The 57,053-nt window shown below is 72.6% G+C and carries 47 protein-coding genes and 1 pseudogene (2 of these 48 cut by a window edge); 21 read left to right on the forward strand and 27 right to left on the reverse strand.

What is annotated here, in order from left to right:
- From AVL59_RS17910 to AVL59_RS17920, 3 genes and pseudogenes are all read right to left on the reverse strand, one after another.
- A protein-coding gene (locus AVL59_RS17910) for a MurR/RpiR family transcriptional regulator (RefSeq protein ID WP_067305369.1) crosses the window boundary here: on the reverse strand, positions 1-183 show its beginning. The gene continues 735 nt to the left of window position 1, outside the view; the window shows 183 of its 918 coding nt (coding positions 1-183); its start codon is at positions 181-183; its stop codon lies beyond the left edge, outside the window.
- An 82-nt stretch (positions 184-265) separates the two neighbouring features.
- The gene (locus tag AVL59_RS17915; protein ID WP_067305372.1) at positions 266-1,972 is read right to left on the reverse strand and encodes an ArnT family glycosyltransferase; all 1,707 of its coding nucleotides are present in this window, start codon (positions 1,970-1,972) and stop codon (positions 266-268) included.
- Between the two features lie 93 nt (positions 1,973-2,065).
- A pseudogene (locus AVL59_RS17920) lies at positions 2,066-2,710 on the reverse strand (hypothetical protein); the annotation flags it as partial.
- Between the two features lie 10 nt (positions 2,711-2,720).
- On the opposite strand from AVL59_RS17920, the gene AVL59_RS17925 reads away from it, so the two are divergent.
- Together AVL59_RS17925 and AVL59_RS17930 are read left to right on the forward strand one after the other, a co-directional pair.
- Entirely contained in the window at positions 2,721-2,996 is a 276-nt protein-coding gene (locus AVL59_RS17925) for an ABC transporter permease family protein (RefSeq protein ID WP_067305377.1), read from the forward strand.
- 6 nt (positions 2,997-3,002) lie between these two features.
- A complete protein-coding gene (locus AVL59_RS17930) occupies positions 3,003-4,832 on the forward strand; it encodes a hypothetical protein (protein WP_067305380.1) in 1,830 nt (609 codons plus the stop codon).
- On the opposite strand, the gene AVL59_RS17935 is transcribed toward AVL59_RS17930, so the two are convergent.
- Positions 4,816-5,475 (reverse strand): nucleoside/nucleotide kinase family protein, encoded by a 660-nt coding sequence (locus AVL59_RS17935; RefSeq protein ID WP_067305382.1) that lies wholly within the window; start codon positions 5,473-5,475, stop codon positions 4,816-4,818. The genes AVL59_RS17930 and AVL59_RS17935 overlap by 17 nt on opposite strands.
- A gap of 86 nt (positions 5,476-5,561) precedes the next feature.
- Here AVL59_RS17935 and AVL59_RS17940 point away from each other — a divergent pair, with 86 nt between their 5' ends.
- Together AVL59_RS17940 and AVL59_RS17945 are read left to right on the forward strand one after the other, a co-directional pair.
- The gene (locus AVL59_RS17940) at positions 5,562-6,302 is read left to right on the forward strand and encodes an HAD family hydrolase (protein ID WP_067305384.1); all 741 of its coding nucleotides are present in this window, start codon (positions 5,562-5,564) and stop codon (positions 6,300-6,302) included.
- Positions 6,299-8,650: a glycoside hydrolase family 65 protein gene (locus AVL59_RS17945; protein WP_067305387.1), complete on the forward strand. Its 2,352-nt coding sequence runs from the start codon at positions 6,299-6,301 to the stop codon at positions 8,648-8,650. Before AVL59_RS17940 ends, AVL59_RS17945 begins: the two co-directional genes overlap by 4 nt.
- Before the next feature lie 3 nt (positions 8,651-8,653).
- On the opposite strand, the gene AVL59_RS55850 is transcribed toward AVL59_RS17945, so the two are convergent.
- Together AVL59_RS55850 and AVL59_RS17955 are read right to left on the reverse strand one after the other, a co-directional pair.
- Entirely contained in the window at positions 8,654-9,547 is an 894-nt protein-coding gene (locus AVL59_RS55850) for a M48 family metalloprotease (RefSeq protein WP_067305390.1), read from the reverse strand.
- On the reverse strand, positions 9,544-9,927 hold the full coding sequence (locus AVL59_RS17955; protein WP_067305392.1) for a BlaI/MecI/CopY family transcriptional regulator: 384 nt from the start codon (positions 9,925-9,927) through the stop codon (positions 9,544-9,546). The genes AVL59_RS55850 and AVL59_RS17955 overlap by 4 nt, the downstream gene beginning before the upstream one ends.
- Before the next feature lie 429 nt (positions 9,928-10,356).
- Between AVL59_RS17955 and AVL59_RS17960 the strand changes: the two genes are divergently transcribed.
- The 3 genes from AVL59_RS17960 to AVL59_RS17970 all read left to right on the forward strand — a co-directional run bounded on the left by AVL59_RS17960 (position 10,357) and on the right by AVL59_RS17970 (position 13,215).
- Positions 10,357-11,358 (forward strand): lysylphosphatidylglycerol synthase domain-containing protein, encoded by a 1,002-nt coding sequence (locus AVL59_RS17960; protein ID WP_067305394.1) that lies wholly within the window; start codon positions 10,357-10,359, stop codon positions 11,356-11,358.
- A gap of 120 nt (positions 11,359-11,478) precedes the next feature.
- A complete protein-coding gene (prcB, locus tag AVL59_RS17965; protein WP_067305397.1) occupies positions 11,479-12,333 on the forward strand; it encodes a proteasome subunit beta in 855 nt (284 codons plus the stop codon).
- Positions 12,334-12,387: 54 nt separating this feature from the next.
- Positions 12,388-13,215 carry a COG4705 family protein gene (locus AVL59_RS17970; protein ID WP_067305400.1) on the forward strand — a complete coding sequence of 276 codons (828 nt, stop codon included), beginning with the start codon at positions 12,388-12,390 and terminating at the stop codon, positions 13,213-13,215.
- Between the two features lie 7 nt (positions 13,216-13,222).
- Here the strand turns inward: AVL59_RS17970 and AVL59_RS17975 are convergent, their stop codons facing one another.
- The 5 genes from AVL59_RS17975 to AVL59_RS17995 are packed head-to-tail and all read right to left on the reverse strand — an operon-like array spanning position 13,223 to position 16,823.
- Entirely contained in the window at positions 13,223-14,617 is a 1,395-nt protein-coding gene (locus AVL59_RS17975; protein ID WP_067305403.1) for a sensor histidine kinase, read from the reverse strand.
- On the reverse strand, positions 14,614-15,279 hold the full coding sequence (locus tag AVL59_RS17980) for a response regulator transcription factor (RefSeq protein ID WP_067305406.1): 666 nt from the start codon (positions 15,277-15,279) through the stop codon (positions 14,614-14,616). The genes AVL59_RS17975 and AVL59_RS17980 overlap by 4 nt, the downstream gene beginning before the upstream one ends.
- Entirely contained in the window at positions 15,233-15,988 is a 756-nt protein-coding gene (locus tag AVL59_RS17985) for a phosphatase PAP2 family protein (RefSeq protein ID WP_067305408.1), read from the reverse strand. Before AVL59_RS17985 ends, AVL59_RS17980 begins: the two co-directional genes overlap by 47 nt.
- Positions 15,985-16,164, reverse strand: a complete 180-nt coding sequence (locus AVL59_RS17990) for a hypothetical protein (RefSeq protein ID WP_067305410.1) — start codon at positions 16,162-16,164, stop codon at positions 15,985-15,987. Before AVL59_RS17990 ends, AVL59_RS17985 begins: the two co-directional genes overlap by 4 nt.
- Complete coding sequence (locus tag AVL59_RS17995) at positions 16,161-16,823, reverse strand: DedA family protein (protein WP_067305412.1); 663 nt, start codon at positions 16,821-16,823, stop codon at positions 16,161-16,163. The genes AVL59_RS17990 and AVL59_RS17995 overlap by 4 nt, the downstream gene beginning before the upstream one ends.
- 208 nt (positions 16,824-17,031) lie before the next feature.
- Here AVL59_RS17995 and efeU point away from each other — a divergent pair, with 208 nt between their 5' ends.
- The 4 genes from efeU (at position 17,032) to AVL59_RS18015 (ending at position 21,947) form a co-directional block, all read left to right on the forward strand.
- A complete protein-coding gene (gene efeU / locus AVL59_RS18000) occupies positions 17,032-19,062 on the forward strand; it encodes an iron uptake transporter permease EfeU (RefSeq protein WP_067305415.1) in 2,031 nt (676 codons plus the stop codon).
- Positions 19,063-19,115: 53 nt separating this feature from the next.
- On the forward strand, positions 19,116-20,378 hold the full coding sequence (gene efeB, locus AVL59_RS18005; protein ID WP_067305417.1) for an iron uptake transporter deferrochelatase/peroxidase subunit: 1,263 nt from the start codon (positions 19,116-19,118) through the stop codon (positions 20,376-20,378).
- A gap of 147 nt (positions 20,379-20,525) precedes the next feature.
- Positions 20,526-21,677, forward strand: a complete 1,152-nt coding sequence (nicT, locus tag AVL59_RS18010) for a Nickel transporter NicT (RefSeq protein ID WP_208870396.1) — start codon at positions 20,526-20,528, stop codon at positions 21,675-21,677.
- A 45-nt stretch (positions 21,678-21,722) separates the two neighbouring features.
- Positions 21,723-21,947, forward strand: a complete 225-nt coding sequence (locus AVL59_RS18015) for a hypothetical protein (RefSeq protein ID WP_067305420.1) — start codon at positions 21,723-21,725, stop codon at positions 21,945-21,947.
- 12 nt (positions 21,948-21,959) lie between these two features.
- Here AVL59_RS18015 and AVL59_RS18020 read toward each other — a convergent pair whose 3' ends face one another.
- The 6 genes from AVL59_RS18020 to AVL59_RS18045 all read right to left on the reverse strand — a co-directional run bounded on the left by AVL59_RS18020 (position 21,960) and on the right by AVL59_RS18045 (position 30,457).
- Entirely contained in the window at positions 21,960-22,919 is a 960-nt protein-coding gene (locus tag AVL59_RS18020) for a hypothetical protein (RefSeq protein ID WP_067305422.1), read from the reverse strand.
- 11 nt (positions 22,920-22,930) lie between these two features.
- A complete protein-coding gene (locus AVL59_RS18025; protein ID WP_067305425.1) occupies positions 22,931-24,400 on the reverse strand; it encodes an APC family permease in 1,470 nt (489 codons plus the stop codon).
- A 291-nt stretch (positions 24,401-24,691) separates the two neighbouring features.
- Entirely contained in the window at positions 24,692-26,098 is a 1,407-nt protein-coding gene (sthA, locus tag AVL59_RS18030; protein ID WP_067305428.1) for a Si-specific NAD(P)(+) transhydrogenase, read from the reverse strand.
- A 72-nt stretch (positions 26,099-26,170) separates the two neighbouring features.
- Positions 26,171-26,623, reverse strand: coding sequence for an HIT family protein (locus AVL59_RS18035; RefSeq protein WP_237281537.1), 453 nt, complete (start codon positions 26,621-26,623; stop codon positions 26,171-26,173).
- Positions 26,624-26,896: 273 nt separating this feature from the next.
- Positions 26,897-28,594: a DUF885 domain-containing protein gene (locus tag AVL59_RS18040; RefSeq protein ID WP_067317414.1), complete on the reverse strand. Its 1,698-nt coding sequence runs from the start codon at positions 28,592-28,594 to the stop codon at positions 26,897-26,899.
- Positions 28,595-28,693: 99 nt separating this feature from the next.
- A complete protein-coding gene (locus AVL59_RS18045) occupies positions 28,694-30,457 on the reverse strand; it encodes an MOSC and FAD-binding oxidoreductase domain-containing protein (protein WP_067305431.1) in 1,764 nt (587 codons plus the stop codon).
- Positions 30,458-30,779: 322 nt separating this feature from the next.
- Between AVL59_RS18045 and AVL59_RS18050 the strand changes: the two genes are divergently transcribed.
- From AVL59_RS18050 to AVL59_RS18060, 3 genes are all read left to right on the forward strand, one after another.
- On the forward strand, positions 30,780-31,649 hold the full coding sequence (locus tag AVL59_RS18050) for an alpha/beta fold hydrolase (RefSeq protein WP_067305433.1): 870 nt from the start codon (positions 30,780-30,782) through the stop codon (positions 31,647-31,649).
- Positions 31,650-31,705: 56 nt separating this feature from the next.
- Entirely contained in the window at positions 31,706-32,566 is an 861-nt protein-coding gene (locus AVL59_RS18055) for a DUF427 domain-containing protein (protein WP_067305435.1), read from the forward strand.
- Between the two features lie 68 nt (positions 32,567-32,634).
- Positions 32,635-34,086 carry a dihydrolipoyl dehydrogenase family protein gene (locus tag AVL59_RS18060; RefSeq protein ID WP_067305437.1) on the forward strand — a complete coding sequence of 484 codons (1,452 nt, stop codon included), beginning with the start codon at positions 32,635-32,637 and terminating at the stop codon, positions 34,084-34,086.
- Here AVL59_RS18060 and rox read toward each other — a convergent pair.
- Both rox and AVL59_RS18070 read right to left on the reverse strand, forming a co-directional pair.
- Positions 34,071-35,567: a rifampin monooxygenase gene (gene rox, locus AVL59_RS18065; protein ID WP_079146761.1), complete on the reverse strand. Its 1,497-nt coding sequence runs from the start codon at positions 35,565-35,567 to the stop codon at positions 34,071-34,073. The two genes, AVL59_RS18060 and rox, sit on opposite strands and share 16 nt — an antisense overlap.
- A 363-nt stretch (positions 35,568-35,930) precedes the next feature.
- Positions 35,931-36,137 (reverse strand): hypothetical protein, encoded by a 207-nt coding sequence (locus AVL59_RS18070; protein WP_067305440.1) that lies wholly within the window; start codon positions 36,135-36,137, stop codon positions 35,931-35,933.
- 200 nt (positions 36,138-36,337) lie between these two features.
- Between AVL59_RS18070 and AVL59_RS18075 the strand changes: the two genes are divergently transcribed.
- On the forward strand, positions 36,338-38,176 hold the full coding sequence (locus AVL59_RS18075) for a glycoside hydrolase family 15 protein (RefSeq protein ID WP_067305442.1): 1,839 nt from the start codon (positions 36,338-36,340) through the stop codon (positions 38,174-38,176).
- Between the two features lie 121 nt (positions 38,177-38,297).
- Positions 38,298-38,699, forward strand: coding sequence for a hypothetical protein (locus AVL59_RS56025; protein WP_067305445.1), 402 nt, complete (start codon positions 38,298-38,300; stop codon positions 38,697-38,699).
- Here the strand turns inward: AVL59_RS56025 and AVL59_RS18085 are convergent.
- Complete coding sequence (locus AVL59_RS18085) at positions 38,651-41,389, reverse strand: SpoIIE family protein phosphatase (RefSeq protein WP_079146762.1); 2,739 nt, start codon at positions 41,387-41,389, stop codon at positions 38,651-38,653. The genes AVL59_RS56025 and AVL59_RS18085 overlap by 49 nt on opposite strands.
- Before the next feature lie 78 nt (positions 41,390-41,467).
- Positions 41,468-43,975 carry a SpoIIE family protein phosphatase gene (locus AVL59_RS18090; protein ID WP_067305448.1) on the reverse strand — a complete coding sequence of 836 codons (2,508 nt, stop codon included), beginning with the start codon at positions 43,973-43,975 and terminating at the stop codon, positions 41,468-41,470.
- A 271-nt stretch (positions 43,976-44,246) separates the two neighbouring features.
- On the opposite strand from AVL59_RS18090, the gene AVL59_RS18095 reads away from it, so the two are divergent.
- Positions 44,247-45,707, forward strand: a complete 1,461-nt coding sequence (locus AVL59_RS18095; RefSeq protein ID WP_067305450.1) for a hypothetical protein — start codon at positions 44,247-44,249, stop codon at positions 45,705-45,707.
- On the opposite strand, the gene AVL59_RS18100 is transcribed toward AVL59_RS18095, so the two are convergent.
- The 3 genes from AVL59_RS18100 to AVL59_RS18110 all read right to left on the reverse strand — a co-directional run bounded on the left by AVL59_RS18100 (position 45,665) and on the right by AVL59_RS18110 (position 47,994).
- The gene (locus AVL59_RS18100; RefSeq protein WP_067305452.1) at positions 45,665-46,360 is read right to left on the reverse strand and encodes a 2-phosphosulfolactate phosphatase; all 696 of its coding nucleotides are present in this window, start codon (positions 46,358-46,360) and stop codon (positions 45,665-45,667) included. The genes AVL59_RS18095 and AVL59_RS18100 overlap by 43 nt on opposite strands.
- Positions 46,361-46,415: 55 nt before the next feature.
- Positions 46,416-46,706, reverse strand: a complete 291-nt coding sequence (locus tag AVL59_RS18105; protein ID WP_067305454.1) for a YkvA family protein — start codon at positions 46,704-46,706, stop codon at positions 46,416-46,418.
- Positions 46,707-46,803: 97 nt separating this feature from the next.
- Positions 46,804-47,994, reverse strand: a complete 1,191-nt coding sequence (locus tag AVL59_RS18110; RefSeq protein ID WP_067305456.1) for a hypothetical protein — start codon at positions 47,992-47,994, stop codon at positions 46,804-46,806.
- A 397-nt stretch (positions 47,995-48,391) separates the two neighbouring features.
- Here AVL59_RS18110 and AVL59_RS18115 point away from each other — a divergent pair, with 397 nt between their 5' ends.
- Both AVL59_RS18115 and AVL59_RS18120 read left to right on the forward strand, forming a co-directional pair.
- Positions 48,392-48,769 (forward strand): PadR family transcriptional regulator, encoded by a 378-nt coding sequence (locus AVL59_RS18115; protein WP_067305458.1) that lies wholly within the window; start codon positions 48,392-48,394, stop codon positions 48,767-48,769.
- The gene (locus AVL59_RS18120) at positions 48,766-49,797 is read left to right on the forward strand and encodes a hypothetical protein (protein ID WP_067305461.1); all 1,032 of its coding nucleotides are present in this window, start codon (positions 48,766-48,768) and stop codon (positions 49,795-49,797) included. The genes AVL59_RS18115 and AVL59_RS18120 overlap by 4 nt, the downstream gene beginning before the upstream one ends.
- Before the next feature lie 21 nt (positions 49,798-49,818).
- Here AVL59_RS18120 and AVL59_RS18125 read toward each other — a convergent pair whose 3' ends face one another.
- Together AVL59_RS18125 and AVL59_RS18130 are read right to left on the reverse strand one after the other, a co-directional pair.
- On the reverse strand, positions 49,819-50,784 hold the full coding sequence (locus AVL59_RS18125; protein WP_067305464.1) for a DUF1152 domain-containing protein: 966 nt from the start codon (positions 50,782-50,784) through the stop codon (positions 49,819-49,821).
- A gap of 108 nt (positions 50,785-50,892) precedes the next feature.
- Complete coding sequence (locus tag AVL59_RS18130; protein WP_067305467.1) at positions 50,893-52,257, reverse strand: FAD-dependent oxidoreductase; 1,365 nt, start codon at positions 52,255-52,257, stop codon at positions 50,893-50,895.
- A 216-nt stretch (positions 52,258-52,473) separates the two neighbouring features.
- Between AVL59_RS18130 and AVL59_RS18135 the strand changes: the two genes are divergently transcribed.
- The gene (locus tag AVL59_RS18135) at positions 52,474-53,565 is read left to right on the forward strand and encodes an NAD-dependent epimerase/dehydratase family protein (protein WP_067305470.1); all 1,092 of its coding nucleotides are present in this window, start codon (positions 52,474-52,476) and stop codon (positions 53,563-53,565) included.
- Between the two features lie 28 nt (positions 53,566-53,593).
- On the opposite strand, the gene AVL59_RS56415 is transcribed toward AVL59_RS18135, so the two are convergent.
- Positions 53,594-55,498: a C40 family peptidase gene (locus tag AVL59_RS56415; protein WP_372450365.1), complete on the reverse strand. Its 1,905-nt coding sequence runs from the start codon at positions 55,496-55,498 to the stop codon at positions 53,594-53,596.
- Between the two features lie 413 nt (positions 55,499-55,911).
- Between AVL59_RS56415 and AVL59_RS18145 the strand changes: the two genes are divergently transcribed.
- Positions 55,912-57,053, forward strand: partial view of a DUF1996 domain-containing protein gene (locus tag AVL59_RS18145; RefSeq protein ID WP_067317418.1) — the 5' portion only. The gene runs 862 nt beyond the window's last position; 1,142 of the gene's 2,004 nt are visible here — the first part of the coding sequence; its start codon is at positions 55,912-55,914; its stop codon lies off the right edge, out of view.

The following is a 57,053-nucleotide window of genomic DNA, read 5'->3' on the forward strand; positions in this document are numbered from 1 at the left end:
CAGGAACGCCGCCTCGGTGATGTGCTCGATCAGGTACTGGGCGACCCGCCGCTGCCCCGGGGACAGCCGGGGCCCGTCGAAGAGTGCCCTGAGCTGGGAGGTCGGCGCCGCCTCGGCCTCCGGCACGGTTTTGCCCGAGGTGATCGCCGATGCCTGGGCGCGTGCCTGCTGCGGCGAGGGCACCGGTCCGTCTCCTTTGTCTCCCACGATCACTCAACATAGCTCACCGACCGTGCCGACCAGGGGCTGTGACGGGTCGGCAGGCTCACCGCCGGTAGAGGGTGATCGAATAGCCGACCTGGTCGACCGGACGGCTCGAACCGATCAAGCCGGCCAGCTCGCCCCTTGCCTTGGCGGCCGCGGAGTCCGACACGACGAGCAGCCCGTGCACCCGGCCCGGTGGCACCCTGCGCGGATCGGACGCGTGGATGCCGTAGGACGACGGCACACCGCTGCCCTTGTAGACCAGCCACACCCGCTCGCCCGGGTACCGCTGCCGCAGCCGGTCGGCGAGCCGGCCCAGGTCCTGGCCCCAGTCCACGTTGGAGTCGTGCAGCAGCCGGTGGGTGCGGGCCGGACCGCCGAACGCCTCGTTGGCGTACGGCAGGTAGTACGGGAACGTCCGCAGCGAACTCACCGCCACCCACAGCACCAGCAGCCCCGTCGGCAACATGGCCCGCCGCCACCGCAGGGCCGGCACAGCGGCCGCCGCCACCGCGAGGAACATCGGCACGAACAGCGCGTACCGCGTCCCGAAGTCCCGCGAGCCCGTCATCGCCGCCCCCAGCAGCACGACGGGCGGAAGCAGCAGATACGGCGCCGTGGGCCGCAGCCGCCGTACCGTGAGGGCCGCGACGGCACCGGCCGCGCCCAGCGCGAGCAGCCCGAGCGGCGTCTTCACCAGCAGGGCGGTGGGCAGGTAGTACCAGAGCGAGCCCGTGTACACGTGCCCGAACAGATAGCCCTGCCAGGGGTAGTCCTCCAGCCCGAACTGCACCCGCATTCCGGCTCGGTAGGCCTCGGGCAGCGGCAGCAGGTCCGTCAGGCGCCCGCGCAGCCCGTGCACGGCCGGTACCGGCTCCGCGGGCACGAACCGCAGCCGCGGGTCGACCGCCAGATACGCGGCCCACACGACGGCGACCGCCGTCAGCGCGACGACCGCCGCTCCCGCGAACCCCAGGAGCACCCTGCGACGCCGGTCGGCACCGCCCCGGGCGCTCCATACCGACAACGCCGCGAGCAGCATCACCACGGGGATCGCCGGCAGCGCGCTCATCTTGGTCGCCACGGCCGCCCCGAGCGCCGCCCCGGCGAGCGGCACGTACCGTCGCGGCCGGTGCCGGGCCCGCCACGCCAGCCAGGCGGCCGTCAGCACGAACCCGGCCGCCGGTGCGTCCAGCGTGGCCAGCGAGCCGTGCGCGATCACGTCCGGGGAGAAGGCGTACAGCGCGAGTGCCACCAGCCCGCCCGCCGTACTCACCAGTTCACGCGCGAACGCGAACACGACGAGACCGAACAGCAGGGTCAGCGCGATCACCGGCAGCCTCGCCCACAGCATCAGCCGCCAGGGATCGTTGCCCGACTCGTACAGCAGATGCCGGCCCACCTCGCCCTGGGTGCCGGTGTACGACGGGTCGTAGCGCGGGCTCGCCACCGCCACGCCGGCCGCGATCAGCAGCTTGCCGAGCGGCGGGTGTTCGGGGTTGTAGCGCAGCCGGTGTTCGTGCAGGTAGTCGGTGGCCGTCGCCACGTACACGGGTTCGTCGATGGTGGGCGTCTGCCGCACGGCGGTGGTGACCATCGCGGCCGCCATCTGGGCCAGCAGCAGCGCCACCAGGACCGGCACCGGCCACCGCCGCCGGCGGCGCAGCCCGGCGCGCAAACGGTCCCGGGCCGTACTCCGCCCGGGGCTGTCGTCTCCGGAGGCCTCGGGTACGAGGACCTGGACCGTGTGCTGTGCGTGCGCCATCATCCGCCCCGCGGTGGCACCGGCCGTGCGGTGGCGGGAGCGAGCCGGGGCCGGATCATGGCCCGACTGTCGCACTGGTCCCGCCACCGTGGGGCGTCACCGCTTCACGAGTCGTACCGACAGACCTTCTGCCGTGTAGACGGGTACGGCCCGCAGCGCGTCGGAGTTCACCTCGACGCGGGCGAACTGTCCGCACAGCCGGGGCACGTCGAGCACCGCAAGCGTGCTGCCCGCGGCCGGCGGCGGCGCGGTGTCGAGCCGTAGCGACAGCAGATCCAGCCGTCCCCACTGTTCGAAGCCGTCGAGCAGCACGTGTCCGACGGGCAGCCCGGTGCTGCGCAGCACCTCGCGGCGCTGAGCGGCGTCCAGGTACGGCAGCCGGGTCTCCAGCGGCACCTCCGTGCCCTTGGGCACGGTCAGCGGCGCGCCGCGGCCCTGCCCGTTCGCGCGGTGAGGTGGGCGAGTGCCCGTGCGTGGGCCGCCGCCTTCAGCTCCGCGTCGGCCGGGTCGGCCGCGTCGGCGCAGCGGCTGCCGGTCGACGACCACGTCGGACTCGTACACCGGGTGGCCGAACGCGTCGGTCCTCCCCGTGTCGGCCACCTCGCCGTCCTCGTTCATGGGCCATGGACGCGGGTACTGGTAGGCGTACTTGGCCGGATTGCCGGAGGCGTACGGGCCGCGCACGGTGCCGCCCGGTTCGGCGACCCTGCCCAGCTCGGAGTCGCGGGCGCCCGCGCCGAGGCCGCCGATCATGGCGTTCCTCTGGTGCTGTCTTCTCGCCACGGACGCGTTCTTCATCTTCATCAGGACCTACGACGACTTCCTCGGCAGGCTCGTCCACCTCCAGCAGAACGCCCGCTTCACGGTCCCGCTGGGCCTCACCCTCCTCCTGGACAAGACCGGCGGCTCCTCGTACGGCGCGATGTTCGCCATGTCGACACTCGCCCTCCTCTCGACCCTCATCTGCTTCCTCGTCTTCCGGAAGAGGCTGGTGGAAGGTCTGGCGACCACCGGAATGAAGGGCTGATCACGCATGCGTCTGCCCCACCAGCGCGGCCCGCTGCACGACCTGCCGGACACCCAGCAGGCCTACGACGCCGTCCTCGCCGATGTCACCGAACAGGCCCTCGCCCGCATGACACCCGAGGGCAGCCTCGAACACCCCGACGCCCACGACGACATCGGCGACACCTCCCTCGGCATCACCTCCCTGCTCGCCCTCGCCTGGCAGCGCGGCAAGGATCCCCGGTTGCCGGAAGCCGTGCGCCGCGGCCTCGCCTTCCATCTGCGCGAGCGCGTGTACACCGAGGACAACCCCGGCTACCCGAACCTCCGCATCACCAACTGCGGCCTGCCGTACGCCCGTTACGTGCTCGAAGCGGGCGCGCACCCGATCGGCGACTGGCCGAGCACGGTGTGGGCGCTGCTCCAGGCGGTCAACGTCCTGGACGCGGCAGACGGTCTTCTCGGCGACGACCGGCGAGCCGAGCTCACCCGGGTGGCGCGCGGCTACTGGCACTGGCTGACCGAGGCGACCTTCTTCAATCCGCAGGAGGCGGGCAACCAGGCCATCGGCTGTGTGGTCGGCGGTCTGATGCTGGCCCGCCATCTGCCCGACGGCGAGGGCGAGCTGGTCCGCTCCCACGCGCTCGCCCTGTACGCCGAGGAGATCCGCGCCCACCGGGTCCGCGACCGGGGAGCCCTGCTGCCGCCCGAACACGGCGGGGCGTACGACAACAACTACGGCCCGATCTCCCTGTCCTTCCTCGCCCAGGCCCACCGGATCAGCGGCGAGAAGGCGTTCGCCGAGGACGGCGACACGCTCGCCCGCTACCTCGACGCCCGCCTCACCAGCGGTGGCTTCGACATCGGCGGCCCCCGCTACAGCGAACAGCACTCCGGCTTCGAAGCCGTCCTGGGCCTGAGGTACTTCGGCCGGCGCGTCGGCGCCGACCTGGGCCGCTACCGGGGCGATTCCCGCTGGGGGCGGCACGCGGTCCAACGGGACGGGCGGATCGACGGACACTTCGCCTTCATGCTGGTCTGGCAGATCCGGGACACCACCCGCTGGCACCGCGCCCCGGCCATCGCCCCCGCCCGCCACCAGCTGCGCTCCGGCACGGTCTCCGTCGCCTTCGACAGCCGGATGACCCCCTCGCTCATCGAGGCCGCGGGCACCTACTACCTGCCCGCGGCCGTACGCCGTCAGCACGGGTTCGGTCCGGTCACCGACGGTTTCCTGCTGTGCCGTCCCATGGGCGAGGTGCGCGTACGGGACGTCCGCGCCGGCCGCCTCGCCGCCAAGCTGGTCACCAAGCCGGTCGTCGGCGGCGACCAGGTGCTGCGCCACGTACGGTCGTTGTACGTCACCGACGGCATCAGCCTGTGGGTGACGGTCGCCGTCGAGCGGCTCGACGGGGCGCCCTATCTGCTGTCCGGGCTGCCGTACGCGGCCGACGACGGCGACCGGGTGCGCCGCGTCGCCGAGGGCGAGGTCTCCTCCGCGGGCGGGCTGCGCCTGACGCATCCGGCCGAGGCGGGCCCCGGCCACTTCGATGCGCGCGCCGAACTCACCCAGGAACAGGCGGCGTTCGCGCTCGCCGCCGATCCGCGCGGGTACGGCAACCCCGACGAGGGCTGGCGCCACCTGGTCGCCTCCAGCGCGCTGGAGGCCGATCCGGCGCCGGGCGCCCCCGAGGGGCTGCACGTGTTCGCCGTACGGTACGGGCCGGGCGGGTCCTTCGCGCCCCTCTTCGAGAACGGCGAGCAGGGGCTGACGGTGCGCACGGAGGCGTTCACCGCCGTGCTCGGGGCCCCGGCGGGCGATGCCTTCGGCGAACCCGCTCTTACGCTGAGCGCCTGAGCGAGGGCAGCGCGGCGGGCGGCACCACGAGGTCCGCCCGCTCGCGCGTCGTCGCGATCAGATCGGCGTTGCGCTGGTCCGTGCCCAGCACCCAGGCCACGGCCGCCTCGTGGTCCTTGCCGAACTCCTCGTGCCGGGCGACGAGCCGGCGGATCCGCTCCTCCTCGTCGATCACGCAGAACCAGACCTCGTCCAGGCACGGCCGCACCCGTGCCCACGAACCCTCCTTCAGGAGAAGGTAGTTGCCCTCGGTCACCACCAGCCGGGCGGCCGGCCCCACCGAGATCGCGCCCGCGAGCGGCTGCTCCAGCACTCGTTCGAACCCCGGCGCGTACACCACCTCGTCCGGCTCCTCGCGCAGCCTGCGCAGCAGCGCCGCGTACCCGGCCGCGTCGAAGGTGTCCGGCGCGCCCTTGCGCTCCCGACGGCCCAGCCGCTCCAGCTCGGCGTCGGCCAGATGGAAACCGTCCATGGGGACGTGCGCCGCCCAGGGCGGACCGCCGGCGTTCAGGGCGTGCACCAGGTGCTCGGCGAGCGTGGACTTGCCCGCGCCGGGGCTGCCCGCGATACCGAGGACCGCGCGCCGTCCGCCCCGGACGAGGGCGCGGGCACGGGTGAGGAGATCGTCGAAGGTCAGCGGCACACAGCAGAGTGTGTCACCCCGCGTCCGCGCACCATGTGGCGCGCGCCACTCACTGGAAGCCGCCCGGTGGGGGAACAGTGCTGGGTATGACTGAGCTCGGTCTGCCCGACACCATCCTGGCCTGTCTCTTCGACCTCGACGGGGTCGTGACCAAGACGGCCGTCGTGCACGCGGCCGCCTGGAAGGAGACGTTCGACGCGTTCCTGAGTGACTACGACGGCGCGCAGGGACGGCCCTTCGACGAGGTCTCCGAGTACGACGAGTACGTCGACGGACGGCCGCGCGCCGACGGCGTGCGCGCCTTCCTCGCCTCGCGCGGCATCCACCTGCCCGAGGGCACCCCCGGCGACCCGCCCGACGCCCGCACCGTGCACGGCGTCGGCAACCGCAAGAACGACCTGCTCCTGGAGAAGATCCGCACCGGCGGCGTGGAGGCCTACGAGGGCACCCTGCGCTATCTGGAGGCCGTCCGAGCGCACGGCCTGCGCACCGCGATCGTCTCCTCCAGCGCCAACTGCCGGGACGTGCTGCGCGCCGTCGGTGCCGAGCATCTCTTCGACGTGCGGATCGACGGCGTGGTCGCCGCCGAGCGCAACCTGCCGGGCAAGCCGCACCCCGACACCTTCCTGGCCGCCGCGCGCGACCTCGGCGTCGAGGCGGCCCGGGCGGCCGTCTTCGAGGACGCGCTGGCCGGCATGGACGCGGGCCGGACGGGCGGCTTCGGACACGTCGTCGGCGTCGACCGCGTCGGCCAGGCCGACGCGCTGTACGCGCACGGTGCGAGCGTCGTCGTCAAGGACCTCGCCGAGCTGGGAGGCAAGCGGTGATCACCCACCGGTCGTACACGGTCGAGCCGTGGACCGTGCGCGAGACGGAGCTGAACCTCGACGTGCTCGCCCAGAGCGAGTCGGTGTTCGCGCTGTCCAACGGGCATGTCGGCTGGCGCGGCAACCTGGACGAGGGCGAACCGCACGGCCTGCCCGGCAGTTACCTCAACGGGGTGCACGAGGCGCACCCGTTGCCGTACGCGGAGGCGGGCTACGGCTATCCGGAGTGCGGGCAGACGGTCATCAACGTCACCAACGGCAAGATCCTGCGGCTGCTGGTGGACGACGAGCCGTTCGACCTGCGCTACGGCCGGCTCGTCAGCCACGAGCGCGTACTGGACCTGCGCCGCGGGGTGCTGGAGCGGACCTGCGAGTGGACGTCCCCGGCCGGCTCCACGGTCCGGGTACGCTCGACCCGGCTGGTGTCGCTCACCCAGCGGGCGGTGGCCGCCGTGGCGTACGAGGTGGAGGCCGTCGGCGGGCGCAGCCGGGTGGTGATCCAGTCGGAGCTGGTCGCGAACGAGCAGCTGCCCGGCTCGAACGGCGACCCGCGTGCCGCCATGGCGCTCCAGTCGCCGCTGGAGCACGAGGACCACTTCGCCTCCGGCAACCGGCTGCGGCTGGTGCACCGCACCCGGCGCAGCGGCCTCAGGGTCGCCGTCGCCGCCGACCACGTGGTCACCGGTCCCGGGCGGACCACGAACCGCAGCGAGAGCGGGACCGACGCGGCCCGGCTGACCGTCACCTCCGTCCTGGAGCCGGGGCAATCGCTGCGGGTGGAGAAGCTGGTCGCGCACGGCTGGTCCGGCGCCCGCTCGCTGCCCGCGATGGCCGACCAGGTCGACGCGGCCCTCGCCGCCGCCGCGCACGACGGCTGGCAGGGTCTCCTGGACGACCAGCGGGCCTGCCTGGACGACTTCTGGGCCCGCGCCGACGTCGAGGTGGACGGCGACGAGGAGATCCAGCAGGCCGTACGGTTCGCCCTCTTCCACGTCCTGCAGGCCGGAGCCCGCGCCGAGCAGCGGGCGATACCCGCCAAGGGGCTGACCGGCTCCGGCTACGACGGGCACGCCTTCTGGGACACCGAGATGTTCGTGCTGCCCGTCCTCACCCACACCGCACCCGACGCCGTCGCCGAGGCGCTGCGCTGGCGCTACAACACCCTGGACGCGGCCCGCGAGCGCGCCGCCCAGCTGGGGCTCGGCGGGGCGGCGTTCCCCTGGCGCACCATCCAGGGCTCCGAAGGGTCGGCGTACTGGCCGGCCGGCACCGCGGCCTTCCATGTGAACGCCGACATCGCCGACGCGGTGGTCCGCTACGTCGAGGCCACCGGCGACACCCGCTTCGAACGCGAGGCCGGCGTGGAACTGCTCGTGGAGACCGCCCGCCTGTGGCGGTCGCTGGGCCACCACGACCACCACGGCGTCTTCCACATCGACGGCGTCACCGGCCCCGACGAGTACAGCGCCGTCGCCGACGACAACACCTACACCAATCTCATGGCCCGCCAGAATCTGCTGGCCGCCGCCGACGCCGTCGAGCGGCACCCGCGCGAGGCGGAACGGCTCCGCGTGGACGAGGAGGAGAGCGCGGCCTGGCGGGACGCGGCAGAGGCCATGCACATCCCCTACAACGACGAACTCGGCGTCCACGAACAGCACACCGGATTCACCCGCTACCAGCGCTGGGACTTCGCGGGCACCCGTCGCGACCAGTACCCGCTGCTGCTGCACTTCCCCTACTTCGACCTCTACCGCAAACAGGTGATCAAGCAGGCCGACCTGGTGCTGGCCATGTACACCTGCGGCGCCCACTTCGACGACGAACAGGTCGCCCGCAACTTCGCCTACTACGAGCCCCTGACCGTGCGCGACTCCTCCCTGTCCGCCTGCTGCCAGGCCGTCATCGCCGCCCAGGCGGGGCATACGCGGCTCGCCCACGCCTATACGGCCGAGGCGGCCCTGATGGACCTTCAGGACCTGGAGCACAACACCCGGGACGGGCTGCACATCGCCTCCCTGGCCGGGACCTGGATGGCGCTGGTGGCGGGGTTCGGCGGCATGCGCCGTACCACCGGGGAGGGAGCCGGGCCGAGCTTCGCGCCCCGTCTCCCGGAACGGCTCAGCCGCCTCGCCTTCCGCCTGCAGTTCCGCGGCCGCCGGCTGAGGGTGGAGATCGCCGCGGACAAGGCGTCGTACACGCTGCTGGACGGGGAGCCGCTCACGCTGCACCATCACGGCGAGCCGCTGACGGTGAGCACCGACGAGCCCGCCGTCCGCTCCGTGCCGCCGGTCAGCCCCCGCCAGGATCCCGAGCAGCCCGCGCACCGGGCCCCGAACACCGGCTGACCGTCAGCTCAGCACCCCGGACAGCAGACCGAGCAGATCGCCCGTCGCATCCGCGGCGAGCAGCGCCGCGAAGACGCCCAGGGCGAGGACGACCGCCGCCGCGGACCACAGCTGCGGCGGCGGGCTCGTCTGGAGCGCCGCGATCCGGCGGGAGACGGCACGGTCGGTGAAGTGGAGAGCGCACGCCGGGCGGGCCCGGCCGGAGATGAGCGCGGCGCGGGCCAGGGTGCGGGCGGTGGCCCGCCGGTCCCCGACGGCGGCCGCCGCCTGCTCGTCGGCCCAGCGTTCCACGAGGAAGACCACGGCCGAACGGACCGGTACGAGCAGCGGGTTGGCCGCCGCGGCGAGCGTGGCCGCGGTCACCAGCGGCCCGTGCCGGTGCGCCAGATGCGCGCGCTCATGGGCGAGCAGCACCCGCCGCTCGCCCGGTTCCAGCGCGCTCAGCATCGCGGAGGTGACCAGGATCCGGCCCGGCCGGCCCGGAATCGCGAACGCCTGCGGCACCTCGGAGGCGGCGACGATCAGCTCGGTGTCCGCAGGGTGTCCCGCGCACAGCCGCCCGAGCGCCCGGCGGGTGCACCGCTCGGCGCGCACCGCGCGGTGCACCCGCCACACGACGACGGCCAGCGCCACGCCCGCGGCGAGGCCGATCACCTCCGGCACGGGATCCACCAGCCGGTGCCCGTCCGCGCGGGCCTCCCGGACCACCGGCGGCGCGTCCCCGACCAGCGCGGTCACCAGCAGCACCAGTGACCAGATCGTGGCCGCCGCGGTCACCACGGCCGCCGACGTCAGCACGCGCGCGGCGAGCGCCGGAGCCACCCGGCCCACGATCATCGAGGCGACGCAGGACAGCAGCAGCGACAGCAGCGGCGAGGTGTACACGTCGTACCTCATGCGCCGCCTCCGGCGAGCAGTTCGCGCAGCGCCCGTTCCTCCTCGGGACTCAGACCGGTCACGAACTGCTGGAGTGCCGCGATCGGGTCCGGACCGCGGTCCAGGGCCTCGTGCATGGCCTCGGCGGTCAGCTCCGCCGCGTTCTTCGCCGGCCGGTACGCGCCGCGCCGCCCGTCGGCGTCCCGCAGCACCAGTCCCTTGTCGAACAGACGCTTGAGGATGGTGTGCACCGTGTTGTAGGCGAGCCCGCCGCCGATCTCGGCCTGGATCTCCGCCGGGGTCAGCGGCCGTTCGGTGGCCCAGAGAGTGGCCAGCACCTCGCTCTCCAGAGCCCCGGCGCTGCGCCGCTCCATCCCGCCGCGGGACCCTGTGCCAGCCATGCCCCAACCTTACAGCGCGTAGGGCCGTGGGCCGGATGGGGTACCCGCCCGGCGAAGGGGCGCGATCCGCGCTAGTTTGGCCCTGTTTTTTCCCGGCTCCCGCCGTCTTCGGGAGTGCTTGGATGACATAGACCCTACAAGATGTAGGGTCTGGATGGTGATGATGCCGGACATGAGGCCATCTCGGTGGCGTTCCACGCCGACCGTTCCCCGGCGGCGACGAGCGGGCACAACGCCAACAGCACGGAACAGACCATCGCCCGCACCGCGCGCCACCCCCCGTGGCCACCCTGGTACCCCTGGGGCTCCCGGTCGCCCGGGGCGCCCGCTCCGGGCCGCCCGTGCCGCTCGACGACCCGCGCCTCCACCACGCCGTACCGGAGGCCGGTTCATGACCTGGCGCCATGACAGACGCCCCGGAGGCGGTCGATGACCCAGCACGCGGTACCGGAGGCGGCCCAGGACGCGCCGCGCCCCGCCGCCCCGCCGGCGGCCACTGCCCCGGACCTCTCCGTCGGCCGCCGGCAGGCCTACTGGCAAGTCCTGGTCTGTCTCGCCGTCCTGCTCGGCGTGGCCTACCTGGCCCGGCGGCACTGGCCGGTGGTGGAGACCGGGGCGCTGGGGCTGGCCGTCGCCGACCAGGGCTGGCTGCTGGCCGGCGCGGCCGCGGCGCTGGGCACCTGGGCGGCGTCGGCGCTCGCCCAGCAGGGCGCGGTCGCCCGGCGGCTGCCCGGAACGCGGCTGCTGGCCGCGCAGTTCGCCGCCTCCGCCGCGGGCCACCTGCTCCCCGCCGGGCTCGGTGCGGGCGCGGTCAACCTGCGCTTCCTGATGCGCTGCGGGCTGCCGGCGGGCCGCTCGGCCGGCGCGCTCGCCGTCAAGGCCACCGCGGGTGCCGTGGTCCGCCTCGCGCTGATCGCGGTGCTCGCCCCGCTCAGCCCGGGCCTGCTGCGCGTCCCGCACATCTCCTGGGCCGCCGTCGCCGCCGTCCTCGGCGCCGCCGTCGCGCTCGCCGCGCTGCTCGCCGGTCCGTTGCGCCCGCGCTGCCACCGCGCCCTCGCGGGCGTGCCGGCCGACATCCGCGCCGTACACGCCAGCCCGGCTCGCGCGGCCGCCCTGTGGGGCGGCTCACTGGCCTTCGCCGCCCTGCACTCCCTGGTGCTCATCGCCGTCTGCCGGGCCGTCGAACTGCCCCTGCCCCCGCTGCAGGTGACGCTGCTCTACCTCGCCGCCAGCAGCGCGGCCGCCCTGCTGCCCACCCCGGGAGGTCTCGGCTCCCTGGACGCCGCGCTGGCCCTCGCGCTCACCGCGTCCGGCGCCCCCGCCGCGACGGCCGCCTCCGCCGTCCTCGGCTACCGGCTGCTGACGATGTGGCTGCCGCTGCTGCCGGGCCTGGCGGTGCTGGCGGTGCTGGTACGGCGCAAGGCGCTGTGAGCCGGGCGGAGTTCCCGGACGTTCATGCCGGTATCCCGTGGGTCCAGGGCAGAGTTTCCCGGACGTCCGCTCCAGGTAGGAGACGGGTGTTGCCGGGCGACACACCAGAGGGGGAGCGGTATGACGGAGCATGTCAGCACGGGGCGGCCGGCAAAGGAGTTCTTCACGCCGGGGACCTCGTCGTTCACCGAGTTCCTGGCCGCGCACCGGCCCGCGCTCCTGCCCACCGCCCCGCCGTTCCCGGACGGCGCCCGCGCCGCGCCCGGCCGGTTCCCCCACGGCACCACGGTGCTCGCCCTCACCTTCCGCGACGGCGCCCTGATCGCAGGCGACCGCCGGGCCACCATGGGCAACCTCATCGCCCAGCGCGACCTGGAGAAGGTGCACCCCGCCGACGACCTGACGGCCGTCGCCTTCGCCGGTACCGTCGGCCTCGCGCTCGACATGGTGCGGCTGTACCAGGTCGAGCTGACGCACTTCGAGAAGATCGAAGGCATACCGATGACGCTGGCCGCCAAGGCGACCCGCCTCGCGGCCATGATCCGGCAGAACCTCGCCCAGGCCGTGCAGGGCCTCGCCGTCGTACCGCTGCTCGCCGGCTACGACACCACGGCGGCCGAGGGCGGGCGCGGACGCGTCTTCGGCTTCGACGCGGCCGGCGGCCTGTACGAGAAGCGGGACTTCCACGTCGAGGGCTCCGGTTCCCCGTACGCCCGCGGCGCGCTGAAGAAGCTGTACCGGCCGGGCCTGACCCGCCGGGAGGCCGCCCTGGCCGCGCTCCAGGCGCTGTACGACGCCGCCGACGACGACTCGGCGACCGGCGGTCCCGACCTGACCCGCCGTATCTTCCCCGTCGTCTCGGTCATCACCGAGGACGGCTTCGAGCGGCTGGCCGAGGCGGAGACGGAGGAACTCAGTCGCGAGACGGTCCGGCAGCGGGGAGACCGCCCGAACGGCCCGCACGCCATGCCCTGACCTCTCCCGTGCGCTCAGGATGTGTTCAGGTGTCCCGGGGCACCGTCGGGTCCCATGACGTCAGAGACCTCTCGGACCGCGGTGGCCGCCACCGGCACCACCGCCCCCGGTCTCCGGCCGCGCTGGAACAGGGTGCCCGAAGTCACCGTGTACTTCTGGGTGATCAAGGTGCTGTGCACGACGGTCGGCGAGACCGCCGCCGACCTGCTGAACGAGAAGGCCGGCCTCGGCCTGACCGGTGTGTCGCTGCTGATGAGCGCCCTGCTCGCGGTCGTGCTCGTGGCGCAGTTCCGCACCAGGGCCTACCGCCCCGCCGTGTACTGGACGGCCGTCGCCCTGATCAGCGTCGTCGGCACCCTGGTCAGCGACAACCTCACCGACGACATGGGGGTGGCGCTGGAGACCACCACCACCGTCTTCGGGATCCTCCTGGCCGTCGTCTTCGCCGCCTGGTACCGCACCGAGCGCACCCTGTCGATCCACCACGTCGACACCGGCCGGCGCGAGGCGTTCTACTGGCTCGCCGTCCTGTTCACCTTCGCCCTCGGCACCTCGGCCGGTGACCTGGTCGCGGAGAGGCTGGACCTCGGCTACTGGGTGTCGGCCGTGCTGTTCGCGGCGGCCATCGCCGCGATCGCGGTCGCCTGGTTCGCGCTCGGCCTGGACGCGGTGTGGAGCTTCTGGATCGCCTACGTCCTCACCCGCCCGCTCGGCGCCTCCGTCGGCGACTACCTCTCCCGGCCCACCGGTGACGGCGGCCTGGGCCTGGGCACCGTGGTGACCAGCGTGCTGTTCCTCGCCGTCATCGTCGGCCTGGTCGTCTTCCTGTCGGTCACCCGCAAGGACGTCACCGAGGAGCGGGCCGTACGGCAGCCCGTCTGACGGCGGGTCATCCGGCGGGCAGCGTGACCACGAACCGGGCCCCGGCGCGATACCGGGCGTCGTGGGACACCTCGCCTCCGGCGGAGCGGGCCAGGCGCCGTGCGAGCGGCAGGCCGAGGCCCGCTCCGCCGTGTCCGTCCCCGGGATCGGCGCGCTTGCCGGGCTGGAAGAGCAGGGGAGTGAAGGACTCGGGCACGCCCGGCCCGTCGTCCGTGATCTCCACGCACACCGCGTCGGGCGTCCGGCGGGCGGTGACGGCGACCCGCGTACGGGCATGGCGCAGGGCGTTGGCGAGCAGCGGGCTCACGATCCGCTCCAGCAGCGCGGTCCGCACGCCCGCCCGCAGGGGCGTCCCGTCGCCGGTGACGGTGACCCGCACCGGGCCGGGTGCGTCCAGGGACGCCACCACGCGGTGCAGGACGGGCAGGACCTCGGCGGTGCCGGGCGCCGTGGGCTGGCCGTCGCGCGCCTCGTCCAGGAGCGTGTCGCAGATGGTGCGCATCGAGCGGGCGGCCTCGGCGATGACCTCGTGGGTGGCCCGGGTCTCGGCCTCGGAGCGAGGACGCGAGCTCCACCAGTCCAGTTCGGCCACGATCCGGCTCAGCGGGGTCCGCAACTCGTGGGAGAGCTCGCCGCTCAGCTGCCGTTCGTGCCGCAGCACCGCCCGGATCCGGTCGAGCAGTGCGTCCAGCGAGGCCCCGAGCGCGGCCAGTTCGGCGGGCCGCCCCCGGGCGCCGAAGCGCTCCTCGGAGGCCACGGCACTCCACTGGGTCGCCTGGTCCGTCATCGTGCGCACCGGCCGCAGCGCCCGGCCGACGGCCAGGCGCGTGAGCGCGTAGGTGCAGGCGAGCATCACCGCGTCCAGCGCGAAGGAACCCAGCAGCATCGTCCGGGCCGAACTCCGGTACGGCGACAGGTCCAGCGTGGTGACGATCGCGGCAGCCGTCCCGGGCCCGGGCACCGGTTCGGCACACAGGCGGACCGGGTCGTGTCCGCCGACGGTGGCGCAGCCGCGCCTGCCCGCGGCGGCGAGGGTGCCGGCGGCTCGGGCTACGGCGTCCGTCCGGGTCGTCCCCGGCGGCCGTTCCAGCAGCCGGGTGCCGTCGTAGATCCACACATTGGTGTCCAGGAGCCGGTCGTTGACGGTCTCCAGGACCCGCACCCGTCCGCCGCGCGTGTCGACCGTGGTGGCCACGGCCGCCGCGCGGGTGCGCAGTTCGTCGTCGGCCTCCCGCTGGAGCCGGTGGCCGACCACGGTGTTGAAGACCACCGTGAGGATCACCATCAGCAGCGCGGCCGTGGTCAGCGCGACCAGCGAGAGCCGGCCGCGCAGGGTGCGCGGTGCGAGCGGGGCGGCGAGCCGTATGAGGCGGGAGCAGGCCGTGGCGGCGGGGAGCGTCATGCGAGCCGGTGGCCGATCCCGCGCGCGGTGCCGATGGTCAGCTCGCTGCCCGCCGTGCGCAGCTTGCGCCGCAGGCGGGTCAGGTACTGGTCCAGCGTGTTCTCGCTGACCTGCGCACCCTCCGGCCAGCCCGCCCGGACCAGCTCCCGGCGGCGCACCAGGTCGCCGCCCGCCGCCGCGAGGGCCGCCAGCAGCCGGAACTCGGTCGGTGTCAGCTCGACGCGGGTGCCGTCCACGGTGACGCTGTGACGGACGGCGTCCAGCACGAGGCCGCCCGTGGCGACGGCCGCCGGCGGGGGAGCGGCCCGTCTGAGGGCGGCCCGCAGCCGGGCGGCCAGCTCGGCCAGGTGGAACGGCTTGGGGAGATAGTCGTCGCCGCCCGCCGAGAAGCCCGACAGCCGGTCCGTCAGCCCCTGCCGGGCGGTCAGGAAGACGACCGGCCCGAGGAAGCCGTTCGCGCGCATCGCCTGGCACACGTCCCGGCCGTCCGCGTCCGGCAGGCCGACGTCGAGTACGGCGGCGGCCACGTCGGGGGTGGCGAGCCTGAGGGCGGTGGCGCCGTCGGCGGCGGACACCGTGTCGAAGTCCTCGTCGTGCAGACCGCGCCGCAGGACGTCACGCAGGGCGTGATCGTCCTCGACTATGAGGATCTTGGGGCGCATGCTTCTCCAACGTCACATCGGCTTGGTCCGGGATGAGTGCGGGGCGTGGAGCGCCGGCACCGGTGACCGGGCGCGCGGGCAGCCACCGGGCCGCCGCGCACAGCCAGGCGCCGAGCCAGCCGACGGCGAACAGCCAGCCGCCGAGTACGTCGGTGAACCAGTGCACGCCGAGGAAGACCCGGGTCAGGCCCACCCCCGCCCCCCAGCAGGCCGCCGCCAGGCACAGCGGGAGACGGCCGTGCGGGGCGCGCAGGCACAGCGCGAGGATCACCAGTCCGGCCGTCAGGGCCGCCGTGGTGGCGTGCCCCGACGGGAAGGACCAGCCGGAGGCGTGGGTCTGCCAGTCGGCGTACGGCGGCCGGGTCCGGCCGATCAGTTCCATGACGTCGTAGCGCACGCTCTGACCGGTGACGAGGCAGGCGGCGGCGAGCAGTGCGCCGACCAGCCGCTGCCGCCGGGTGCGGCCCGCGAGCAGCCCGGCCAGGACGACCAGCGCGTACGGGACGACTCCGGTGCCGGTGGCGGTCAGCCCGCGGGCCACGGCCACCGCCATCTTCGGGCGGTGGCCGGCGGACCAGGCCAGCAGGCCGTGGTCCAGGAACCTCGGTGAGTCCTTCTTGCCGGCGACGAACAGCGCCAGCACGCCGAAAGCCGTCCAGGCGCCGACCGCGGCACTGCCCGCCAGTTCCGCGACGCCCTTGCGGTTCATGAGGTCGGCAGCGGGCGCACTCTGGTGGCCGCCGGGCCGTGGCATTGTCTGAGCGGCCCGGACAGGGCCGGGCCCGGCCGGGTGCCGTCCGGGCGGCCGGGGGAGCAGCGGGCGGTGTCCACCGCGTCCCGCCGCGGCGTCCCGCCGACCGGCGAGCCGGTGGGCGCGAGGGTCATCCGCGGGCCTCCTTGGCGGCCTTGCGGGAACGCAGCACCTCCGCGGCGAGCGGGACCAGGGACAAGGCGACGATCAGCGCGATCACCGGCAGCAGATACCTGTCGATGTTCGGGACCGAGGAGCCGAGCGCGTATCCGCCGAGCGTGAGGCCGAGGCTCCACACGAGCCCGCCCGTCACCTGCCAGAGGGTGAACGTCCGTGCCGGCACGCCGAGCGCGCCCGCCATCGGGTTCAGCACCGTCCGCACCACCGGCACGAAGCGGGCCAGCACGATCGCCTTCGCGTACCCGTAGCGCTCCAGCAGTTCCTCGGCGCGCTCGGCGCCCTCGCGCAGCCGGGCCGACCGGCTGCGCGCGAGCAGCGCACCGCCCGCCTTGCGGCCGAGCAGGTACCCGCACTGCGAGCCCACCAGCGCGCCGGCGGCCGCCACGGCCAGCAGCGGTCCGAGCGAGAGGTGAATGCTCCGGTCGGACGCGCCGGTGCACAACAGGCCCGCCGTGAACAGCAGGGAGTCACCGGGCAGGAAGAAGCCGATCAGCAGGCCCGTCTCGGCGAACAGCACCACACCGACACCCATCACGCCGAAGGCGGCCAGTAGTGAGTGGGCGTCGAGCACGTTCACCGCGAGCTGCGACGACAGGTCTGAGGGATGGGCCATCGCCGCACACCCTTTCTCCGAGTTCTCCGAGCCACTTGTGACTACACATTTGTAGACCGTCTATCGAACCGTAGACGACCGGAGGGGGTGCGACGCTCCGGGGCTTTGCCTCTCCATTGCCGCTTTATGACCGGCCGACTACATCTCTGTAGTCATGATGGTCGGCGAAGGTAAGGCATGCCTTCACTAAGTGGGAGGGCAGCAAGGCATGTGGGACGACGCGTTTCCGAGTTTCCTGATCGGACTGAGGGAGGGGCTCGAAGCCGGACTCATCGTCTCCATCCTCGTCGCCACACTCGTGCGGGCCGGTGCCCGCTCCCGGCTGCCGCAGGTGTGGACGGGCGTCCTCGCCGCGATCGCCGTGGCCATGAGCTTCGGCGCGGTCCTCACCTTCACCGCCGCGTCCCTGTCCGCGACCGCCCAGGAGGCGTTCGGCGGCACCCTCAGCGTGGTCGCCGTCGCGTTCGTCACCGCCATGGTGTTCTGGATGCGCCGCTCGGCCCGCGGCCTCTCCGGTGAGCTCAAGGAGAAGGTGACCGGAGCGCTCGCGATGGGCTCCGGGGTGCTGATCCTCACCTCCTTCCTCGCGGTGGGCCGCGAGGGCCTGGAGACGGCCCTGTTCCTGTGGACCACGGCCCGGGCGGCCGGTGAGTCGGCCGGCCCGCTGACCGGTGCCGCCATCGGCCTGGTCCTCGCGGCCGGCCTGTGCTGGGGCCTGTACCGCCGGGTCCTGAAGATCAATCTGACGAAGTTCTTCACCGCCACCGGCGCCGTCCTGATCGTCATCGCGGCCGGTGTCCTCGGCTACGGCATGCGCGACCTCCAGGAGGGCGGCGTGCTGCCCGGCGGCACCTCCTACGCGGTCGATCTGTCCGGCAGCGTGGACGCCGGCTCCTGGTACAGCACGCTCGTCCAGGGCGTGCTCAACCTGACCCCGACCATGACCTGGCTGCAGGTCGCGGCCTACGTCGCCTACCTCGCCGTGGTCATGACCCTGTTCGTCCGCGGCGTCCGCACCGCCACCCCCGAGCCGTCCGCCGACCGGCCCGCGCCCGAGCCGAAGGCGGCCCGTCCGCCCCGCCGCCGGCCGGTGTGGCTGATCCCGGCCGCCGTGGTCGCCGTACCCGCCGTGATCGCCTCACTCGTCGTCGCCTTCGCCCGCCCCAAGCCCGCGGGCGACCAGACCGTCGCCGTCTCCGAGACCGAGTGCGGCAAGGGCTTCACCGCCCCCAGGCCCGGCCGGCAGACCTTCCAGATGCACAACACGGGCGGCAAGACCTCCGAGGTGTACCTGATCGACCCGGCCACCAGCGCGGTCTACGGCGAGATCGAGGGCCTGGCCCCCGGCACCACCCGCGACCTGGTCGCCACGGTCGCGGGCGGCACCTACGCCTGGCGCTGCGTGCCCACCGGCGGCAGGGCCGTCACCTCCACGGCGGTGCGGGTCAGCGGCGGCGGCGCGGCCGAGCCGGTCGTCCCCGTCTCGGAACAGGACCTCGCCGCACCTCTCCAGGCGTACAAGACGTACGTGGAGCAGGGCCTGGCCACGCTCGTCACCCAGACCCGCACCCTCGACCACGACATCGAGAGCGACGACCTCGGCAAGGCCCGCAGCGACTGGCTGACCGCCCACCGCACCTACGCCTCCCTCGGCGCCGCCTACGGCACCTTCGAGGACTTCGACCAGAAGATCGACGGGCGTCCCGACGGACTTCCGGGCGGAGTCCGGGACAAGGACTTCACCGGCTTCCTGCGCCTTGAGCACGGACTGTGGCACGGCGAACCGGCCAAGGACCTGCGCGCGCCCGCCCAGCAGCTCGCCGACGCGGCCACGGGCCTGGGGAAGGCATTCCCGGCCCAGGACTTCGACCCCGGCGACCTGCCGCTGCGCGCCCACGAGATCCTGGAGAACACCCTCCAGTTCGAGCTGACCGGCGACACCGACCAGGGCAGCGGCACCAATCTCGCCACCGCCGACGCCAACCTCGCCGGCACCCGCGAGCTGCTCACCGTCCTCGAGCCGCTGCTGACCGGCCGCGCGCCCAAGCTGCTCCCGACGGTCGACGCGGACATCGCCCGGCTGCAGAAGCTGCTCGACGCGGCCCACCACGGCGGCACCTGGACCCCGGTCGACCGGCTCGCCGCCGCCGACCGGCAGCGCGTCGACGGCGCCACCGGACAGCTGCTGGAAGACCTCGCCCCGGTGCCCGACCTCCTCGAGATCAGGAAGTCGGCCTGATGAGCGCCGCACCCACGACCCCCGAGCACCCGCACCCCGAAGGGAACCCTCCGATGTCCTCTGCCGACACCCCCGCCTGCCCGGCCCGCCGCTCCTTCGTGCGGACCGCGCTGGGCGCCGGAGCCGCCGGAGCGGTCCTGGCCGGCGGCGGTTTCGCGCTCGGCGAGAGCGGCGGCACCGCCGAGGCGCGGGGCGCGGGCGAGGGCAACGGCGCGAAGGTCCCCTTCCACGGCGCCCACCAGGCCGGGATCCTCACCCCGGCACCGACGGCCGCCACCTTCGTCTCCCTCGACGTCATAGCCGAGGACCGCAAGGGCCTGGCCGACCTGCTGCGGACCATCACCGAGCGGGCCCGCTTCCTCACCTCCGGCGGCGCTCCCGCCGACCTCGGCGTCGGTGCCCCGCCCTCCGACAACGGCATCCTCGGCCCCGAGGTCCCCGCGGACTCCCTGACCGTCACCGTCGGCGTCGGCGCCTCCCTCTTCGACGACCGCTACGGCCTCGCAGGGGCCAGGCCCGCCCGGCTCACCCCGATGCGGACCTTCCCCAACGACAACCTGAATCCGGCCGAGTGCCACGGAGACCTCTCCCTCCAGCTGTGCGGGGGAAGCCAGGACACCGTGCTGCACGCGCTGCGCGACATCGCCCGGCACACCCGGGGCGCCATGCAGATCAAGTGGCGCGTCGACGGCTTCCAGAACGCCCCGCGTCCCACCGGCGCCCAGCGCAACCTGCTCGGCTTCAAGGACGGCATCGCCAACCCGGACGTCAACTCGGCCCGCGAGACCGACCGTCTGATCTGGGTCGGCGACGGGCAGGGCGAGCCCGGCTGGACCAAGGGCGGCAGCTACCAGGTGATCCGGATCATCCGCATGCTCGTGGAGTTCTGGGACCGGGTCTCGCTGACCGAGCAGGAGAAGATGTTCGGCCGCCGCAAGGACACCGGAGCCCCGCTCGACGGCGCCAAGGAGACCGACATCCCCGACTACACCAGGGACCCGCACGGCACCGCGATCCCCGTGGACGCCCACATCCGCCTCGCCAACCCCCGCAAGCCGCAGACCGACAGCTCGCGCATCCTGCGCCGGGGCTACAACTACGACCGGGGCGTGGACAAGGTCGGCAACCTCGACATGGGCCTGGTCTTCTGCTGCTACCAGCAGGACGTCAAGCGCCAGTTCGAGGCGGTGCAGACCCGGCTGATCGACGAGCCGCTGGTCGACTACATCTCCCCTACGGGCGGTGGCTACTTCTTCGCCCTGCCCGGCGTCCGGGACGAGAAGGACTGGCTGGGCCGGGGCCTGCTGTCCGCCTGACCCGCCCGCTCGGCCACGGCCTTTCCCTGTCCATGGGGAAGGCCTGTCGCGGGCTTTACTGCACATCAGTTGCAAGTACGGGAGCATGGCACAGGGCTGCGCAGCGCAGCCGTGCCCGCACCACCAGCGAAGGAAAACACCCTCCCGATGACGGCCGCCCCTGGTTCCGCTCCTTCCCTCCCCGCCCAGGCCGACGCCCGGCGCTCGGCCTGGCACCGCGTCCGAGGCTCCATGACGCGGCGGGAGTGGACCAGGGTCGGCGGGATGGCCGCCTTCGTCCTCGCCCTGCATGTGATCGGCTGGGGCACGCTGGCCGGGATCGTCGCACCGCAGCACTTCAGCGTCGGCAAGGACTCCTTCGGCATCGGCATCGGCGTGACCGCGTACACCCTCGGCATGCGGCACGCCTTCGACGCCGACCACATCGCGGCGATCGACAACACCACCCGCAAGCTGATGGGCGAGGGACAGCGGCCGTTGTCGGTCGGCTTCTGGTTCTCCCTCGGTCACTCCAGCATCGTTTTCGGGCTCTCCCTGCTGCTCTCCCTCGGCATGAAGACCCTCGCCGGCCCCGTCCGCGACGACAACTCGCATCTGCACGAGGTCACCGGCCTGATCGGTACGACGGTCTCCGGCACCTTCCTCTACCTCATCGCCGGCATCAACCTCGTCATCCTGGCCGGCATCTGGAAGGTGTTCCGTCGGATGCGCTCCGGCGACTTCGACGAGGCCGCCCTGGAGGAGCACCTGAACAAGCGAGGCTTCATGAACCGGCTCCTCGGCCGGGTCACGGGGTCCATCACCAAGCCGTGGCAGATGTACCCGCTGGGCCTGCTGTTCGGCCTCGGCTTCGACACCGCGACCGAGATCGCCCTCCTCGTCCTCGCCGGTTCGGGCGCCGCCTCCGGACTGCCCTGGTACGCGATCCTGTGCCTGCCCGTGCTGTTCGCGGCGGGCATGTCCCTGCTGGACACCATCGACGGCTCGTTCATGAACTTCGCCTACGGCTGGGCCTTCTCCAAGCCCGTCCGCAAGGTCTACTACAACCTCACCATCACCGGCCTGTCCGTGGCCGTCGCCCTGATCATCGGCACCGTCGAACTCCTCGGCCTGCTCGCCGACAAGCTGGACCTGCACGGCCCGTTCTGGGACTGGATCGCGGGCCTCGACCTCAACACGGTCGGCTTCGTCATCGTCGGCCTGTTCTTCGCCACCTGGGCGATCGCCCTGCTCGTGTGGAAGACGGGCCGCATCGAGGAGAAGTGGACGACGGGCCTGGCGGAGCAGTCGGCCGACTAGGAATCGTCAAGGTGGATCGAGTAGCGGCGCGGTAGGGGCGGGCGGGTGTGGCGCAGCCGCGTGGTGGGGGCCGTGTTCGCCGTGGCGGGTCCGGCGGCGGTGATAACGGGGGCGGGCGGCCCGGCCCGCGCCATGATCGTTCTGGACATCCTCGCCGCGCTGTCGTTCGGCACGCTCACGGCCTTCGGCTACGTCGCCGCGGGCCTCCTGTGTGCGGCCGCCGGCGTCGTCCCCTCGGCCGTGTTCGCGCTGACCCGCTTCACCCGGTAGACCGGTCGGACTTCACCCCCGTACCCCCAACTCCTTGCGCCACTTGACCAGTTGCCGCTCCGGATCCCCCGTGAACGACCACGGGGTGCGGGTGGCACGGCGGCCGAGCATCCGCAGCAGCGCGGCCGCGAGGTCCGCGGTGCCGGCCAGACAGGCGGCATGGGCCAGGTGGTTCAGGTCCCGCAGCTCGGTCGGGGTCACACCACCCGCCTGCCGGGTCCGCACCCAGCGTTCCCAGGTGCGCCGCACGTCGTTGACCGCGCCGTCGTGGTCCCAGTGCCGGCCGAGGTGCACCGAGTCCCGCTGCCCGCGGGCCCCGTCGAGGGCGTAGCGGTACTCCTCGACCCGGGCGTACTGCACCAGCACCGGCAGCGGGCAGCCGGGCGGCGCCACCCCGGCCGCGTCCCGGGCGAAGTCATACATCAGGCCGTGCGTGCCGTGCCAGCGGGCCGAGTAATAGTGAAGCACCTGGAGGTGACCCTCCACGCTGTACGGGTCGCGGCGGTGCAACTCGTCCCACCAGCGGGCGAGTTCCCGGCGCCGCACCCCCGTCGGATACAGCCGGGCGACCGAGATCAGCGACACCCACGGCGTGGGGTCCTCCGGGCAGGCGTCGGTGGCGTGCAGACAGGACAGGACCGCGGCGTCGATGCGGTCCCGGTCGATCGGCACACCCCGCCCGGCCGTGATGGCCAGATGGAACGCCCGGGCCGTCTCCGTCGCCGCGCGCAGCACCTGCGCGTCGGCGCTGTCCGGCTCGGCGGCCAGCCACGACTCCACCGTGGAACTGCCCGCGCAGACCTGGGCGAGCAGGCGAACCCGGTGGCCGCGCACCGCCCAGTCGTCGCCGGTGACCCACAACAGGTCCCTGAGGCCCTGCCAGCGGCCGATGACGACGTCCTGCCGGGCGGAGGTGAGCGGCGCGTCCCCGCAGTCGGGGTCGAAATCGGGCGTGAAACGGTCTCGCGCCATCGGGAGCCCCCTCAGAAGTCGGTGGGGAGACCCTCGTGCGGCCGCGACGGCACCCCGGCGCCGTCGGGAACGTACTCCGCCTCGACGGCGCGGGTCGCATCCAGCTTCGCGGGCCGGTAGTAGTCGCTGCCCTGCCGCCAGTACCAGAACATCGGGACGAGCCCGACGGCGAGCCCGCCCAAGCCGATCGCGATCGCGGCGCCGCTCAGCTGGCCCAGCGACTCGACGAAGATCCAGAACATGAACAGGGCGCCGAACAGCGGCCACAGCCCGCCGAAGACGAAGTTGGCCGCGGATTTCAGCAGCATCTTGCGGTAGGCGACGACGACCGCGAGGCCGGCCAGCCCGTAGTAGACCGCGATCTGCAGGCCGATCGCCGAGATCGCGTCGGAGAGGATCTCGCCCACCGAGCCGAGCGCGTTGGAGGCGATGAACATCGCCAGCGCCACCGCGCCGACCACCACGATCGCCACCCAGGGCGTGTTCCACGTGCGGTGCACCCGGCCCAGCGCGGACGGCATCGTACGGTCGCGGCCCATCGCGAACAACGAGCGCGTGACCTGGATGAGCGTGGTCTCCAGGGTGGCGATGGTGGACAGCATCACGGACACGACGAGCAGCTTGCCGCCCCAGCCCGGCCAGATCTCCTCGCCCAGCACCGCGAGCACGTTGGCGTCGTTCTCCTCGATCTGTTTCGAGGTCAGGATGACGTTCACGGCGATGGTGAACACCTCGAACAGCAGGAAGACGATGCCGACCCCGATGAGGCCGGCCAGTCCGGTCGTGCGACGGCTGTTGCGGGTCTCCTCGCTGAGATTGCTGGTGACGTCCCAGCCCCAGTAGTAGAACGCGGCGAGCAGCGCGCCCGACGCGAATCCGCCGATGCCGTCGAAGTGGGAGAAGCCCAGCCAGGACCAGTCGAAGGCGCGGGCGCTCGGCGTGTGGAGGACGGCGAGCACCGCGAACAGGGCCAGGATCCCCAACTCCACGCCGGACATGAGCAGCTGGGCGCGGACCGTGAGCCGGGCGCCGCCGAGCACCACGCCCAGCATGACGAGGAACCACAGCGCGCCGACCACCGTGGACAGCGCCGTGTTGTCCGCGAGCTTCGCGTCGAAGAGCGCCAGCGTCATCGAACCGGCGGGCAGCGAGCCGGCCACCATGAAGATGGTCGCCGAGATCACCAGCGCCCAGCCGCTGATGAAGCCCAGGAACGGGTGCAGGGTACGGCCCACCCAGGAGTAGCTGGCTCCCGCGTTGACGTCGATCCGGCTGAGGTAGCTGAACGCCAGAGCGATGCCCAGCATGGGTATCGCGCAGTACAGCAGGGCGGCCGGGCTGGCCAGTCCCACCGCGCCGACGAGAACGGCGGTGGTCGCGGCGAGCGAGTACGCGGGCGCGCTGCCGGCGACCGCCATCACCACGGTGTCGAACGTGCCGAGGACGTTGGCCTGCAGGCCTCTGCCCCTGTTGTTGCTCATGGTCGTGCCGCTTTCCGGTTGTGCACGGCGCACGGGCGCCTGGCCCGACGGCGTACGGGTGGGGGGTGCGGGACCCGCCTCGGACCCGGAAGAGGGATGGCCTCGGGGTCAGGGGCCGGCCAGGAGGAGGCAACGGGGTGGTGACACGGGTGTGGCGCCAAAGGGGTGGTGGACACACCGTGCAGCCGAGCGTCGGCGGACGGTCACCGTGTGTGGGTGTGACTATAGCGGCACTTATTGCTGTTTCAAGATGACCAACCGGTAACCTGCGCTGACCGGTTCGGATACCGTTCAGTCGGCCAGATGATCGATCTGGCGCAGCTTGTTGGTCGCGTCCAGGGCTGCCACTTTGTACGACTCCGCCAGCGTCGGGTAGTTGAAGACCGCGTCGACCAGGTAGTCGACCGTGCCGCCGCAGCCCATCACGGACTGGCCGATGTGGATCAGCTCGGTGGCGCCCGTGCCGAAGCAGTGCACGCCGAGCAGGCTGCGGTCCACCGGGGAGACCAGCAGCTTCAGCATGCCGTGGGAGTCCCCGATGATCTGGCCCCGGGCCAGCTCCCGGTAGCGGGCGATGCCCACCTCGAAGGGGACGCGGTCCTCGGTGAGTCGGTCCTCGGTGCGGCCGACGAAGCTGATCTCCGGGATCGTGTAGATGCCGATCGGCTGGAGGTTGTGCATGCGCCCGACCGGCTCCCCGCAGGCGTGATACGCGGCCGCCCGGCCCTGTTCCATCGAGGTCGCCGCGAGGGCCGGGAAACCGATCACGTCACCGACGGCGTAGATGTGCGGCACCTCGGTGCGGTAGTGCTCGTCCACCGCGATCCTGCCGCGTGGATCGGCCGTCAGCCCCGCCCGCTCCAGGTCGAGTCCCGCCGTGAGCCCCTGGCGGCCCGCCGAGTACATCACCGCGTCGGCGGGGATCTTCTTGCCGCTCTCCAGCACGGTCAGCGTGCCCCGGGGATGGCGTTCGACGGCCGCGACGGTCTCTCCGAAGCGGAAGGTCACGGCGAGGTCCCGCAGGTGGTACTTGAGCGACTCCACGACCTCCACGTCGCACAGGTCCAGCATTGCGGGCCGCTTCTCCACGACGGTCACCTTGCTGCCGAGCGCGGCGAACATCGAGGCGTACTCCATGCCGATCACACCGGCACCCACGATCACCATCGAGCGCGGCACCCGCTCCAGCGAGAGCACGTTGTCCGAGTCCATGATCGTGCGACCGTCGAACTCCACGCTGTCCGGGCGGGCCGGCCGGGTGCCGGTGGCGATCACGATGTGCTCGGCGTTCAGCAGCCGTTCGTTTCCGCTGACCTCGTCGCGCAGGGTCACGGTGTGCGGGCCGGTGAACCGGCCCGTCCCGGAGTACACGGCCACCTGGTTGCGGGCCAGCTGACTGCGGACGACGTCCACCTCACGGCCGACCACGTGCCGGGTACGCGCGGTCAGGTCGCCGACGGTGATGTCGTCCTTCAACCGGTAGCTCTGCCCGTACAGGTCGCGCTGGGTGAGTCCGGTCAGGTACAGCACGGCCTCGCGCAGGGTCTTGGAGGGGATGGTGCCGGTGTGGAGCGACACCCCGCCGATCATGTCGGGGCGGTCGACGACGGCGACCCGGCGGCCGAGCTTGGCCGCGGCGATCGCGGCCTTCTGGCCACCGGGTCCGGATCCGATCACGAGCATGTCGAAGTCGGGCACCCTCAGGAGTCTGACAGCCACCGGGTGCCGCACGGAAGCCCCTGTGCCGCCGCCGCGAACGGCGGCCGGACGTCAACTTCCCAGCCGCAATGCCTCACGCAACGCGCCGGCACGCTCGAGCCGTACGCTCCTCGGCGCCTCGCACAGTTCCGGGTCGGGCATGCGGAACGCGTCGCCGTCGAACCGGGGGACGACATGGACGTGCACGTGGTGAAGGACTTGACCCGGGATGTGGTTGTTCTGCAGGACGCTGCTTCCGACGGCCCCGTAGGCGTCCTTCACGGCGGCGGTCACTCGCGCCGTGACCTCGAAGATCTCATGCAGGAGCTCGGTCGGTACCTCATGCAGACCGGTCACGTGCGACACCGGCAGGACAAGCGCGTGACCGGGGTTGCGCCGTCGCTGCTTGAGCGCGGGGACGACGAAGACGTTGTCCGAACGGCAGACGACCAGGTCTTCGTCGATCTCGCCTCGTCCGATCCCGCAGAAGGCGCAGTCGCTCACCCCGAAGACCTCCGAAGTCACCTCGTGCCGGCTTCATCCGGCTCGAACGAGGCGTGTGACAGGGATACTTGCATAATGGAGGTATCGAGGGGTTCGTGGGTCAACACCACGCACGACTGGGCCTGCCTCGTCGATTCGGATCATCTTGCGCACATCCGGCGGTGCCCGGAGAGGTTCGCGCCGACCGGACCGTGGCATCTGGTCCTTGAGGTTCTCGCGTGTCTCGCCATGGCGTGGCCGGCTCTGGAGATTCGAGTGGACGACAGGTCATGACCGGGTGAGAACGCCGGGCCCTCACAGAGACGCGAGGTTGTCCGCCAGGTCGGCGAGGCCGAGGGAGCCCTGGGTGAGCGCGTTCCTGTGCCAGGTCTTCAGGTCGAAGGCGGAGCCCAGGCGGCGGCGGGCGGCGTCGCGCCCCTGCAGCCAGGCGCGCTCTCCCAGCTTGTAGCCGATGGCCTGGCCGGGCCAGCCGAGATAGCGGTCGATCTCGCTGGTCCGACGGGCGGTGTCGCTGCCGTGGTGGTCGGCCATGAACGCGGTGGCGAGGTCCGGGGTCCAGCGTTCGCCGGGATGGAAGCCGGAGTCGGCCGGCACGGTCAGTTCCAGGTGCATGCCGATGTCGATGATCACTCGGATGATCCGGAGCATCTGCTTGTCCAGATACCCGAGGCGGCGGGCGGGGTCCGTGAGAAAGCCCAGTTCGTCCATCAGACGCTCGGCGTACAGGGCCCAGCCTTCCTTGTCGGCGCTGACGGCGCCGAGGGTGATCTGATAGCGGCTGAGACGGTCCGCGGCGGCGGTCCAGTGCGCGGTCTGCAGATGGTGCCCGGGAACGCCCTCGTGGTACCAGGTGCTGACGATCTCCCAGGTGGGGAACGTCTGTTGGCCCAAAGTGGGCAGGTACGTGCGCCCGGGGCGGCTGAAGTCCAGGCTGGGGCCGGTGTAGTAGGGAGCGCCCGAGCTGCCCGGCGGCGCGATCCTCGTCTCGACCCGGCGGAGCGGGCCGGAGATGTCGAAGTGGGTGCCGTCGAGCGCGTCGATCGCCTCGTCGATGATGTCCTGGAGCCAGCCGCGGATGTTCTCCTCACCCGTGATGGCGTGGCCGTACCGGTTCAGATGGTCCATGGTCTCCCGGACGGTGGCGCCCGGGAGGATCCGGCCGGCCTCGGCCAGCATCTCGGCAGCCGTGCGGTGGAACTCCTCCCAGGCCCAGGCGTAAGCCTCGGCCGGGTCCGGGCCGGTGCCGTTGGACCAGCGGGCCGAGCGCAGATAGCGCTCGCGTCCGACGGCGTCCGGGGTGCCGTCCGCGGCGGGCAGGTACGTGCCGAGCAGCCAGTCACGGAATCCGGCCACCGCGCTCGTCGCCCGGTCGGCGGCGGCGTCCAGCTCGGGCCTGAGCCGATCCGGAGCCGCGGCCACGAACCCGGCGAACCAGCTCGCGCCGTCGGACTCCTGACCGGTCCAGGCGGCGAGCTGCCCGCTGACGGCCAGGACCTGGCGGGGCGCGCACAGCAGCCCGCGGGCGATGCCCTCGGTCAGGGTCGCCCGGTATCCGTCCAGCGCGCCGGGCAGATTGCGCAGCCGCCCGGCGACGGCAGCCCAGTCCTGGTCGGTGCCGGTGGGCATCAGGGTGAAGATGCTCCGTACTTTGTGCAGGGGAGAGCTGACGTTGCGCAGCTCGCGGAAGTGGTCGCCCGCCTCGTGCAGGGCGAGTTGCGCGGTCAGCCGTTCCCGCAGCAACCGGGCACAGGTGCGCTCGGCGCCCTCCAGCACCACACCGTCCTTCTCGGCGGCCCGCTCGGTGGCGTCGAGCGCGCGCAGCGCTCGCCGGGCCTGCTCGGCGAGCGCCTCGAAGCCCTCGGGCGACAGATCCGGCTGCCGTTCGTCCTCGGGGTGCACACCGAGTCGGGTCGAGATCATGGGGTCGAGGGCGGCGACCTGCGCGACGTGGTCGTCGGCGATCCGGCGCGGGGTGCTCGGCTTCTCGGACATGGTCGTCATGCTGACGCACCGTCGCCGACCGTGTCAGCAGGCCACCGTCGCCTTTCGGCCGCTCGGGAGCGCGCACGAGCCGGGTGCCGTCGCCGTCCGTCACAGGTCGAGGACGACTTCGGTTGCCGGTTCGCTGCAGCAGACGAGGACGGTGCCGGTCTCGGGAGGTTCGAGGGGCGGGGTGGTGTAGGTGATGTCGCCCGACACCAGGTGAGTGACGCAGGTGTGACAGACCCCGGTGCGGCAGGACCAGCGGGTGGGGATGTCGCAGGCCTCGGCGAGACCGAGCAGCGAGGCGTGAGCGGGCGACCAGGGGGTGGTGATGCCGCTGCGGGCGAAGGTGACGAGAGGGCCGGTGCCAGGAGGGCCCGGTGGCCGGTGTGGCGGGACGGCGGCGGTGGGCGTGACGCCGGGGTTGATGGCGGGCAGGGCGCTGAACTGTTCTGTATGGATCCGCTCGGGGCGCAGGCCGTGGTCGCGCAGGACTCTGCCGAGGTCGTCCATGAAGGCGGACGGTCCGCACAGGTAGGCGTCGGCGTCGGTGGGGATGCCCGTGGCCACGAGCTTTGAGGCGGTCGGACGGCCCTGGTCGATGTGGTGCTCTCCGGGTCGCGGGGCGGCCTCGGCGGTGTAGTAGACGTGCTCGTGGGCGCCGGGGAGTTGAGCCAGGAGCGCGTGGGTCTCGTCCGCGAAGGCGTGATGGGCGCGGTCGTGGGCGACGTGGATCCACCAGAGGGGGCGCGGGTCTCGGGCGGCGGCGAGCCGGTGGAGCATGGCGAGCACGGGGGTGGCGCCGATCCCCGCGGAGATGAGGACGACCGGGCGGGTGCCTTCCGCGAGCACGAACGTTCCGCGGGGGCTGGCGATGTCCAAGAGGTCCCCGGCGCGGAGCGTGTCGTGGATGTAGGCGCTGACCTTCCCCCGGGCCTCGTGCTTGACGCTGATGCGGTAGGCGTCGGCGCTGGGCGCGGAGGACAGGGAGTAGCTGCGTACGGTGGGTGCGGTGTCGCCGGCGGCGAGGCGGACGGAGAGGTACTGGCCCGGGCGGGCCTCGGGCAGGGGAGTGCCGTCGGTGGTGTTGAGGTAGATCGACGAGATGGTGGGTGTCTCGGGGACGATACGGGCGACGCGCATGGGTTTGAAGCCCGGCCACCCCGGCTCTTCACGGGGCTGCTGGGCGGTGCCGAGTCCGCCGGGCCATCCAGGTTCCCGTCCGGGCTGCCGGGCGGCGGCGAGTTCGCGGAAGGACTGCTGCCATCCGGGGCTGAGGGCGGGGATGTTCAGCGCTCTGCGCAGCTTCGCGGGGTCGCGGTCGGGGAGGTAGAGCAGCGCGTCGGTGTCGGCGACGCTGAGTGCTTCCGGGCCCTTGCGGGTCAGGGTGATCTCGTCGCCGGCCTGCACGCCTCCCTCGGTGAGGACGCGCAGGTAGAAGCCGGGGCGGTGGTGGGCGACCAGCAGGGAGGCCATGGTGGGTTCGCCCAGCCGCAGGCCGACGCGGTAGCAGGTGACGCGCGGCTGGGTGACTTCGAACTCGGCCTCGCCGATGCGGTACCGGTCACCGATGCACACGTCGTCGTCCGGCAGCCCGTCGACGGTGAAGTTCTCCCCGAACATCCCGAAGGACAGGTCGTCGCGACCGAGGTGCTTCTGCCAGTACCGGTAGGAATCCAGCTGGTAGACGAGGACGGCGCGCATCTCGCCGCCGTGCCCGGCCAGGTCTCCCTGACCGTCTCCGTCGATGTTCAGGCGCCGCACCGTCCGGGGCCCGTCGACGGGCGACTTCCAGGCTCCGGTGTGGACCGTCCTTCCCTGCCAGGCGACGTCCCTGGGCATCCCCACGTTGACGGACAGCAGCGTCGCCATCGCGGACCTCCTGCGGGTGGCCGACCGGGCAGCCCCTCGTGGCGCTGTGCCTTGTGCGCTCGGCCCGATCCTAGTTCGGGTGCCGGTACCCCCGCGATTTCACGGAGTCGCCCACCCGGCCGCGGCGTCGTGCCTTCATGCGGTTGCGCTGGCAGACGTCCGCGTGCCGGGTGAGGGTTTGACGTGGGTCGACGTTCCGCCGCGCGGGCACGGCAACACCGGCCCGGAAACCAGCCTAACCAGTAAAAGCATCTTGACAGGTTAGCCGCGGCGTGCTCGACTGGGAATGTAACCGGTGAACATCAATAGAGGGGTTAGGGATATGGCTTCCGCAGTCCACCACCGCACCGCCACCGTCGGAGACCTCGAAGTCTTCTACCGGGAGGCCGGCGACCCGAAGGCACCGACCGTGCTCCTGCTCCACGGCTTCCCGACCAGCTCGCACATGTTCCGCCACCTGATCCCTGCGCTCGCCGACCGCTACCACGTGATCGCCCCCGACCACATCGGGTTCGGTCAGTCCGCCATGCCCGCCCCGCGGGACTTCCCGTACACCTTCGAGGCCCTCACCGAGGTCACCTCCGGCCTGCTCCGGCACCTGGGCATCGACCGGTTCGCGATGTACGTCCAGGACTACGGCGCCCCCATCGGCTGGCGGCTCGCACTGAAGGCCCCGGACCGCATCACCGCGATCATCACCCAGAACGGAAACGCCTACGAAGAGGGCTTCGTCAGGCCCTTCTGGGACGGAGTCTTCGCCTACACCGAGGCCCCGGGACCGGACACCGAGGCCCCCATGCGAGCCGCCCTGACCCTTGAGGTCACCCGTTGGCAGTACGTGAACGGAGTCGCCGACCCCAGCCTGGTCAGCCCCGACAACTGGGTCCACGACCAGGCGCTGCTGGACCGCCCCGGAAACGACGAGATCCAGCTCAGGCTCTTCCGCGACTACCCGACCAACGTCGGCCTCTACCCGCGCGTACACCAGTACTTCCGCGATTCCCAGGTCCCGCTGCTGGCGGTCTGGGGAGCGAACGACGAGATCTTCGGCCCCGAGGGCGCGAAGGCCTTCAGCCGGGACCTGCCCGGCGCCGAGATCCACCTGCTCGAGTCCGGGCACTTCGCCCTGGAGAGCCACCTGGAGCCCATCACCGAGCACATCCGCGACTTCCTCGCCCGCGTCCTCGCCTGACGCGCGGGCCCGACCGGCGCGACCACACGCCCACCCCGTATCCGGAAGGACCCGCCATGGGACTGTCCTGGCAACAAGGCCCCCTCTCCGCGGGCGCCGTCGGACACTTCCTCACCGCCGACCCCCTGCCCGAGCGACTCCTGTTCGCCGAGCGGCTGCGCCGCCGTATGCGGGTGAGGTTCGACAGCGCCTGGATCGCCGACAGCGAGAACGTCGTCCTCCTGCACGAACCGGGCCGCTACCCGGTCGCCTACTTCCCCCACGAGGACATCGGCGAGCGGGTCCTGGTCGCAGGCGGCAAGGTCACCCACCACAAGGACCTCGGCGAGACGGCCTGGTACGCGGTGCGGGCCGGTGACCGCACCACCGAGCGCGCTGCCTGGGAGTTCACCGCCCCGCCCGATCACGCCGCCGAGCTCCGGGGCCGTATCGCCTTCGCCTGGCGAGCCATGGACGCCTTCTACGAGGAGGACGAGCGCATCCTCGGACACGCGGCGGACCCGTACCACCGCATCGACATCCGCAGCACCTCCCGCACGCTGGAAGTCCGGCTCGGCGACACCGTGATCGCCCGGTCCGAGCGCCCGCTCGTGCTCTACGAGTCCGGATTCGCCCCGCGCTGGTACGTCCCGCGTGCCGACATCGACGAGAGCCGGCTGCGCCCCGTCGAAGGCCGGACGTTCTGTCCCTACAAGGGCCTGTGCGACTACTACGACATCGGCGCCGCGCGCCGCGCGGCCTGGGCGTACCGCGACCCCTACCGAGAGGCCGACAGGATCGGCGGCCTGGTGTCGTTCGAACCGGACGAGGTGGAGGTCCGCCTCGACGGCACACGCCTGCGCCTCGAACCCGGGCAGAACGTCGTCCCCCACGGCGTCGACCGTGGCCTCGACGCCGACGAGGCCGAGCCCAGCTGACCCCGCTGGACGGGACCCCACCCCTCATCGAACAGCTGTGACCAGCCCCGATTGCGATGTGAGAGAACATGAGTGCAACCAGCGACAACCAGACGGGCGGCATCTACGACGTGATCGTTCTGGGCGCCGGACCGGTCGGCCAGAACGTCGCCGACCATGCCCGGGCCGCCGGGCTCTCGGTGGCCGTGGTGGAGCGTGAACTCGTCGGGGGCGAATGCTCCTACTGGGCCTGCGTCCCCAGCAAGGCGCTGCTGCGGCCGGTCATCGCGGTCGCCGACGCCCGCCGCGTGGACGGCGCCCGGCAGGCCGTCACCGGCCGGCTCGACACCGGAAGGGTCTTCGCCCGCCGCAACCGCTATGTCACCGACTGGGACGACACCGGCCAGGCCGAGTGGGTGAAGTCCATCGGCGCCGACCTCTTCCGCGGTCACGGACGGATCGCGGGTCCCCGCCGAGTCACGGTCACCGGCGACGACGGCGCACACCACAGCCTCACCGCCCGGCACGCCGTGGCCATCGCCACCGGCAGCGGGCCGGCGCTGCCCGACATCCCCGGCATCGAGGAGGCCCGGCCGTGGACGAACCGGCACGGTACCGACTCCAGCAGCGTGCCCGCCCGGCTCGTCGTCGTGGGCGGCGGGGGCGTGGGCGTGGAGATGGCCACCCTCTGGCAGGGCCTCGGCTCTCAGGTCACCCTGCTCGTCCGGCGCCGGCTGCTCCCGCGCATGGAATCCTTCGCGGGCGAGCTGATCGAACGCAGCCTCACCGAGGCGGGCGCCGAAGTGCGCACCGGCGTGCAGGTCACCGGCCTGCGCCGCCCCGACCCCGCAGGACCCGTCACCCTCACCCTGGACGACGGCGGCGAACTGGAGGCCGACGAGGTGCTGTTCGCCACCGGCCGCGCACCCGCTACCGGTGACATCGGCCTGGACACGGTCGGTCTCACCCCGGGCTCGTGGCTGGACGTGGACACCACCTGCCTGGTCGACGGTGTCGACGGCGACTGGCTGTACGCCCTCGGGGACGTCAACCACCGTGCCCTGCTCACCCACCAGGGCAAGTACCAGGCCCGTACCGCCGGCGACGCCATCGCCGCCCGAGCCGCCGGCCGGCCGGTGGACGACGCCCCCTGGGGCGACCACGCCACCACCGCCGACCAGCACGCCGTACCCCAGGTGTTCTTCACCGACCCCGAGGCGGCGGCGGTGGGGCTGAGCGCCGAGCAGGCCACCGGGGCCGGCCACCGCGTCCAGGTCGTCGACGTCGAGTTCGACGCCGCCCAGGGTGCCAAGCTCTACGCCGACGGCTACCGGGGTCACGCCCGGATGGTCGTCGACCTCGACCGGGAGGTCCTGCTCGGGGTGACCTTCGTCGGCCCGGGCGTCAGCGAGCTCCTGCACTCGGCCACCGTCGCCGTCGCGGGCGAGGTCCCGCTCAAACGGCTCAGGCACGCGATCGCCTGCTTCCCGACCGTCAGCGAGATCTGGCTCTTCCTCCTCGCCGCCTACCGGCGCGACTGAGCCATGGCGCCCGGGCCACCCACCCTCCCCGCCCCGACGGCACGGTCGGTCACAGGCGCGCCGAACCACCTCGGGATCTGCCTGAGCAGGTCCGCCTGGTCGTCGCCGGCCCAGGCCACATGACCGTCCGGCCGCAGCAGCACCGCGGGCGCGTCCAGCTCCTCGCCGACGTCGCTGACGTCGACGACATGGTCGATCCGATCCGCCCAGCCCGCCACCGAGAGCCGGCCGGTCCGGTCGAGCAGCAGCCCGCGGCCGGCGTGCATCAGCTCGTAGAGCCGACCCTGCCCCAGCTCCACGTCCCGCTGTCGCCGGCCGAGCAGTTCGTGCCCCTCGCCGAAGTCGTAGCGGATCCCGATCGCGATGATCTTCTCGGTCAGGTACCGGTTCACCTCCTCGAAGTCCATCAGTTCCGACACCAGCCGGCGCACTGCCTGGGGCCCCGGCTCGACGGACATCAACTGCATCTGCGCGCGGGTGTTGTCGAGCACGTCGGCGGCCACCGGGCGCCGTTCGGTCTCGTAGGTGTCCAGCAGCCCTTCCGGCGCCCAGCCGCCCACCTCGGCGGCCAGTTTCCAGCCGAGGTTGAACGCGTCCTGGACTCCGAGGTTGAGCCCCTGTCCGCCGGTCGGCGGGTGGACGTGCGCCGCGTCGCCGGCCAGGAGCACCCGGCCGGCCCGGTAGCGCTCGGCGAGCCGGGTCCCGTCGCCGAAGCGGGAGAGCCAGCGCGGTGAGTGCACCCCGAAGTCGGTGCCGGCGACCACCCGAAGCTGCTGCCTGACCTCCTCGAAGGACGGCGGGACCGAGCGGTCCTCGGCCACCCCCGCGGCGGGCACGACGACGCGGTGCACCCCGTCGCCCAGGGGCATGAAGCCGAACCGCTTCTGGGTCTTGCGGACTTCGGCCATCCTGTCGGCCAGCGTTTCCGGCGGCACGCCCACCTCCATCTCGCCCAGCAGCGTGTCGACCCTGCTGGGCTCGCCGGGGAAGCCGACGCCGAGCAGCTTGCGCACCTTGCTGCGACCGCCGTCGCAGCCGACGAGATAGCGCGAACGCAGCCGCGTGCCGTCGGCCAGCTCGGCGGTCACCCCGTCCTCGTCCTGGCTCAGCCCGACCAGTTCGCGGCCGCGGCGGATCTCGGCGCCGAGTTCGGCGGCGTGCTCGGCCAGCAGGCGATCGGTGGTGGTCTGCGGGATGCCGAGGACGTACGCGTGCGCGCTGTCCAACCGGTCCGGCGCCGGCTTGCCGATGGCGGCGAAGAAGCCGCCGACCGGGTACTGCCGGCCGAGCGCGAGGAACCGGTCCAGCAGACCGCGCTGGTCCATGATCTCGATGCTGCGTGCGTGCAGGCCGAGCGCGCGGACGACCTTGCCCGGTTCCGCCTCCTTCTCCAGCACGACCGTGTGGACGCCGTGGAGCCGCAACTCGGCGGCCAGCATCAATCCGGTCGGTCCTCCGCCGACCACGATGACGTCAATCATCAAACCCCCCATATAACGAATTCGACCGCGAACTTCGCGAGTTTCTCAATTCCGAAAGTTCTGGCTGCGGTCGGCAATTCTGCGGCATCCCCTGGGCCTTGCCGCAAGGCCCCCCATGCGCTATAGGTTGAGAGTGGAGAGGAGCGAACGGCTTCCTCTCCGTTTCGCTTTCTGTGTCCCGCCCCTCCTGTCGGCCCGCACTTCGCCGAACGCGCCCGCGAACCCTGCGGGCGGCGGCGTCACCCTGCGTAACGCACGGTCGGTGCGTGCGACAGTGCGCCGGGCGGGCGCACCCACGTGACCTGCGCAGGCGCCCCTGCCCGGCGTCTCCCCGTTGGTGTCCTCGACGTTTCCCGGAACGCCCTAGGGCAGCAGCTTCTCGACGGCCGCTCGGCCCTCGGTCTCCAGCTTGCGGCGCGCCCAGGCGAGGGTCGCCGGAGTGACGTCCCTGCCCGCCGCCATCACCAGGTCCTCCGGGGTGACGTCCCTCGCGGGGGCGGAGTGGAGCAGGGCGTCCGGGGTGCAGTGGTCGTCGGACGACCGCGACTCTTCGGGTGTGGATGTCGACATGATGCCTCCTCCTCGGTCCGGATGACCGCATCCGTGCCGGTGCCGCCGAACGGGGCACGTTCCTACGATTCCCCGCCGCGGCGCACCCTGCATCCGGAAGGCGCCGCGGCGCCGGGTGAGGTGCGCCTGCCCACGTCGCCGCGGGCCACTCGCCCTAAGCTGGAAGACAGCCCCTACATCGCATCGGGGAGGCCTCAGCCATGGCCGGCATGCCCTTCCAGCATGAGTTGTCCGCGTACCCCCGCTACCTGCCGATCGCCGAGCACGGCCTGATCGGCGACCTGCGCAGCGTCGCCCTGGTCGGCACCAACGGCACGATCGACTGGTACTGCTGCCCGTCCTTCGACGACCCCAGCGTCTTCGCGGCCATCCTGGACGCCGAGCGCGGCGGCCGCTTCGAGCTGGCCGCGGCGGTAGCGGCACGCACCAAGCAGTTCTACTTCCCGGACACGAACGTGCTGATCACCCGGTTCTTCACCGAGGACGGCGTCGGCGAGGTGCAGGATTTCATGCCCGTCTGCTGCGGCGAGTCGGGCGAGGTGCGCAGGCACCGGGTGATCCGGCGCGTGGTGTGCGTCCGCGGCACCGTTCCCTTCCGGGCGCTGATCGCTCCGCGCTTCAACTACGGCGCCGACCCGCACACCCTGCGCTCCCTGGAGGGCATGGTCATCTTCGAGTCCCCGGAGCGGTCCCTCGCCCTCACCTCCACCGTCGCGGTCGAGACCGACGGCCGCGACGCCTGGGCCGACTTCAAGCTGAGCGAGGGCGAGACGGCGGTGTTCGCCCTCGACCAGCTCGGTGAACAGGTCATGCCCCGCGGCTGCGCCCACACCGAGGCCGAGCAGGAGTTCAACGCCACCGTCGCCTACTGGCGCAGTTGGCTGCACCAGTCCCGCTACCGGGGGCGCTGGCGCGAGATGGTGCACCGCTCCGCCCTCACCCTGAAGCTCCTCACCTACGCCCCCACCGGCGCCATCGTCGCCGCGCCCACCACCAGCCTGCCCGAGCAGCTCGGCGGTGAGCGCAACTGGGACTACCGTTACGTGTGGGTGCGCGACGCCGCCTTCGCCGTCTACGCGCTGCTCAGGCTCGGTTTCAGCGGCGAGGCCGCGGCCTTCATGAAGTTCCTGACCACGCACATCAGCCCAGGCGACGGCGCCGCCTCCGGACCGCTGCAGATCATGTACGGCATCGACGGCCGCTCCGAGCTGCCCGAACGCGAGCTGCCGCACCTGGAGGGCTACCAGGGCTCCGCGCCGGTCAGGGTCGGCAACGCCGCCGCCGACCAGCTGCAGTTGGACATCTACGGCGCCCTCATCGACTCCATCTACCTCTACGACAAGTGGGCCGAGCCCATCTCCAGCGGTCAATGGGACGACCTGTGCCAGTTGGTCGAATGGGTGTGCGAGCACTGGGACCAGCCCGACGAGGGTGTGTGGGAGACCCGCGGCGGGCGCAAGAACTTCCTGTACTCGCGGCTGATGTGCTGGGTCGCCATCGAGCGCGCCATCCGCCTCGCCAACCACCGGGGACTGCCCGCCGACCATCGGCGCTGGCGCCAGGCCCGGGACGCCATCTACCGGCGGATCATGGACCATGGCTGGTCCGAGCGCCGGGGCGCCTTCGTGCAGTACGAGGACGCCGATGTGCTAGACGCCTCCGTGCTGATGATGCCGCTCGCCAAGTTCATCGCGCCCACCGACCCCAAGTGGCTGTCCACCCTGGACGCCCTCACCGAGGACCTGGTCTCCGACTCCCTCGTCTACCGTTACGACCCGCAGGCCAGCCCCGACGGCCTGCGCGGCGACGAGGGCACCTTCTCCATCTGCTCCTTCTGGTACGTCGAGGCGCTGGTCCGGGCGGGCCGTCTCGACGAGGCGCGGCTGGCCTTCGAGAAGATGCTCACCTACGCCAACCATCTCGGCCTGTACGCCGAGGAGATCGGCCGCACGGGCGAGCAACAGGGCAACTTCCCGCAGGCGTTCACCCACCTGTCCCTCATCAGTGCCGCCTTCAACCTCGACCGCGCCCTCGGCTGACACACCCGCGCGCCCCGGTACCGGAACGTCCGTCACCGCCCTGCTCCCGTGTCGAACCCTGCGCAGGCAACCACCGACCAGCTGCCTGACGTACCGTCAATATCCCATGGTGGGAACGGATATGAGCACCGCCACGCGCACCGCACGCCGCACCGCAGACCCCGTCGCCTTCGCCACGGCCTCCTTCCCGCTGCCGGCCTCAGCGGGCATCCTGGCCCCGCCGTACGCGTTCGCGGGCGTCCCCGGCCGCACCCGGGCCGCCGACCGCAACAGCGACTTCGACGGCTGCACCGACATCCTCACCGGCGTCCCGGAGGGCACCTGGACGGCGACGGCTACGACGACCCGCGTCGTCGGCGGGCTCAGCGCCGCCGCCGATGCCACCGCAGACGCGGACACGCCCGACGGCCTGGTCGGCGTCCAGGGCCCGAGCACCGCTCCGCAGTGCGTCCTCGACGCCTGTGTGCGCGGTCCTCAGGGCAGTGGCTGCTCCGCCCAGATGATCTTGCCGTTGGCGGTGTAGCGGGTGCCCCAGCGCTCCGCGAGCTGGGCGACCAGGAACAGGCCCCGGCCGCCCTCGTCGGTGCTCGCGGCGTACCGCAGATGCGGGGAGGTCGTGCTGTGGTCGGAGACCTCGCAGATCAGCGTGCGGTCGCGCAGCAGCCGTACACCGATCGGGCCGCGCCCGTAGCGGATGGCGTTGGTGACCAGCTCGCTCAGCATCAGCTCCGTCGTGAACGACAGCTCCTCCAGGTCCCAGTCGGCCAGCCGCCGGGTGACCGAGGCCCGTACCTCCGAGACGGCCGCCGGATCGGACGGCACCTGCCACTCGGCGACCCGGTCGCCGCCCAGAACCCGGGTGCGGGCCACGATCAGCGCGATGTCGTCGCTGGGCCGGGCCGCGAGCCGGTCCAGCACCGTCCGGCAGGTGTCCTCCGGCGAGGCGTCGGGCACCCGGCGCAGAGCGTCGCCCAGCAGCTCCAGGCCGACGTCGATGTCCCGGTCCCGGTCCTCGACCAGACCGTCGGTGTAGAGCACCAGCCGACTGCCCTCCGCCAGCTCCAGATCGGCCGTCTCGAACGGCAGTCCGCCAAGGCCCAGCGGGGGACCGGCCGGCACGTCCGGGAACTCCACCCTGCCGTCGGGGTGCACCAGCGCGGGCGGCGGATGGCCGGCCCGGGCGACCGTGCACCGCCGGGAGACCGGGTCGTACACCGCGTACAGACAGGTCGCGCCGGTGACCGCGGCGGCCCCGTCGGCCGGGGTCTCGTCCTGGTCGATCCGGCCCACCAGCTCGTCCAGCAGGCCGAGGAGTTCATCGGGCGGCAGGTCCAGCGAGGAGAAGTTGTGCACCGCCGTGCGCAGCCGGCCCATCGTCGCCGCCGCGTGCAGCCCGTGGCCCACGACATCCCCCACCACCAGGGCCACCCGGGCACCGGACAGCGGCAGCACGTCGAACCAGTCGCCGCCCACACCGGCCTGCGCCGGCAGATAGCGATAGGCGATCGCCAGGGCGCTCTGCTCCGGCAGACTGCGCGGCAGCAGGCTGCGCTGGAGGGTCACCGCCATGCTGTGCTCACGGGTGTAGCGGCGGGCGTTGTCGATGGACACGGCGGCCCGCGCGACCAGTTCCTCGGCGAGGGCCAGCTCCTCGCTGTCGAAGGGCTGCGGCTTCTGCGAACGGTAGAAGTTCGCCAGACCGAGGACCAGGCTGCCCGCCCGCAGCGGCACCGTGATCAGGGAGTGGATGCCGTAGGCCACCACCTGCTCGGTGCGCTCCATGTCCTGCGCGAGCCAGCCGGGCGCCTCGCCCAGCACGGGCTCGACGACGGACTGTCCCGTCGTCAGGCTCTGGGCCTGCGGCGAGGCCGGCACGAACCGGATGCGCTCGCCCACCGGGTACAGCGGGGCGTCCTCGCGGATGCCGCTGCACGCCGCCCGGCGCAGTGCGGTCCCCGGCCGGGGCTCCTCCCCGTTCAGCACCGCGTCGAACAGGTCCACGGTGGCGAAATCCGCGAAGCGGGGCACGGCCAGCTCGGCGAGCTCCTCGGCGGTGCGGCTCACATCCAGGCTGGTACCGATGCCCACCCCGGCGTCGTACAGCATGTTCAGCCGCTCGCGCGCCACCTCCGCACGGCCCGACAGGGCGCGCAGCTCCGTGGAGTCGCGCAGCGTGGTGACGCTGCCGGGCGGACCGCCGCGCAGATCGGTGGGGCGCTGGTTGATGGCCAGCAGCCGGTCCTTGACCAGGTGCACCTCGTCCGTGGCGATCCGCCCGGAGGCGAGCAGCCCGGCCGTCTCTTCGTCGAGGCCCAGCTCCAGCACGTGGCGCTGCTCGGCGTCGTCGGGCAGGCCCAGCAGGCGGTGCGCCTCGTCGTTGGCGAGCAGCATCCGGCCGTCGCCGCCGACGATGAGCACACCCTCGCGCACCGCGTGCAGCACCGCGTCGTGGTGCTCGTACATCCGGGTCATCTCGGACGGGCCGAGGCCGTGCGTCTGCCGCAGCAGCCGTCTGCTCACCAGGGCCGTGCCCGCGGTGGCCAGCGCGAGCGCCGCGGCCGCCGCCGCGAGCAGCAGCGGCAGCTGCTGGTCGGCGGCCCCGCCCACGTGCGCGGTGGTGATCCCGGCCGACACCAGGCCCACCACCTTGCCGGCGGCGTCCTTCACCGGCACCACGACCTGCACCAGCTCGCCGATGGTCCCGTGGATCTCCTCGACCACCGTTCCCCCGGCCACGGCCGGCGCGATGGTCCCGACGAACTTCTTGCCTATGCGGTCCGGCTTGGGGTGGGTGTAGCGGATGCCGTCGGTGTTCATCACCACGACGAAGTCCACGCCGGACGCCTTGCGGGCCTCCTCGGCCTTCGGCTGCAGGATCGCCGTCGGATCCGGGGCGCGCAGCGCGGCCGCCGTGCCGGGCGCGTTGGCGAACGTCTGGGCGACGGCGAGGGAGCGGTTACGGGCCTCCTGGTTGCTGTCGTGCCGCACCTGGAGCACCTGCGCCACCACGGCCGACACGATCAGCAGCAGCACGATCACCACTTGGAGGAAGAACACCTGCCCGGCGACGCTGTGCCCGGTGATCGCCGAGCGCAGCCCGCCAGGGCGGCCGGCGTCCTTGCCGGGCTCCTCCTGCCGCGGACCCTGTGGTGCGCGCGGGTGCCCGAAAAGACGGGGCGCCCCAGTCGAGGGCCGGGCGGGCAGTCGGACCATGAGCCCATGTCTACACTGCCCCGCCCCGTCAGGCGAGACCGTCGCGCGAGGTGGCGGCCGTCAGACGGAGTGACGCCGTCACCGGCGGTGCGTGGGAGCCCGGCGGCGGGTGGCCAGCAGCAGCGCCACGTCGTCGGGGCGGTCGGTGGCGTGCCGGGCGGTGGAGGTCAGGCGGTCGGCCACCCCGGCCAGCGACCGCCCGCCGCGCCGTCCGGCCGCCGCACCGGCCTTCGCCAGCGCGAGACGCAGCGCGGTGATGCCGTCGTCGATGTCGGCGCCGGGCCGTTCCACCAGGCCGTCCGTGTACAGGGCGAGGATCGCGTCCGGCTCCAGCCGCAGCCCGGCCACCGGATACTGGGCCTGCGGATCCACGCCGAGCACGACACCGCCCGGCAGATCCAGCACCCGGGTTCGCCCGTCGGGGCTGCGCAGGAGCGGCGGCGGGTGTCCCGCCCGGGCCACCCGGGCCTGCCCGGTGGCCGGGTCGAGACGGAGGTAGCAGCAGCTGGCGAACTGCCCCGGGTCCAGGTCGATGAGCAGGTGGTTCGTCCCGCTCAACACCTCGTCGGGCGGCCGGTCGCCGAGCGCGAAGGCGCGTACGGCGCTGCGCAGCTGGCCCATGGTGGCCGCCGCCTGCACCCCGTGGCCCTGCACATCGCCGATGACCAGCGCGAGCCCGTCCCCGGCCTCGACCACGTCGTACCAGTCCCCGCCCACGTCCATGCCCTGGGTGCCCGGCAGATAGCGGCCCGCGGTCTCCACCTGCGGGTGCGCCGAAAGGCGCCGGGGAAGCAGAGCCTGCTGCAGGCCCCGGGCGAGCGCGGCCTCGGTGTCGTAGCGCTGCGCCTTCTCCATCGCGTGCGCGATCAGTCCGGCGAGCGCGGTGAGGACCGTACGTTCCTCCGTGCTGAAGCTGCGCGGCCGTTCGAAGCCGAGGATGCAGGAGCCGACCGGCCGGCCGGAGGAGATCAGCGGCAGGAAGGCGCGGGCGCCCTCCTCGGCGTCCAGGGGGATGCCCGGGTAGGTGGCGTCCAGCTGTTGCATCGACTCGAAGAAGAGCGGACGGCCGGTGGTGAGGGTCTCCACGCCGGGCAGGTGCGCGTCGAGGCCGACACCCTCGAAGGGGGCGAGGAAGCCCTGTGGGAAGCCGGTCTCCCAGGCCAGGTACAGGTGCCGCTCCTGGAGCAGGTAGATCGCCAGGCGACGGCCGCCGAACGCGGGCAGCAGCTCCTGTACGACCACCGCCGACACCTGCCGCGCGGTCACCGCGTCCGTCAGCGCGATGGCGAGGGCGATGGGCCGGTACAACGGCGTCATCGACGGATCGCCGGCCACGCTCCCCTCGGGGGCGTGCGCCTCGGGACCGGCACGGGCCGGCTCCAGGGGGGCGTCCACCCGGCTGGCCGGGACGAGCGTGCAGGTGAGGAACTCGGGGCCGGGGTGGACCGACAGGGCGAGCCACTCGACCTCGCCGGGCCCGCCGGCCGGGCGCCGGGCGTGGAAGTGCACCGGCTCGGCCGACAGCAGCGCGCCGCGCAGATGGTCGTCGTACGGCGGTCCCGTCAGCCACGGCATGGCCTCCGCCAGGGGACGGCCGAGCAGCCACGTCCGGTCGCGGCCCGCCAGCCGGGCCGCGGCCTCGTTGACGTACACCACGAGGCCGATCCGGTCCATGCAGAACACGCCCTGCGGCAGCAGATCCGCCGCGCCGTCCGCGGTCGCGGCCGGACCCGGATCGAGGACGACTCCGTCGACCAGCGGCGCGTCGCCCGCCTCGGGCCCCGGCCACAGATCGAGCAGCCGCGGAAAGCCGCCGCCCGAGCGCACATGCAGCGGAGCGGGCGGCGGCTTCCCGGCGGCGGTCTCGTTCAGCGCGGCCAGGATCCGGCGCGCATCGGACGGGGACACGGCGTCCGCGAGCGCAGGGCCGGTCCCCGCGAACTCGTCAGGCCCGAGACCGAGCAGCGCGTACAGCCGGTCGTCCGCGTGGACCGCCGAGGTCAGCGGATCCCAGGTGAACCGGCCCATGCGGGTCCCGGGCGGCCGGGTGGCGGGCGGCCGCGCGCACAGCGGCTCCCCGTCCCAGGCCACCGCCGTCTCGTCCCCGTCGGCGAGGCCGACCAGCTCGGCCCCCAGCCCCTCGGCGAGCCAGCCGAGCAGCTCGCAGTCCACCAGTTCGTCCACCGTGTCCGACACCGACGGACGCAGCACCGTGAGCACACCCAGGGGCTCGGACCCGCCCGGCACGGGCACATGCACCGACCCGAACGGGAACGGCAGGCCCGCCGCGAACTGCGGATACCGGCGCACCGTCTCCGTGGCGTTCGACAGCACCACCTGGACGCCGAGACGGTAGGCGTCGGCCACCGGGAAGGGCCGGCCGACGTGCAGCCGCCACCAGGGCCGGAACAGTGCTCCGGGCAGTCCCACGAGGACCGCGAGGCGCAGCATCCCCGGGGTGCCGGAACGCAGGTAGACGCCCGCCACGTGGCCCTGGGCCGCGCCGAGTGCGCCGGTCGAGGTCTCGACCAGCAGCTCGGCCAGCCGGGCTCGTGTACGGACCGCCCGCTCCCCGCTCCCAGCCATGGGCCCTACCTCGTCCCGTGTACCGCCGGGTGGATGACACAGCAAGAATGCGCCACTTCGGTGGCGCATCGCACCTGGGCGGGGGAACACGGCGGCGCCGGGGCCACGGCCGCGGGGGCCGGGGTGCGCGAGGCGCTTCAGATGCCCTGGCTCACACCACTGCCTCACCTGGTTTGCGGGGCCCTGTGCGCGCTCCTAGTAATGGACTGCATAACGGCGCGCGCCGCATGCGGGGGCGCTGGTGCGACCGCACCCTTTTCCTGGAGGCCAGATGACCGTCCGACCTTCGTCCCCTGGTCCCTACGACGACTCCGCCATACCGTCCGTGCCGGTGCCGTCCGTGTACGGCGATCCCGTTGTGCCGTCCGTGCCGCCTGTGCCGTCCGCGGACGGCGACTTCGTTCTACCGCCCGCGCAGGGTGACTCCGTCATATCGCCCGCACCGTCCCCTGTCCCCGCCCCCGACCCCGGCAGCCGACCCGCACTGCCCCAGCAGGAGAGTCTCGAAGCCCTGGCGGAGGGCGATTTCGGCCACGCCGATCCGCTGCACGACCTCGTCCACATGGCCGTCGCCGATCGTCCCCTGGAGGACGTCGCCCGGCTCATCACCCTGCTCGAGGAATCACCCGAGCACGCCCGGACCATGTCCGACGCGCTGCGAGCGGTCGGCGTGGACCGGCCCGTCGAGGACGTCACCCGTCTGGTCGCCCTCCTCACCCAGTCGCCGAGGGACTCCCGCAGCGCCGACGAGGCCATCCGTGCCGCCGCCGAGTGCCGCTCCGTGGAGGACGTCATCCAGCTCATGGAGCTGCTGCACCGGACACCCGTCGAGCCCCGCTGCGCGCGTGCGGCCATCGAGGCGGCGGCCGTCCACCGGCCCGTCGAGGAGCTTGCCGAGCTGATCGCCCGGCTGGCCGCGAGCCGGACCGACCGCGAGACGCCTCCACTGGAGACGACCTCGCCCGCAGCTCCCGCGGCGGAGTCCGCACAGCCCGAGTCCGCACAGCCCGAGTCCGCACAGTCCGAGGCGGCACAGTCCAAGCTCGCACAGTCCGCGCCCCTACAGCCCGAGCCGACGCCGCTCGGGACGGCGCTCTGCGACACGGCGCCGCTTCGCACGGCGCCACCCGAGAGGGTGCTCTTCGACGCCGCTCCGCTCCGCTCGGCGCCGCCCCGGCAGACCGTTGCCGAGCCCGTCAGCCCGCTGCCCGCGCCCGTCGTCGCGTCACCGGATCCGGCCCGGCCGGGTACGCGCCAGGCCGGCGGCCGAGCACGCGAGGACGAGCTGGCGAAGGCCCCCGTGCTGGTCGCCCGCGCTGCCGCGCTGATGGTGTTCCTGTGCGGCGTGGCCCACGCGCCGCGCTACTGGGCCGACCTGTCCCAGGCCAACTTGCAGGCCACATTGTTCACCTCGGGGTTCTGCGCCCTGCTGGCCCTGGCCCTGCTGGTGCCGGCCGTGCCGGTGCGGCTGCCTGCGGCGACCGCGGCCCTCGGCGTGACGGTGGCGCTCGCCACGGGGCAGGTGCTGGGCGGCCGGTTCGGGCTGCCGGACCCGGCCCGGCTGCGGACCGCGCACCTGGCCCCGCCGTGGCTCGCCGGTACCACGGCGGCCGCGGCCGCGCTCACGGCCCTCACCGTGCTGCTCGTCGCCCTCACCACGCTGAACTTCCGGCGCGGCGACGGACCTGGTCAGACCGCCGTCACGGCGGGCACCGGGCGCAGCACCAAGTGACCGTCCGCGCGGGCCGCGGCCATGGCGAACGGAAAGGCGTGCGCCTCCAGGCACATTTCCACGTCCTCCGGGTGGACACCCGTCCAGCCCAGCCGTACCCCCTCGGCGAGCCGCGCGGCGGCGTCCGACTGCCGGGCCCGCTCCAGGTAGGGCCCGGGTTCGGTGTCGGCCGAGTCGGCGAGAGCCGCGATGTACTCGGCGCAGGCAAGGTCCTCCTCGGCGCGTCCGCCGTCGCCGGTGACGACGAAGGTCACCGTGTCCGGCCGGGTGCGCCGCAGTGCCTCGGCGGTCGCCCCCGCCACCACGAAGCTCGCGCACAGCAGCAGCCGCGCGTCCGCGACGGCCAGCGCCCCGGCAGTGCCCGCCGTGGTCTTCTGTACGACCGTGCGGCCCCGCACATCGAGCGAGCGGAGCCGGGCGGGCGAGTTGGCCAGGTCGAAGCCCGGCACCGGCGCTCCGTCCTGGAAGGCCAGCCAACCCGGGTGACGGGCCTTCAGCTCCAGTGCCTCCTCCTGTGTCTCGGTGAAGACGATCTTCTCGGCGCCGCGCCGGAACGCCCAGGCGGCCACGGTGAAGGCGCGCATCACATCGACGACGACGGCGACGTCAGGGGCCGTCGGGCGGTTCGGGATCCCGGTGAAGGCAGGGCGCATCGCTCAATTGTGCGGTACGCGGGACCCGTGCAAGGCCGGTTCACTGCAAGACCGTTCAGGGTTCGATGGTCCCGTACGGCAGCGGGCGGGCGGCGCGCAGACTGCGCAGGGCGAAGAGCAGGACGCCGATGTCGTCCAGGTAGACCGGGTCAGGCAGCAGGTCGGTGGGCAGCACCAGATACAGAACCGCGCCCCAGAACACCCAGCGCGGTCCCGTCGGCAGCCCGGCCCGGCGCAGGGCCGCCCGGGTGCGTACCAGCCGTACCAGCAGGCCGACGGCGACCGCGAGCAGCAGCGCCGCGACAACGACGGCGGTGATCACGAGCACGGTCACGGTGGAATCCATGCGGCCTCCTGTCGTCGGTGGGCCCCGCGCTTCCCTGCCCTTGCCTCTTCTTCCCCGTTCCGGGTGCCGTACCGCCGCATCCCTCCGGCAGGGCGAGCTACGACGGCCGGTCCTGCGTGCCGGCGGTGTCCGTGCCGTCGGTGCCGGACGCGCCGTCCGCGCCGGGCGCCGGGCGCGCCGCCTTGGGGGTGAACCTCAGCCGTTCGAACGTCCGCGTGAGCTGCTGGAGCGGGGTGGGCGTCCGGGTGCCGGGCCGCTCCTGCCGCTGGGGCAGGGCGGGCGCGGGCGTGTCGCGGTAGGCGGCCAGCGCCTGGTGGGCCTGCTCGGCGGCATCCCGGTACAGGTCCCGGGACTTCGTCATGGCCTCCAGCGCCTCGGTGTACATGGCGACCAGCTCGCGTTGACGCTCCAGCTCCTCCTGAAGGGTCGTCAGGGTCCAGTTCTCACGCAGGTCGGCGAGCGCCTCCCGGGCACCCTGCGGCATCGGCCGGGGCAGCGCGACGAAGTGCCGCAGGGCCGTGACGATCGGGGTGGGCTCGGAGCCGTCCAGGAAGACGCTGCGCACGCTGTGCTCCCGGCCGTCGTAGCCGTCCGGCGCCGGGTCCGGGGGAAGCAGCACGGCGCCACCGCGCGGCACCTCGACGCCGCGGTCCTTCAGGGCCCAGTTGACGGCGCGCAGCTGCTGGGGCGCGGCCCGGTGCTCCACCACGCGGTGCCGCAGCCCCGGCGGCAGCAGACGGGCCAGCGGCAGCCGGCCGCGCTCGTCCGGGGTCATCGCCTCGTGCACGACGAGGTTGACGCACCAGGCCTCGCGGGCCGCGTCCCGCAGCCGTCGGCGCATCTCCTTGTCGTCCTCGGGCAGCGCGTTGACCTGGCGGAAGCGCAGGCCGACGACGGTGGGGTGATGGTCCCAGGCGCCGTCGTCGCCCTCAGCGGCTGCGGCCTCGGGCCAGAACAGTGTCGCGGGCGAGGGCCAGGCGTCGTCCCACGGGCGCTCCGCCTCCGCGACGAGCGTCCATTCCTGTCCCTCGGGCCGATCCCGCGCCGGCGCGAGGGTGAGCCGGGCCCGCACGGTCACCGTTGCGCCGGCCCGCCAGCGCGCCTCGAAGATCCGGTGCGCGGCGTCCTCGGAGGCGGGCGGCTCGGCGAAGTCGTCGATGTCCCCGCTCTCCTTGTGCCGGCTCAGCGCGCGGCGGACGACGTCCTCGGCGGCGGGGCCGGTGTGGCGGCCGCGGGCCGCCCAGAGGGTCTGCGGGATGGCGGCGTGGTCGGTGGCGGAGTTCGACATGAGCCAATCTGCTGATGGGGGTGGGTGTGCCTTCCAGTATCACCGCCCGGCGGCGGGATGCGACGGCCGGGGGTCTCGGGCGAGCAGCGTGGCGAACGCGCACTCCGGCGCACGGTGGCGAGGATGCGCCGCCGCGCGCGAAAGGGGGTCCGGCGCGCCCCGCACACGGGATGCGTGCCGGGCACCCGGGGCGCACCGCCCGCGCGTCACGCGGGTTGCGTTCACACGTCCCGGGGCCCTCGCACGCCGCCCACAATGGTCCGGCGAACGGGGCCCGCCCGCCCATCCGCTCAGGGACGGGTCCCGTTCGCCGTCGGCCGCTCCGCGATGTCGCGGCTCCCGCCCACTCGATATATATCGGCAGCCGATATATCCTGTCCGCATGGCATCGAGGAACATGACCCGAGCGGCGTTCTTCGTCCTCACGGCGCTCGCCGACCAGCCGCGGCACGGCTACGGCATCCTGCGCGAGGTCGAGGAACTGTCCGACGGGGAGGTGCAGCTGAGAGTCGGCACGCTCTACGGGGTGCTGGACCGGCTCACCGACGACGGGCTGATCGTGCTGGACCGGGAGGAGGTGCAGCAGGGCCGCCTGCGTCGCTACTACCGGCTCACCGACGAGGGAGTGGCCGCGCTCGACGCGGAGGCGGAGCGGATGGCGGCCGGTGCCGGGGCCGCGAAGCGCCGCATCGCCGAGGGCCGCCGCGCCACCACCCCGGCCGACAGCGCACCCGAACGCCCCACGACACCCGGACTCGCGGGAGGCTTCGCATGACCACGCTGCTGGAATCCCGCTACCGCTCCGTCCTGCGCCTGCTCCCCGCCTACTACCGTCGCGAACGGGAGGAGGAGATGGTCGAGACGTATCTCTGGGACCTCGACCGCGACGAGCAGGACCAGAGCCGCCCCACCGTCGGCGAGGTGGCGAGCATCGCCGCCCTCGCCGTGCGCAGCCGCCTGGGCGCGCCCGGGGCACCGCGCCGCTACCTCCTCCTCGGCTCGGCCGTCCGGCTCTTCGCGCTGTTCGCCGTGCTGATCCAGGCGGCCGCCGCGGTCGTCGACCTGGTCCTCGAAGTGACCTGGGCCGTCAGCAGGGGCGGCGCGGAGCGGCACCTGTTCCTGTCGCAGTTCACCGGCCGGGGATTTCCCATGGGGGTGGTCACCGCCGCCCTGTGGATCCTGCCGCTGCTGTGGACGGTGGCCTACTTCGCCCTGCTCCACGACCGCCGCGGCCTCGCCCGGGCGTCCGCGCTGCTGGCCGCAGTGCCCAACCTCTGGCCGCTGATCGGTCCGCTGACCGGCGCGCTGGTCGCCCCGGACCCCGCGTTCGCCACCACCTTCGGGCTCCTCGCCTGGCTGCCGGCCCTCGCGCTCTGCGCCGCCCACCACCGGGACGCACCCCCGGCCCGGCTGCCCGTGGGCTCACCCGGACTGGTCTTCATGGCCGCATGTGTGCTGGCGGGCGCGTCCGTCGTGATGCTGCCCGCCGCCCCCGACCTGGCCTGGGCACCCGCGAGCTGCTTCGTCGTGGGCGCGCTCGGCTGGCTCTTCTGGCAGGCCCGGGGCAGCGAGGCCGCGACACCCGGCGCCGGACTCGCCCTGGCGGCCCTCGGCCTGCTGATCCTGGCGGTGCGGGTCGCCGCCGTCTACCCCTGGCTGCATGTGCCCATGGTCGGCGTATATCTCGGCGGCGCGCTCGTGCAGACGGCCGCGCTCGGCCTGCTGATCGTGGCGCTGGCGGTGGTGGGCCGCCGGGACCTCGTCGCGGCCGAGCCGAGTCTGACACGAGGTGACGTGACCTGACGTGATCGGCCCGCCCCGGGCTCAGTGCGGGAAGACCCGGGGCGGCCGCTGCCGGGGCAGTTCCTCACGGAAAGCCGTGATGACCGAACTGATCTGCCGCATCAGGACCGTGCCCTCCAACCGGTCGAGGTAGAGCCCGGCGCGAGCCACCGCGGGCAGGTCCGCACAGAAGTAGAGGGCCATGAGCGGGTTGACGAACAGCTCGCTGTCCCGGGTGCGTTCGGTGAACCGGACGTCGCCGAAGTCGCCGCGCACGGCCGCCGCGACGGATCCCTGGACGATGCTGGGGTGGCCGGCGTGGCACCGCTGTGCGTGGGCCACCGCGTCGAGGTAGAGGGCGCCCTCGCGGCTCTCGCGGGGCAGCGAGAACGCGCCCAGGTAGGCGCCCTCACGGTCCAGAGCCGCGAGATTCTCCAGGAACAGCGAGTGGTTGACGCCGTGATAGGCGTCCACTCCGAAGCCCAGACAGGCCACCAGCCGGTGCGGGACCTCGTCGAGACCGGCGACGGCGGCCAGGCTCGCCATGTCCTCCTCCGGCGTGCCCAGCCCGTGCTCGTCGCCGCGCATCAGTATGTCGGTACCGCCGTCCACCAGCACGACGGCGTCCACGCCGCCCAGATGATCGAGGAGCGCCCGGTAGGCGGCGCGCAGCGGATCGACGCCCGTGCGGGGAAAGGCGTACACGGTGTCGGGCAGCCCCTGCGCCTCGAGCCACCGGGCGAGCGTGCGCTCGGGGAAGTAGTCCCCGCGCAGCGGGGTGTCCGGGCGGACGGCGGCGACGTCCTGCTCCACCCAGGTGTCCAGGCTCAGGCCGTACAGGTCGGAGAAGGACAGGTTGGCCAGATGGACCTCCGTACCGGCCGACCGCAGCGCGAGCGCCAGGGGCAGTCCGGCGTAGACGTCGAAACCGCCGCCCGCACCGGCGACGAGCACCCGGCGCGCTCCGCGCAGGCGGGTGAAGAAAGGGGGCTCGCTCAGGGAGAACACCGAAGGACCCTAACAGGGCGGCTGTCGGCGCCGGTTCGAGCGGACCGATGCGTGCGAAGGGGCCGGCACCGAGGTGCCGGCCCCTCGCGAACACGGGGAACGCCGGGCTTACGCGCCGCTCTCCCGCAGCATGTCCTCGCGCTCGACGATCTTCACGCGCTCGCGGCCCTGCGGCTCGCCCAGCGCCCGCTCGGCGGCGTCCAGCTTGTACCAGCCCTCCCAGGTGGTGAAGCGGACCTCACGCTCGGCGAGGAAGTCGTCGACGGCCTCCGGAGCGGGCGAGGCCGGGGTGTGCAGCCGGCCGTTCGCGTAGTCGTCCAGCAGGTTTCCGACGGTCTCGTTGGCGTCGCCCTTGGTGTGGCCGATCAGGCCGACGGGGCCGCGCCGGATCCAGCCGGTCACGTACGTCGACCGGAGGTGGTCGCCGCCCTCCTCGATGACCCGGCCGCCCTCGTCCGGCACCGTGCCGGACTCGATGTCCCACGGCAGCTTGGGCAGCTTGTCGGACAGGTAGCCGACGGCGCGGTAGATCGCGGTGACGTCCCAGTCCTTGAACTCGCCGGTGCCCTTGACGTTGCCGGTGCCGTCGAGGGCGGTGCGCTCGGTGCGCAGGCCGACCACCTCGCCGTCCTCGCCGAGGATCTCCGTGGGCGACTCGAAGAAGTGCAGGAACAGCTTGTGCGGCCGGTCGCCGACGTCCCGGATCGCCCAGTTCTCCAGGGTCTTGGCGACCATGTCGGCCTGCTTGTTGCCGCGCCGGGTCTCGATCGAGCCCTCGTCGTAGTCGATGTCCTCGGGGTCGACGATGACCTCGATGTTGGGGGAGTGGTCCAGCTCGCGCAGCTCCATGGGGCTGAACTTGGCCTGCGCCGGGCCACGGCGGCCGAAGACGTGGATCTCCACGGCCTTGTTCGCCTTCAGACCGTCGTGGACGTTCGCCGGTATCTCGGTCGGCAGCAGCTCGTCCGCCGTCTTGGCGAGGATCCGGGCCACGTCGAGCGCCACGTTGCCGACGCCGAGCACGGCGACCTTCTCCGCCTCCAGCGGCCAGGTACGCGGCACGTCCGGGTGGCCGTCGTACCAGGACACGAAGTCGGCGGCGCCGTACGAGCCGTCCAGCTCGATGCCCGGGATCGGCAGATCCCGGTCGGCCGTCGCGCCGGTGGAGAAGATCACCGCGTCGTAGAAGGAACGCAGGTCGTCCAGGCTGATGTCGTTCGGGTAGTCGACGTTGCCGAACAGGCGGATCTGGGGCTTGTCGAGCACCTGGTGCAGGGCGGTGATGATGCCCTTGATGCGCGGGTGGTCGGGGGCGACGCCGTACCGGATCAGGCCGAACGGGGCGGGCATCCGCTCGAAGAGGTCGATGGACACGCCGGGGTCGGCGGCCACCTCGGACTTGAGCAGGGCGTCGGCGGCGTAGATCCCGGCGGGGCCGGCTCCGACGATGGCTACCCGCAGGGGGCGCGGCATGATCAGTTCCCTTCGAGCGTGAACAGGCGACTCGACGGGAAGCCTAAACTAAGGCAGTCCTAAGTTAGTACGCGGGTCCGGTTTATAACCTCATAAGCCATACTTATGAGATACCCAGGTTTCGGTTATGGGGGTGTCCCGCCCGTCGCCGGTCCTTCGCCTCACCGCTCCCTTCCCTTCGGCTCGGGCATGGTTGACCCTGTCCTCGGCGTACCGATGCACGGTGGGTGGCGAGGGGAGTGGCGCGTGGGCGGACGCGAGGAGACGACCGTCGTGGTGACCGGCGGCAGCGGCTTCGTCGGCGGCCATCTCGTACGGCGGCTGCTGGAGCGAGGCTATCGGGTGCACACCACCGTGCGCAGCGCGGCGAACGCGGCGAAGGTGCGGCCGCTGTGGGAGATGCAGGAGGCGTTCCCGGGCCGACTGACGCTGTTCGAGGCCGACTTGCTGAAGAGCGGCTCGTTCGACGAGGCGGTCGGCGGCTGCTCGGTCGTCTTCCACGTGGCCTCGCCGTTCCTCATGCCGGAGCAGATCGTGGACGGCCGGCGGGACGTCGTGGACCCGGCGCTGCTCGGCACCCGCGGCGTGCTTGCGTGCATCGAGCGGAACCCGCAGGTCACAACCCTGGTGTTCACCTCCACCGTGGGCGCCGTCTTCGGCGACTACGCGGACGTCCTGGACATGGACGGCCAGGTGCTGTCCGAGCGGTACGTCAACACCACGAGCACGGTCGAGAACAACCCCTACCACTACGCCAAGACCGTCGCGGAACGTGCGGTCCGCGACGCGGCGCAGGCGCAGGACCGCTGGCGCATGGTGTCCATCAACCCCGGCCTGATCCTCGGTCCTTCCCTCACCCCGGCGTCCGAGTCCGGCAGCCTCTTCCTCCTCGACGAACTGTTCAAGGGCCGCTTCTGCTACGGCGCCCCCGACTTCAGCTTCACCACCGCGGACGTCCGCGACGTCGCCGACGCGCACATCGCGGCCGCCGAGAACCCAGATGCCAAGGGCCGGTACATCGTGGCGGCCGAGACGATGACGTCGTTCCACGAGATGGCACGCATCATCCGCACCCGCCACCCCTACGACCCGCGTCTGCCGCGCACCGCGCTCCCGCACTGGCCGGTACGCGTTCTGGGCCCCTCCTTCGGGCTCACCCAGGACTACATCCGAGGGCACCTCGGGATCCGTTTCCGCGTCGACAACAGCCGCAGCGTCCACGAACTGGGCCTCACCTACCGTCCGGTGCGGGAGACCCTGCTGGACCACTACGCGAGCTGGCGCGCACACCGGCGCCACCGGCGCTGAGACCGGGCACCGGCTCGGGCCTGGTCCGTCACGCGGGCCGTATCACCCGGTGGATCGCCGACTCCCCGGCGCCGTAGATCGACTCCTCGCGTATGTACGAGCCCGGGCCCGGCGCATGGATCATCATGCCGTCACCGATGTGCAGGCCCACGTGCCGGTCGTCGTCGAAGAAGAGGACCAGATCGCCGGGTTCGAGGCCGGCGAGGGTGACCGGGGTGCCCGCGAGCGCCTGCTGGTGCGCCGCGCGGGGCAGCGTGACCCCGGCCGCCCTCCAGGCCGCCTGCGTGAGGCTGGAGCAGTCGTAGGAGTCCGGCCCGGTCGCCCCCCACACGCACGGCTTGCCGGTCTGAGCCCGCGCGAAGTCGATGGCCTTCGCGACCCGTGTGGAGCGGGTGGACCGGGGAGCGGTGGGCGCGGGTGGGAAGGCGGCGGAGCCGGCCGGCGGGTCGGTGGTGACAGGGGGGAAGGAGCCGGTGTGGGTCACGGGGGCGATGGAGCCCGTGTCGGTCATCGGGGCAGCGGCGATGTAGGCGAAGGAGCCTGTGTCGGTGAGTGGGTCGGTGAGTGGGTTGTTGACGAGAGGGGCGATGGAGCCCGTGTCGGTCATCGGGGCAGCGGTGATGTAGGCGAAGGAGCCTGTGTCGGTGAGTGGGCCGGTGAGTGGGCCGGTGAGTGGGTTGGTGAGTGGGTTGGTGAGTGGGTTGGTGACGAGAGGGGCGAAGGAGCCCGTGTCCGTCATAGGAGCGGCCGTCGTGAGCGGGGTCGCCGGGCTCGGGGCCGTCGGCACACCTGGCGCCGTCCACTGCGGCTGTTGCCACTGGCCGCTGCTGAGCGGATCCGGTAGTCCCAGGTCCGGCTGCCGCGGATCCAGCTGTCCCGGCTGCTGAAGCCCCGGCTGCCCCCACTGCTCGGTGCTCGGGTGGACCGCATGTCCCGCGGCGGGCTGGGGAGTCTGCTCGGCGACGGTGCCCCAGGCGCCCTGTGCGGGGGCGGTCATGAGGGGGGTGGCGAGTGAGGCGGTGTGACGGGACAGCAGTTCCTGGGCGATGGCCAGCTTGCGCCGGTTCCTGGCCTTGGAGTCCGCGAGGGACGGGCGCCCGGACACGGCGGGGGACGCGGGCAGCGCCCTGGGCTGCCGCGGCACGGCACCCTGGGCGGCAGGCAGCGCCGCGACGGGGAGTACGGACGTCTCGGCCGGACCGAGGCCGGCCGGCCCGGGCAGGCCGAGTCCGAGGGCGTCGGCCGCACCGGGGACGGCGAATCCGGCTGTGCTCCGGGCACTTGGCGCGGCGGCGACCAGGCCGGTCGGGGCCGACAGCCCGAGGCCGAGGGATGCCGTGGTGTCAGGACCGTCGAGTCGGGGCGCGCTCCCGCCGGGCAGTTCCGGCATGCCCCCGATGGGCAACTCCGCGATGGCCCGCCCGCTGCGGCCGGGCAACTCCGGGAGCGGGGCGGCGAAGCCGGGCAGACCCGGGGCTCCCGCTTCCAGCGCGGCCCGAGGACGGCCGGTCAGGTCCGCGGCGGATCCACTCGTCAGCTCCGGCATCACGCGCCCGGCGGCCGGACGCGCCGACCCGGGGGCGAGCTCGGGCAGCCCCGGCTCCAGAGCCCCTCGGTCACCACCGGGCAGGGCACCGCCCGACCGGTCCCGAGGTCGGGCCGGGGCCGAGAAGCGGTCGGGCTGCCGGTCCTTGGGCAGTACGGCGGGGGCGCTGGGCCCCAGCTTGGCGCGCGCCGCGTCGAACCACGGCCGGGCCACCGCGTCGAGGGCCGGATCCGGGCGCCCGCCGCGTCTCTTGGCCAGCGGGACGCCTCTTCCTCGTGAGGCCAGGGACATGGCCCGCGTCGCGTTGTAGTTCCCCGTCTCGCTCTCGGCCCGGTCGTAGAGGGAGTCGATCCGCTGCCGAACCTCGTCGGGGTTCTCCGGCGCCATGGAAGACGTACTCCTTCCTTGCCCCGCGGGGCAGTCGGGCCGAATCCGGAGTCGGTCGAGCTCCGGCTCCGGACACCACGGCGGATGTGCTGGGCAGCCGGGCGGCCTGGCGGTCAACCTAACCAACTTGTGTCGCTCGTGTGAAGGTTGAAGCGTGGAATGTCCGATACGTATTTGTGATGTTCGCCGCGGTGTTCGAGGGGAAACGATAGATGCCCTTCCCTCGTGACCACAGTTTTCTGTGAGATGCCTGAGAATCTGTGATTCGGTTGAACACAGACGCGCCATCATGCGTATCGGGCGGGGGAACTCCATGCCCGAACTCCGCTCCACGCAGGGGGACGACCTTGATACGCAACCGGCGCAGACGCCCGACCGGCGCACGACGCGCGACCTTCGCCGCCGTCGCCCTGATGCTGGGCGGGGGCGGGCTCGTCGCCGCCAACGTCTACGCCTCGGCCAGCGAGGGAGGCTGGGGCGGGCAGTCCGGCCCCGAGGCGAGCGGACACCTCACGTCCACGGGCATGGCCACGATCGACTGCCCGGACGTCGGCAGCCGGCTGACGTCCGTGCCGGACCAGGCCCGCGCGGAGGTCGACCGCGAACTCGCCCAGCTGGACCAGCAGTCCGCCGGTGCCTACCAGCAGCTCCAGCAGTCGGCACAGGCCGTCCGGGAGAATCCGGGCGCCGCCGACGGCCCGATCATGAACCCGTTGAAGGAGCAGCGCGCGGCGACCATCGAGCGGATCGCCGTCGCCATCGACCGGGTGGGCGACCGGCCGGAAGGCCTGGAGTCCCTGGCCGCCTGCACCCTGCGCCCCGCACAGGAGGGCTCCGGCGGTGATCCGGGCAGCGGCGGCCAGGCCACCGCCGGCGCGAGCGAGAGCCCTCAACAAGGCGGCGGCCAGGGCCAGAACGGTGCCGGGCAGGCGGGCGCGGGCCAGGGCGGCAACGGGCCCGTCGTCTCGGACTACGCGGACATCACCTCCGTGCAGCCCAACGTGCCGAACCCGCCCCAGCAGGCCGACGCCTCGCGCGGCACCTTCACCTCCGACTGCGGCGTCAACGCGAACGGCCTGTTCAACTCCGACAACGTGATCGTCGCCCCCGGCGTCTCCAACGGCGCCCACCACTTCCACGACTACGTCGGCAACCAGTCCAACAACGCCTTCGCCAGCGACGAGGACCTGGCCGACGCCAAGACCAGCTGTGTGGACCAGGGTGACAAGTCGACGTACTACTGGCCGGTGCTGCGCCTGCAGAACGGCAAGCAGGAACGGGACGCCGGCTCTCCGGGCGGCGGCACCGAGGGCAACGCGGGCCAGATCGTCACGGCCAAGCAGGTGACGCTGACGTTCGTGGGCAGCCCGCGCGGCAAGGTCACCGCGATGCCGCGCCTGCTGCGCATCATCACCGGCGACGCCAAGGCGTTCGTCAACGGCCCCGGCAACGCCAACGCCTCCTGGAGCTGCACCGGGTTCGAGGACCGCCAGCTGAAGGACAAGTACCCGCTGTGCCCGTCCGGCAGCGACGTGGTGCGCACCTTCCGCTTCCA

The sequence above is a fragment of the Streptomyces griseochromogenes genome, from assembly GCF_001542625.1.
Classification (GTDB): Bacteria; Actinomycetota; Actinomycetes; order Streptomycetales; family Streptomycetaceae; genus Streptomyces; species Streptomyces griseochromogenes.

Coding starts and splice junctions, on each gene's coding strand:
- AVL59_RS17955 (WP_067305392.1), bottom strand. CDS start 9,927: ATGGCTGGCACAGGGTCCCGCGGCGGGATGGAGCGGCGCAGCGCCGGG.
- AVL59_RS18025 (WP_067305425.1), bottom strand. CDS start 24,400: ATGAGCAACAACAGGGGCAGAGGCCTGCAGGCCAACGTCCTCGGCACG.
- efeU (WP_067305415.1), top strand. CDS start 17,032: ATGTGGGACGACGCGTTTCCGAGTTTCCTGATCGGACTGAGGGAGGGG.
- AVL59_RS18135 (WP_067305470.1), top strand. CDS start 52,474: ATGCACGGTGGGTGGCGAGGGGAGTGGCGCGTGGGCGGACGCGAGGAG.
- AVL59_RS18040 (WP_067317414.1), bottom strand. CDS start 28,594: ATGTCCGAGAAGCCGAGCACCCCGCGCCGGATCGCCGACGACCACGTC.
- AVL59_RS18055 (WP_067305435.1), top strand. CDS start 31,706: ATGGGACTGTCCTGGCAACAAGGCCCCCTCTCCGCGGGCGCCGTCGGA.
- AVL59_RS18045 (WP_067305431.1), bottom strand. CDS start 30,457: ATGGCGACGCTGCTGTCCGTCAACGTGGGGATGCCCAGGGACGTCGCC.
- AVL59_RS17980 (WP_067305406.1), bottom strand. CDS start 15,279: ATGCGCCCCAAGATCCTCATAGTCGAGGACGATCACGCCCTGCGTGAC.
- AVL59_RS17975 (WP_067305403.1), bottom strand. CDS start 14,617: ATGACGCTCCCCGCCGCCACGGCCTGCTCCCGCCTCATACGGCTCGCC.
- AVL59_RS18050 (WP_067305433.1), top strand. CDS start 30,780: ATGGCTTCCGCAGTCCACCACCGCACCGCCACCGTCGGAGACCTCGAA.
- rox (WP_079146761.1), bottom strand. CDS start 35,567: ATGATTGACGTCATCGTGGTCGGCGGAGGACCGACCGGATTGATGCTG.
- efeB (WP_067305417.1), top strand. CDS start 19,116: ATGTCCTCTGCCGACACCCCCGCCTGCCCGGCCCGCCGCTCCTTCGTG.
- AVL59_RS17990 (WP_067305410.1), bottom strand. CDS start 16,164: ATGACCCTCGCGCCCACCGGCTCGCCGGTCGGCGGGACGCCGCGGCGG.
- AVL59_RS55850 (WP_067305390.1), bottom strand. CDS start 9,547: ATGAGGTACGACGTGTACACCTCGCCGCTGCTGTCGCTGCTGCTGTCC.
- AVL59_RS18020 (WP_067305422.1), bottom strand. CDS start 22,919: ATGGCGCGAGACCGTTTCACGCCCGATTTCGACCCCGACTGCGGGGAC.
- prcB (WP_067305397.1), top strand. CDS start 11,479: ATGACGGAGCATGTCAGCACGGGGCGGCCGGCAAAGGAGTTCTTCACG.
- AVL59_RS18090 (WP_067305448.1), bottom strand. CDS start 43,975: ATGGCTGGGAGCGGGGAGCGGGCGGTCCGTACACGAGCCCGGCTGGCC.
- AVL59_RS17925 (WP_067305377.1), top strand. CDS start 2,721: ATGGCGTTCCTCTGGTGCTGTCTTCTCGCCACGGACGCGTTCTTCATC.
- AVL59_RS56025 (WP_067305445.1), top strand. CDS start 38,298: ATGAGCACCGCCACGCGCACCGCACGCCGCACCGCAGACCCCGTCGCC.
- AVL59_RS18100 (WP_067305452.1), bottom strand. CDS start 46,360: ATGCGCCCTGCCTTCACCGGGATCCCGAACCGCCCGACGGCCCCTGAC.
- AVL59_RS18085 (WP_079146762.1), bottom strand. CDS start 41,389: ATGGTCCGACTGCCCGCCCGGCCCTCGACTGGGGCGCCCCGTCTTTTC.
- AVL59_RS18095 (WP_067305450.1), top strand. CDS start 44,247: ATGACCGTCCGACCTTCGTCCCCTGGTCCCTACGACGACTCCGCCATA.
- AVL59_RS17995 (WP_067305412.1), bottom strand. CDS start 16,823: ATGGCCCATCCCTCAGACCTGTCGTCGCAGCTCGCGGTGAACGTGCTC.
- AVL59_RS18110 (WP_067305456.1), bottom strand. CDS start 47,994: ATGTCGAACTCCGCCACCGACCACGCCGCCATCCCGCAGACCCTCTGG.
- AVL59_RS18120 (WP_067305461.1), top strand. CDS start 48,766: ATGACCACGCTGCTGGAATCCCGCTACCGCTCCGTCCTGCGCCTGCTC.
- AVL59_RS17940 (WP_067305384.1), top strand. CDS start 5,562: ATGACTGAGCTCGGTCTGCCCGACACCATCCTGGCCTGTCTCTTCGAC.
- AVL59_RS18060 (WP_067305437.1), top strand. CDS start 32,635: ATGAGTGCAACCAGCGACAACCAGACGGGCGGCATCTACGACGTGATC.
- AVL59_RS17930 (WP_067305380.1), top strand. CDS start 3,003: ATGCGTCTGCCCCACCAGCGCGGCCCGCTGCACGACCTGCCGGACACC.
- AVL59_RS18105 (WP_067305454.1), bottom strand. CDS start 46,706: ATGGATTCCACCGTGACCGTGCTCGTGATCACCGCCGTCGTTGTCGCG.
- nicT (WP_208870396.1), top strand. CDS start 20,526: ATGACGGCCGCCCCTGGTTCCGCTCCTTCCCTCCCCGCCCAGGCCGAC.
- AVL59_RS56415 (WP_372450365.1), bottom strand. CDS start 55,498: ATGGCGCCGGAGAACCCCGACGAGGTTCGGCAGCGGATCGACTCCCTC.
- AVL59_RS17960 (WP_067305394.1), top strand. CDS start 10,357: ATGACCCAGCACGCGGTACCGGAGGCGGCCCAGGACGCGCCGCGCCCC.
- AVL59_RS17915 (WP_067305372.1), bottom strand. CDS start 1,972: ATGATGGCGCACGCACAGCACACGGTCCAGGTCCTCGTACCCGAGGCC.
- AVL59_RS18115 (WP_067305458.1), top strand. CDS start 48,392: ATGACCCGAGCGGCGTTCTTCGTCCTCACGGCGCTCGCCGACCAGCCG.
- AVL59_RS17970 (WP_067305400.1), top strand. CDS start 12,388: ATGACGTCAGAGACCTCTCGGACCGCGGTGGCCGCCACCGGCACCACC.
- AVL59_RS18070 (WP_067305440.1), bottom strand. CDS start 36,137: ATGTCGACATCCACACCCGAAGAGTCGCGGTCGTCCGACGACCACTGC.
- AVL59_RS18130 (WP_067305467.1), bottom strand. CDS start 52,257: ATGCCGCGCCCCCTGCGGGTAGCCATCGTCGGAGCCGGCCCCGCCGGG.
- AVL59_RS17985 (WP_067305408.1), bottom strand. CDS start 15,988: ATGAACCGCAAGGGCGTCGCGGAACTGGCGGGCAGTGCCGCGGTCGGC.
- AVL59_RS18075 (WP_067305442.1), top strand. CDS start 36,338: ATGGCCGGCATGCCCTTCCAGCATGAGTTGTCCGCGTACCCCCGCTAC.